Below are 57527 nucleotides of genomic sequence, written 5' to 3' on the forward strand. Positions count from 1 at the left end.
CCGGTCGCATAGCCGAGCGGCTTAAGCAATTCGGCAAGCGTCGGGTCTTTTTCTGAGAGCCCCTCCTTGGCGGCGGGAAGGCCAACTTTGAGCAGTCCTGTTCGGAAGCAACTTTGCCCCGTGAGGAACGCAGCGCGACCCGCCGTGCATGATTGCTGAGCATACAGATCAGTAAAGATCGCTCCTTCTCTCGCAATGCGATCAATGTTGGGTGTGCGATAACCCATCATGCCGCGGCTATAGGCACTGATATTCCAGTAGCCGATGTCGTCGCCGAAGATGACGAGAATATTCGGCTTGCTGCCCGAAGGTGCAGCGGCAGGTGCCGGCGAAGGCGCGGCGCCTGCGCCAGTGCGTCGGAGGCAAGAGTTGCCGCGACCAGGGCAGTTCCACTCAAAAGCACCGTGCGGCGATCAAGCGAGTCTCGCTTTGACTTCGAGGCCATCGTCAACTCCCATTTTTCTGACTACGCATCTGAATCCGACGTGACTTGTTGATGTATCGACCGGTTCGGCATGGCGGGCCGCGGGCCGGTAGCGGCGGCAATAGTTCGGCGCGCAAAGATGCGAGCCGCCCTTCAAGACCTTGCGCGGGATTTTTACGTTGGGCAGGGTCGGGTCGTAGCTCGCATTTTCCTGCCCCGAGCGCGGATTGCGTGGAATGCAACAGGCTTTTTGCGCAACGGCCTCATGCCGGGCCGACCACCAATCCGAGGTCCACTCCCAGACGTTGCCGATCATGTCGTAAACGCCGTAGCCGTTCGGCGTAAACGCGTTCACCGGCGATGTGCGCTCAAAGCCGTCCTCGCAGAGATTTTGGACCGGGAAGTTTCCCTGCCAGACATTCGCCATGTGTCTGCCGCCTGGCGCGAGCGCATCGCCCCAGGCAAATTCCTTGCCTTCCAGCCCGCCGCGCGCGGCGAACTCCCACTCGGCCTCGGTCGGCAGATCCTTGCCTGCCCATATCGCGTAAGCGAGCGCATCTGCATAGGAGACGTGGACGACGGGATGATCGTCCAATTCCCTAAGATTGCTCTTGGGGCCGTAGGGATGGCGCCAGTTGGCGCCCTTCATGAAGCTCCACCACTGGCTCCAATCCCTGGAGTCGGTGATGCGCTGCGGTGGCGAGAATACCAGCGAGCCAGCGTAGAGCATCTTCTTCAGCGCACCGGGATAGTCCTTGGGATTCGGCACCGTCTGGGCCGTGGTCACGTAACCGGTCGCGTTGACGAATTCCTTGAACTGTCGATTTGTCACCGGCGTGCGGTCGATCCAGAAGCCGTCGACCGTGACGCGATGGCTGGGCGCCTCCTCCGGATAATGATGATCCGAGCCCATGCGGAACGTGCCGCCGGGAACCCACGCCAGGTCCTCGGTTGCGACATCATCTCCCTGCCGCTTGTTATGTTCGAGAGCTTTCCGGAGCATCTCAAGGCGCCCGAGCGCGTGAGGAGCCGACCCCGGTGCAAATTCGTGCGCCAAACGGAGGCTGGATTGATCTAGATCAAAGTTTCGAATGCATCAGAGTTTGCCCTCTCGATTGAGAGAAAGAGGACGAGGCGAAGAATCCGCTCCTAGCCATCGCGTCGTTCCGCCTCTGTGCGGGATTCAATCGCTACCAGGGCGTAACGGACATTTGGCAAGCCTACTGCTATCGGCCGCCGCCGCCCTGCGATCTTCCGACGCAGGCAGGTTCAAGAGAAATCCTGCGTCAGGGTGGTGGCGAGCCGTTCCAGCGCCCAATCGACCTGGTCGCTTGTGATCACCAGCGGCGGAGCGATGCGGATCGTTTGCTCATGAGTATCCTTGGCGAGGATGCCTTTGCTCTGAAGCGCCTCGCAGTAGCGGCGGGCGCGGCCGGCCTCGGGATGCAGCTCGACCGCCAGCATCAGGCCGCGCCCGCGCACCTCGCGAATCGTATTGGCACGAATGTCTTTCAGGCCTTCGAGAAAGCGCGCGCCCTGCTTGGCCGCGTTCTCGACCATGCCTTCCTCGACCAGCACGCGCAGCGCCGCGCGCGCCACTGCGCAGGCAAGCGGGTTGCCGCCGAACGTCGAGCCATGCTGCCCGGGTCTCAAGGTCCCGAGCACGTCGTTGTTCGAGAGCACGGCCGAGACCGGGTAGAAGCCGCCGGACAGCGCCTTGCCGAGCAGCGTCACGTCCGCCTCTATGCCCTCGTGCTGTTCAGCGAGCAGCTTGCCGGTGCGGCCGAGCCCGGTCTGGATCTCGTCGAGCACCAGCATCACGTTATTGGCGGTGCAGAGCTGGCGCACCTTCGTGAAATAGCCGGCTGGAGGAATGATGACACCGGCTTCGCCCTGGATCGGCTCGACCAGGAAGGCGACCGTATTTGGCGTGATTGCCTGCTCCAGCGCCGCGGCGTCGCCGAACGGGATGATCTTGAAGCCCGGCGCGAACGGCCCGAAATGTGCGCGGGTCTCGGGATCGGTCGAAAAGCCGACAATGGCCAGCGTGCGCCCGTGAAAATTGTTGGCGCAGACGATGATCTCGGCCTGACCGTCCGGCACGCCCTTGACCTCATAGCCCCATTTGCGCACCGACTTGATCGCGCTTTCGACTGCCTCCGCGCCGCTGTTCATCGGCAGCACCTTGTGGGATCCGGTGAGTGCCGCGATCTCCTCGTAGAACAGGGCGAGCTGGTCGTTGTGGAAGGCCCGCGAGGTGAGCGTCAGCCGGCGCGCCTGTTCGACCATGGCGGCCAGGATCTTGGGGTGGCAGTGGCCCTGGCTGACCGCCGAATAGGCCGACAGGCAATCGAGATAACGGTTGCCTTCGGTATCCCAGACCCAGACACCTTCGCCGCGCGACAGAACGACCCCGATCGGCTCGTAATTGCGGGCCCCAAAGCGTGCTTCCGTTGCGATGAAATCAATGACCGACGAGCTCATTTGTCGTCACTCCATTGCCGCGCACGGGGCGTCAACCGACGGCACCAGCGGCCTTCAGCTTGATTTGGGTATCAACCTGCCGCCTTGGAAGCCTGCATTCACCAATGGCGTGGTGCGGCCCGATTTATCCTTGATGTCAGATAGTTCTGCCGAACCGCAGGGCCTCGTCCGTCGACCCGGCCTCTACTGTGCATGGGGTTGTTTTCGCAATTTTTGTTTTGAGGCTTCATCCGATCGAGCAGGGCACGCTCGAGAACCCACGAAACCGCACCCGTCCGCCCCGCACCGGCTGGCCGCTGACGGCATAGTTCGGGAAGCGCGCCAGGAAGCGCCAGATCGCGATCGCCCCTTCCAGCCGCGCCAGCGCCATGCCGGCGCATTGATGTGCGCCTGTGGCGAAGGCGAGGTGCCGGTTCGGCGTGCGCGCGATGTCGAAACGTTCAGGATCGGGAAACTGCGCGGGATCCCGGTTGGCTGCCCCGATGCACAGCGTCACCGATGTGCCCGCCTCGAGCATGACGCCGCCGAGCTCGACCTTCTCCGTGGTCATGCGGTTGCCGAGCTGGTTCGAGCTCTCGTAGCGCAGCATCTCCTCGACCGCGGTCTTGATCAGGTCGGGGTTCTCGATCAGCCGCTGCTTCTGGTCGGGATGGCGGTCCAGCGCGACGAGGCCATTGCCGATCAGATTGGTGGTGGTCTCGTGGCCGGCATTGAGCAGGAAGATGCAATTGTGCAGCAGCTCCTTCTCGGTCAGCCGCTCGCCGTTCTCCTCCCCCTGAATGAGTCGCGTCAGCACGTCGCGCTCGGGATTGCCTGGCTTTGCACGCCGCCGCGCGACCAGCGTTTCGAGATAGGCAAGGAAGTCCGTCACCGCCTTGTTGCCGCGCGCAGCCAGGTCAGGCGACACCACGGGTTCGAGCGCGCCGAGGATCGCCAGCGACCAATCGCGCAGCGGCCCGCGTTCGCCATGGGGAACGTCGAGCAGATTGCCAATCACCTCGATCGGAATCGAAGCGGCGAAATCCTCGATCAACTCGCAATCGCCCTTGGCCGCGATGGCATCGAGCAGACTGTCGACGAGCTTGATAAGATCGCTCTCCATCCCCGCGATCGCGCGTGGCGACAGTGCGCCCATGATCAGGCGGCGCACCCGGGTATGAGCGGGCGGGTCGTTGAAGACCAGGCTGGTGGTGTGGTGCTCGTAGAGCGGGGTGTCGCCGTATTTCGGCGCGAACTCGTGCTTCTTGTCCGAGCTGAACGACTTCGTGTTCTTGTAGGTGGTGACGAGATCGTCATAGCGGGTCAGGAACACCGTGCCGTTCGGCAGGCGCTTGACCGGCTCGTTCTCCCGCAGTGCACGATAAGTCGGATAGGGGTTGTCGTAGAATTCCGGCGTCAGCTTCTCGAGGTCGAAGCTTGCCGCCAGCGCCTTCGCATCTGCGTTCATCCCGTTATACTCGCCGGTTAAAGCCGTTATGCCGTTTTTGTTGTTCTGGTCGGCGCGCGCATGCGCCTACAGTCTTTGCACCTTGCTAGCCGACCGGACGGGAAAATGCACGCACGCGCTGACGCTGCCGACACGGCGCCGAACTGGCCCGACGATATCTTCGCGACCTTGCAACGCTTCGACGTGCGACAGGTGCCTTACGTGCCTGACGCCGGTCATTCGAAGCTGATCCAGCGCGTGCTGGATTCCTCCACCATGCGCGGCATTCCGCTGACGACCGAGGAGGAAGGCGTGGCGCTGCTCGCCGGCGCGTGGGCCGGCGGACAGCGTGGCGTGCTGCTGATGCAATCGAGCGGCGTCGGCAATTGCATCAACATGCTTTCGCTGATCCCGATCCTGCGCTTTCCGTTCCTCACGCTGGTGACCATGCGTGGCGAGTGGGGCGAGTTCAATCCCTGGCAGGTGCCTATGGGTTCGACCACGCAAGGCGTGTTCGAGCTCTCCGGCGTCCAGGTATTGCGCGCCTCGCACGCAGCCGAGGTGCCGGCGGTGTTAGAGGCCGCCGCAGCCCAGGCCTACAACGCGCTTACGCCCACCGCCGTCCTTCTGTCGCAGCGCCTGATCGGCGCCAAGGTTTTCACCAAATGAGCAAGGCCAATCTCCTCGACCGCCGACAGGTGGTCTCCACCCTGCTTGCGAACCGCAAAGACGTCGTTGCGATCGGCGGCCTCGGTGCCTCCACCAACGACATGTGCGCGGCCGGCGACCATGCCCGCAACTTCTATCTCTGGGGCGGCATGGGCGGTGCGGCGATGATCGGGCTGGGTCTGGCGCTAGCGCAGCCGAAACTGCCGGTGCTGGTCATCACCGGCGACGGCGAGATGCTGATGGGCTTGGGCAGCCTCGCCACCATCGGGCTGCAGAAGCCCGCCAATCTCTCGATCGCCGTGCTCGACAACGAGGCCTATGGCGAGACCGGCGGCCAGACCAGCCACACCTCGGCTGCCGCCGACCTCGTCGGCGTCGCCCGGGCCTGCGGCATCGATGACAGCCGGGCCGTCACGACCATGGCGGAGGTCGAGGCCTTCGCCAAAGCCATCCATGAGGTGTCGGGGGGCCCGCGATTTGCCAATGTGAAGATCGATAGCGCCAATCTGGAGCGAATTCTGCCGACCCGGGACGGGACCTACGTCGTCAATCGGATCCGCGCCGACCTGGGCTTCCAGCCGATTTAGGCGGTCCGCCCCATCCTTTGCATCCTCTGCATCCTTTGGCATCTGTCCTGCACGCGTGCCGTGCAGGCTGGATATTCTCCACTAGCTTCACACCGCATGCAGGTTGCGATGCAACATAGTGCTTGACTTCTGCGTGGGTGAGTGCTTACTCACCCAGCATGAGCTCATTGCGTATGACGAGCGACCTGAGGCGTCAATTGATCCTCGGCGCCGCAAAGCGCTGCTTTGCCCGACACGGCTATAACGGCACCACGACGAAGAGCGTGGCGGCCGCCGCTGCCATTTCCGAGGCGTTGCTGTTCAAGCATTTCCCGTCCAAGGCGGCGCTCTACGCCGAAATCCTCAGCGACGAATGCGAGGCGGATCCGGCTTTGATCGAGCTGCTCGAGCGGGAGCCGTCGACCGCCACCCTCGTCGAAGTGATCCGTGGCATGGTCGAGCATTTCCTCGAGATCGTCGAGGGGCCGGACCAGGAAGAGGCGCAGCGCCTGCGACTGATGGCCACGAGTCATTTGGATGATGGCGAATTCGCCCGTCTGCTATATGCCAAGATCGAGAAGCTGATCGGGGCTGTCTTCGTCGCCTCGCTCGAGCGTGCGGTCGCCAGCGGTGACGCGCGGCCATTCAGCGGCGATCCGCTCAACCTGTTCTGGTTTGCACATCACACGGTGATGACGGCTGCGCTGACCAGGCTGCCGGCCACGCCTTGCCTCGCGTACGGCAAGGCTGGCGACCTCGAGCGGCAGCTCTGTGAGTTTCTCCTGAGGGGTATCGGACTTAACGACGCCGCAATTGCTTCGCATCTGGGCCGCAATCAGGCCGCAGGTGCTGGCAAGGCCGCGATTGCAGAAAGTGCATGACATGAACATCGTAGCCGAACACAAGATTTCGGGCGAACCGATCGACAACAAGGCTCCCAAGCGTCCGGTCCGGCCGGTGCGCTGGTTCATCATCGTCGGCACGCTGCTGGCCGTGCTCGTCGGTGGCCTCGTCTGGTTCAATTACTTCCGCGGCCAGATGATCAAGCAGTTCTTCGCCAACAACAAGCCGCCGCCGACGGCCGTCAGCGCAGCCGAGGCGAAGTCCGAGGTGGTGCCGAACCTGCTCACTGCGGTCGGCAGCCTTGTCGCGGTGCACCAGGTCGACGTCAGCGCCGACGTCAACGGTCGCGTCACCGAGATCAAGTTCGAGCCGGGCACGCATGTCGAGGCCGGCACGCCGCTGGTGCAGCTGTTCGACACGCCCGAGCAGGGCGACCTAGCCAGTTACAAGGCGCAGGCGACCGTCGCGCAGCTCTCGCTCGACCGCGCCAAGCAGCTGGCCTCTCGCCAGTTCGGCCCGCAGGCGACCGTCGACCAGGCGCAGGCCGCTTACGACCAGGCGCAGGCGGGCATTGCCAAAACCGAGGCGCTGATCTCGCAGAAGTTGGTGCGCGCGCCGTTCTCCGGCGATCTCGGCATGCGCAAGGTCGAGGTCGGCCAGTATCTGACGGCCGGCACGGCGATCGTCTCGTTGACCGACCTGTCGGAGCTGTGGGCCAACTTCACGGTGACCGAAAAGGATTCCGGCAGTCTCAAGGTCGGCCAGACCGTGCGGCTCAAGGTCGACGCCTATCCTGGTCGCACCTTCGAGGGCAAGATCACCACGATCGAGCCGCAGATCGCAGCCGACACCCGCAACATCCGCGTGCAGGCGACGATCGCCAATCCGGAGAAGATCCTGAAGCCCGGCATGTTCGTGACCACCACGGTGGTGCTGCCGGACAAGCCGGCGGTGATCACCGTGCCTGAAACCGCGGTCGACTACACGCTCTACGGCGACTCCGTGTTCGTGATCACCGAGAAGAAGGAAGCGGACGGCAAGACCAGCCTCTCGGCGGTACGCACCTTCGTGCAGACCGGCAACCGGGTCGAAGGCCGCGTCGAAATCGTCAAGGGCTTGAAGGCGGGCGACAAGGTCGTCGCCGTCGGTCAGCTCAAGCTGCAATCGGGCGCGCCGGTGTCGATCTCGACTGACCCGACCCCGGCAATCCCGGCGCAGGCGCCGCGGTACTGACACCTAACATTCGCGTGATCCGGCCAAGCCGGATCACGCTTCTTGAGACATAGAAATCGAGATCGCCGCGATGGCCTTTACCGATATTTTCATCAAGCGCCCGGTCCTGTCGGTCGTCGTCAGCCTGCTGATCCTGCTGATCGGACTGCGCGCGGCCATGGTGCTGCCGATCCGGCAATATCCGAAACTGTCGAACACGGTCATCAACATCACGACCGTCTATCCCGGCGCGTCCGCGGACCTGATCCAGGGCTTCATCACCACGCCGATCGAGCAGGCGGTCGCCTCTGCCGAGGGCGTCGACTACATCACCTCGTCCTCGGTGCTCGGCACCTCGACGATTCAGGTCTACATCAAGCTGAATTTCGATCCGAACCAGGCGCTCACCGAGGTGCTGGCGAAGACGAATTCGGTGAAGTACCTGATCCCGAAGGAGTCGAACGATCCGATCGTCACCAAGACAACGGGTCAGACCACGGCCGTGATGTATCTCGGCTTTTCGTCCGAGGAGCTGTCGGGCTCGGCCATTTCCGACTATCTGACGCGCGTGGTGCAGCCGGTGCTGTCGACCGTCGACGGCGTCGCCTCGGCCGACATTTTGGGCGGCCAGACGTTTGCGATGCGGCTGTGGCTCGATCCCGTGAAGATGGCCGGCCGCAACGTGTCGCCGGCCGACGTTGCCGCTGCCATTCAGGCCAACAACTTCCAGTCTGCGGCGGGTCAGACCAAGGGCTATCTGATCGTCTCGAACGTCTCGACCAATACGGGCCTGACCAATGTCGATCAGTTCAAGAAGATGATCGTGAAGGCCAAGGACGGCGGCTTCGTGCGGATGGAAGACATCGCCACCGTCGAGCTCGCGGCCCAGAGCACGGATGCCAGCGTCGCCTTCAACGGCGAGCACGCGATCTTCATCGGCGTGCAGGCAACGCCGCAGGGCAACCCGCTGACGCTGGTCAAGGGCGTTCGCGCGCTGTTCCCCGAGCTGGAGCGCAATTTGCCGCCCTCGATGAAGATGAAGGTCGCCTATGACTCGACCAAATTCATCCAGTCCTCGATCGACGAGGTGGAGAAGACGCTTGGCGAAGCCGTGATCATCGTGATCGTGGTCATCTTCCTGTTCCTGGCCTCGCTTCGCTCGGTCATCATTCCCGTCGTCACCATCCCGCTGTCGATGATCGGCGTCTGCACACTCATGCTGGCGCTGGGTTTCAGCTTCAACCTGTTGACGCTGCTCGCGATGGTGCTCGCGATCGGCCTCGTGGTCGACGACGCCATCGTGGTGGTGGAGAACATCCACCGCCATCTGGAGGAGGGCAAGTCGCCGGTCCAGGCCTCGCTGCAAGGCGCGCGCGAAATCGTGGGACCGGTCATCTCGATGACCATCACGCTCGCGGCGGTGTACGCACCGATCGGGTTCCTCGGCGGCCTCACCGGTTCGCTGTTCCGCGAATTCGCTTTCACGCTCGCGGGCTCGGTGATCGTGTCGGGCGTGATCGCGCTGACGCTGTCGCCGATGATGTGCTCGGTGCTGCTGAAGAACACCGAAGAGGGGCGCTTCGCCAAGCTCGTGAACCGGGTGTTCGGCGCGATCACGCGCTGGTACGGGCGCAAGCTCGATCGCTCGCTCGACTACAAGGCCATCACCGGCCTGTTCGCGATCACGATCCTCGGCCTCGTCGGCTTCCTCTACATGCACACATCGAAGGAGCTGGCGCCTGAGGAAGACCAGGGCATCGTGTTCGCGGTGACCAAGGCGCCGAAATACGCCAACATCGACTATCTCGATTTCTATGGCGAGAAGCTCGACAAGGAATTCGCAAAGTTCCCCGAGACCGATCTGCGCTTCGTGCTGAACGGCATCAACGGTCCGCAGGGCGGTATCGCCGGCATGCTGCTCAAACCGTGGGACGAGCGCAAGCGCTCGTCGATCCAGCTGAAGCCGCTGGTGCAGGCCGAGCTCTCCAAGATCGAGGGCGTGCAGGCCTTCGCGTTCAACCTGCCGCCGCTGCCGGGCGGACCGGGCGGCCTGCCGATCCAAATGGTGATCAACTCCACGGCCGGGTTCCAGACGGTCTATGAACAGATGGAGAAGCTGAAGGACGCCGCGCGCAAGAGCGGCATGTTCATCGTCTCCGACAGCGATCTCAACTTCAACCAGCCGAACGTGAAGGTGACGATCGACCGCACCAAGGCGCAGGACCTCGGCGTCAACATGCAGAACCTCGGCTCGACGCTCGCGGTGCTGCTCGGCGGCAATTACATCAACCGCTTCAATCTCGAGGGCCGGTCCTACCAGGTGATCCCGCAGGTGCCGCGCGCCAAGCGGCTGTCGCCGGAATCGCTCGGCGGCTACTACGTGACGACCAATACCGGTCAGCAGCTTCCGCTGTCGACCGTGGTGTCCATCGAGACCAAGACCGACCCGAATTCGCTGACCCACTTCAACCAGCTCAATTCGGCGACGTTCTCGGCCGTGCCGATGCCCGGTGTGACCGTCGGCGCCGCGGTGGACTTCCTCGAAGGCGAGGCCAAGAAGCTGCCGCAGGGCTTCAGCCACGACTATCTGGCGGACAGCCGTCAATACGTGCAGGAAGGCAACCAACTCGCGATCACCTTCGGTTTCGCCCTGATCATCATCTTCCTGGTGCTGGCGGCGCAGTTCGAGAGTTTGCGCGATCCGCTGGTCATCATGATCTCGGTGCCGATGGCGATCGTCGGCGCGCTGATCCCGCTGTTCTTCGGCGTGGCGACCATGAACATCTACACCCAGGTCGGTCTGCTCACTCTGGTCGGCCTGATCACCAAGCACGGCATCCTGATGGTGGAGTTCGCCAACGAGCTCCAGGTCAATGAACGGCTCGACCGCCGCTCGGCCATCGAGATGTCGGCCCGCATCCGCCTGCGGCCGATCCTGATGACCACGGCCGCGATGGTGACCGGCCTGATCCCGCTCCTGACTGCAACCGGCGCGGGCGCCGCCAGCCGATTCTCGATCGGCCTCGTGGTTGTCGCCGGCATGTCGATCGGCACGCTGTTCACGCTGTTCGTGCTGCCGGCAGTCTACGTGGTGCTGGCGACCGACCATCGCGCGGCGGCCGATTCCGAGCGGAACAAACAGGTCAACGAACTCGACCTTGGCACAAAGGTGTTGCGGCCGACCTGAGGCGCAACGCAAACCGGTCCCGAGGGCGGCAGCGGTCATCCGCTGCCGCCCTTTTCGTCGTGTCCCTGTATGGGCGGCATGCGGCTGCAGCCTCAGCCGCGGGACGGTTCCTTAGCCCGCTTGCGAGAGGGAGCGGTTCTTCTTGCTGAAGCGCGAGATTAGGGTGAGTCGTCATTCGCGCTTTAGGTTATTGTCTTGGACATGGTCTTTTCGGAGAACCGCTGCGCACTTTTCGGGGGCATGCTCTAGGCTCACCGCGGACGTGAACACCAAGGCAGGTGTAGTTTCCAAATCATGACGCTGCCGCGCATGATCGCGGCGGGCCGAACTACTGGAGGCAAGACTTGAACGTTTACATCCTGGTCGTCGACGACGAGCCGGACGTCGAAGCGCTGTTCCGGCAGCAGTTCCGGCGCGACCTGCGCGCCGGCCGCTTCCAGATGGAGTTCGCGCTCTCGGCCCCCGACGCGCTCAAGCGCGCCGCCGAGGTCCGCGATCCCTCGCTGATCCTGATCCTGTCGGACGTCAACATGCCCGGCATGAGCGGGCTCGACATGCTGCCGAAGGTGCGCGCCGCGCATCCGGACGTACCCGTCATCATGATTACGGCCTATGGCGACGCCGAGACGCGCCGAAAGGCGATCGAGCGCGGCGCCGTCGGCCTTCTTACCAAGCCGATCGACTTCGCGCTGCTGCGACAGGAGATCGACACGAGGCTCGAGCAAGCCGCATGACTGCGACCATCCTTTTCGTCGACGACGAGCCGGACCTCGAGGCGCTGATCCTGCAGAAATTCCGCAGGCAGATTCGCGATGGGCAGCTCGCGCTCATCTTCGCGCGCGACGGCCTGGAGGCGCTGGAATCGCTCGAGGAGAACCCGCATGTCGACATGGTGGTCTCCGACATCAACATGCCGCGGATGGACGGGCTGTCGCTGCTGGCAAAGCTCCAGGAGACCGAGGACAAGAAATCGACCGTCATCGTCTCCGCCTATGGCGACATGAGCAACATCCGCACAGCCATGAACCGCGGCGCGTTCGACTTCCTGACCAAGCCCATCGATTTCGCCGATCTGGAAGCGACGATCGATAAAACCATTCGCCACGTGGAGATGCTGCGAGAGGTGCGGCGCCGCCAGGTGGCGGCAGAGCGCGCCCATGCTGCGCTGTCGCGTCATTTTTCGCCTGAGCTCGCCAAGCGCCTGGCGGCCGGTGGCGAAGGTGAGGGGATCGAAGTGCAGTGGCGCAACGTCGCGACCATCTTCACGGATATCACCGGCTTCACCTCGCTGGTCGAAAGCGCGCCGCCCGAGACGCTGGGCGAGCTTCTCAACGAGTATGTCGGCGGGATGACCGAGATCGTCTTCGCGCACGAGGGGACCGTTGCCAAGATCATCGGCGATGCGATCCAGGTGCTGTTCAATGCGCCCGGCGATCAGCCGGACTATGCGACGCGCGCGGTTGCCTGCGCCCATGATCTCGACGCCTGGGCACAGGATTTTTGCGCGCGGCAGAAGGCCAAGAGTGTGAACATCGGCACGACGCGCATCGGCATTCACGCCGGGCCGGCGCTGGTCGGCAATTTCGGCGGCAACCGCTTCTTCGACTACACGGCCTATGGGGACTCCATCAACATCGCGGCGCGTCTCGAAGCAGCCAACAAACATCTGGGCACCCGCATTTGCGTCAGCGCCAGCGTGGCCGAAGCGGCCGAGAATTTTCAAGGGCGTCCCGTGGGCGACCTGATACTCCGTGGCCGCAGCGAACCGCTGCGCGCGTTCGAACCGCTGCCGCGGGCCAAGTTCGAAGCGCCGGAAACCGCGCTTTATTCCGAGGCTTTCGCCAAGATGGAGGCGGGCGATGCCGGTGCCATGCCGGCCTTTGCCGCACTGGTCGGCATGCACGCCGACGATCCGCTGGCCGGTTTTCACCTGAAGCGCCTGCTCAACGGCGCCAAGGGCACTCGCATGCAATTGGAATAGGAGTCCGTCATGACGCGCGAATTCTCCGCCGGCAACTACCGTTTCATTCCTTCCGTGTTCCAGTATTCCGCGGGCGCCGTCGCGGATGAGGGCTACGAGATCGAGCGCGTCCGCTTCGATCGCCTGGTGCCGCTCGCGGAAGGTTTTGCGCTGGCCGCAAAATTCATCCAGGAGGCGGGGCGTCCGCTGACGGCGTTCTGCGCCTGCGAGCTGCGCTCACCGGCGGCCTTCAGCGAGGAAGGCTTCCGCGCGTTCAACCTGCACTATGTGAAGACGCTGTCGGAATGGGGTATCTTCGATGGTACCAGCAATCCGGTTGCGCGCAGCAATGTCTGTCCGGAAATCGATCCACCATCCGAGCCGTCCTTCTATGCGTTCTCCTTCACGCGCCCGACGCGGTCAAACTTGCCGAGCTTCGTCATCGCCGGCGGCGCGGAGGCACGCGAGGGCAGCGGCACCTATGTCGAGCGCACGGTGCGCTACCGCGACCTCAGCCCCGAGGGGCTGCGGGAGAAGGTGCGCTTCACCACGACGTCGCAGATGGAAAACCGGATGGCGGCCTTCGGCTTCGGCTGGAAGGACACGACCGGCGTGCAGGCCTATTCCGTGCACGACTTCCACCATGCGCTGGTGGACGAACTGGTCCGCCGCGGCGCGCTCCGCTCCGGCCTGACCTGGCACTTTGCGCGGCCGCCGGTGGTCGATCTCGAATACGAGATGGATTGCCGCCGCGTGATGCGCGAGTTGGTGATCTAGCGCTGCCTCGGGTCGAGCGCGTCGCGCAGGCCGTCGCCGAGCAGGTTCAGCGACAGCACGACAAGGAAGATCGCGAGGCCCGGCCAGATCGCCATCCAAGGCGCCTGGGTCAGGAAGCGTTGTGCCGCATTGAGCATGCTGCCCCAGGACGGCGCCGGCGGCTGCTGGCCGAGACCAAGGAAGGAGAGGGCGGCTTCGGCAATGATGGCGGCGGCGATCGAGAGCGTCGCCTGCACCAGCAGCGACGGCAGGATGTTCGGCAGGATGTGCGAGAACGCGATCCGCCAGGGCGGGTTGCCGAGCGCTCGCGCGGCCTCGACATAGTCTTCCGCCTTGACGCTCAGCACCTGGCCGCGGGTCAGCCGGATGAAGATCGGAGTTGCGGAGATGCCGATCGCAATCATGGCATTGCCGAGGCTCGGGCCGAGGAAGGCGGCGAGCGCGATCGCCAAAATCAGGAACGGGCAGGCCAGCATGGCATCGGTGATGCGGCTGATCAGCGCATCGGTGAAGCCGCCGCGATAGCCGGCGAGCAGGCCCAGCGGCACGCCGATGCCGAGCGCGATCGCGACCGAGATGAGACCCGCGAGCAGCGAGGCGCGCGCGCCGTAGACGACGCGGCTCAGGATGTCGCGGCCGAGCTCGTCGGTGCCGAACCAGTGCGCCGCGGTCGGCGGCTTGCGTACCAGGCTCCAGCTCGTCGCGATGGGATCGTAGGGCACAACGATGGGCGCAAAGACGGCAAGCGCGATGAACATCGCGATCACGACAAGCCCGAACACGGCTGCCTTGCGCTTGAACAGCCGCCGCCGCGCGCGGCGCGCCGGGCTGTCCAGCTCATAGACTGGCGTGGTGGGGTTGGCTGGGAGCGTTGTGTCCGTCATCGCCTAGCCCCTCAGCCGCGGGTTGACGAGGATATAGGCGACGTCGGCGACGAGGTTCAGCGTGATGTAGACGGTGGCGGTCACCAGCACCACGCCCTGGACCACGGCGTAGTCACGGTTGAAGACGGCATCCACGATCAGCTTGCCGAAGCCGGGAATGGAGAAGATCTGCTCGGTCAGCACCGCGCCGGACAACAAGGTGCCGAGCTCGAGCGCGCCGAGCGTGATGATGGGCGTGAGCGCGTTGCGCATGGCGTGCTTGAGGATCACCACGCGCTCGGAAAGCCCTTTCGCGCGAGCCGTGCGGACGTAGTCGCTTTCCAGCACCTGGAGCATCGCGCTGCGGGTATGTCGCATCAGGATCGCGGAGATCGCGTTGCCGAGCACGAAGGCCGGCATGATGGTGGCGGCGAGACTCGCGCGCCAGTCCTCGGTGAGCGGCACATAGCCCGACGCCGGCAGCCAGCCGAGCTTGATCGAGAACAGGAAGATCAGGAGGATTCCCAGCCAGAAATTCGGCGTCGAGATGCCCCAGAGGGCGAACAGATTGGCACCATAATCCCATGCCGTTCCCTTCTTCACGGCGGAGACGATGCCGGCGGGAATGCCGATGAAGAACGCGATCAGGATCGCCATCGAGCCGAGCTGCAGCGTCACCGGCAGCTTCTGCGCGATCAGCTCGCGCACCGGCATCTTGTTGCGCAGCGACTCGCCGAAATCGCCCGACAGAACGCCCTTGAGCCAGTAGACGTACTGCACGGGAATTGGCTGGTCCAGCCGGTGTTGCCGGCGGATTTGCTCGATCACGGCGGGATCGCGCTCCTCGCCGGCCATCACCAAAGCGGGGTCGCCGGGCAGCAATTGTTGCAGCGAGAAGATCAGCACCGACACGAAGAACAGTGTCGGCACGATCTGCGCAATCCGGCGAGCGAGGAAGTTCAGCATGATGCCCCACGTGTGCCGGGCGCCGCGCAACATGCCATGTTGCGCCGCTGAACCGGGACCCAGCGGCCGCGGTTCGCCGTCGCCATGGGCCCTGGCTCACCGGTGCAGCGCTTGTGCGCTGCGCCGCGTCCGGGACGCGCGCACATCGCCAGCTCCATCACTTGAACTTCAGCCCGACCACGCGCACCAGCCCGTCGGGCATCTGCCGGTAGCCCTCGAGCTTCTTCGTGTGCGCGATCAGGAGTTTGCGGTGATAGATGTAGATGATCGGCAAGTCGTCGAGCAGGATTTTCGCCAGCTTCTCGTAGATCGCCTTCCGCTCCTCGACATTGGACGTCATGCGTCCGTCTTCCATGAGCTTGTCGGCGTCCGGGTTCGAATACACGCCGTCGTTCTGCGGCGCCTTGCTGCGCATGAAGATGTAGGAATTGCCGTCGGGATCGATGCGGCCGCTCCAGTTGATCTGGAATATCTGGAACTCACCGGCCTGCGCCTGCTTGAACGTGGTCGCGAACTCGACGGCGCGGATCTTGATGTCGAAGCCCGCTTCCGCAGCCATCGACTGGATGACCTGTGCGACGGCCTCGTTCTCCGCCCCCTTGGGAATCATGTAGTCCACCGTCACAGGCGTGGTCACGCCGGCTTCCTTCAACAGTGCCTTTGCCTTCGCGATGTCGCGACCGTGGACCGGAAATGCCTTCTGATAATATGGATGCGTTGGGCTGACCCATTGATTGCCGGGCGTGAATTCGCCGTTGAAGACCACCTGATTGAGCGCTTCGCGGTCGATCGACAGATCGAGTGCCTGGCGGACCTTGGCCGACTGGCTCAGCGGTCCCTTGCTCTTGTCGTTGCCGATGTTGACGGTGAGGCCGTAATAGCCGAGCTCGGGCGCGGTCGACAGCACGAGCCGGGAATCGGCGCGCACGTCCTTGATGTCGGTGGCGAGCACGCGCTCGATCAGATCAAGCGCACCGGATTTCAGATTGGCGAGGCGCACCGTCGCGTCGACGATCGGCAGGAAGACGACGCGGTCGATATGAATGTTGTCCTTGTTCCAATAGTCGGCGAATTTCTCGAAGACCATGCGGTCCTGCTGGACGCGCTCGACGAATTTGTACGGGCCCGCGCAGACCGGATGCAGGCCGAACTTGTCGCCGGCTTCCTTCGCCGCTTTGGGCGACACCATCATGCCGGACCGATCGGTGAGCTGGGCGATCAGGGGCGAGTAGGGAGTCTTGAGCACCAGCTTGATCGTGAGGGGATCGACCACCTCGACATGGTCGACGCTGGCAAGCTCCGACTTGCGGAACGAGGTCGGCAGCGTCATGTGCCGCTCGAGCGAGAATTTTGCGGCCTCCGCATCCAGCGGCTCGCCGTCGTGGAATTTGACCCCCGGGCGGAGCTTGATCGTCATCTCCTTGCCGTCGGCCGAGGTCTCATGGGAGAGCGCGAGCTGCGGCACGATGTTCAGCTTCTCGTCGATGTCGAACAGCTTGTCGCAGACCGCGGAGAACACGATGCGACCGACATAGGTGCGGCCGACACTCGGATCGAGGATGTCGGGGTCCTCGGCGATGCCGATGCGAAGCGTTGTCTGCGCCTGGGCCGTGCCCACGAGCGACGTCAGCAAAGCCGACGCCAGGATTGTCAAACGCATGAAGCTCATCGCTCTCAACCTCTGTTCTATGGCTGCCGGGTCTCGTCCTCTACGAACTAACCCCGCCGCTGCGTGCTGCTTCCGGGCCGCTGCTGAACGCGGCGACCAATTTTTCCAGAACCGGCGAGAAGCCGCCGTCGGACGGGACGATCGCCGCGGAAGACGGCAGTTCCGACGTTCGGTGGCAGGCCGTTGCATGTCCGGTGCCATCCGGTACGAGCTGCGGCATTTGAGTGCGGCAACGCTCGATCACATAGGGGCAGCGGGTGTGAAAGCGGCATCCCGTCGGCGGATTGAGCGCGCTGGGAATCTCCCCCTGCAGCACAATCCGGCTGCTCTTTGCCCGCGGTTTGGGCACGGGGATCGCGGACAGCAGTGCGCGGCTGTAGGGATGGCGCGGCGCGGCGAACAATGCGTCCGCCTCCGCGGTCTCGACGATCTGACCGAGATTCATCACCGCGACATGGTCGGCGATGTGCTTGACCACGGCGAGATCATGCGAGACGAAGATGTAGGCGAGACCAAGCCGGTCCTGCAGCGTGCGCAGCAGGTTGAGAATCTGCGAGCGGATCGAGACGTCGAGTGCCGAGACCGGCTCGTCGCAGATAATGAGCTTGGGTTCAACGGCGAGGGCGCGGGCAATCGCGATGCGCTGCCGTTGACCGCCGGAGAATTCATGCGGATAGCGCCGCGCCAGCCGCGGCTCCAGCCCGACCAGCCGCAGCAGCTCGGCGACCCGCGCGGCCCGCCGCGCCGCTGGAACGAGATCGTGCAGTACCAGCGGCTCGGTCAGGATCTGGCCGACGGTCATGCGTGGATTGAGCGAGGCGTAAGGATCCTGGAAGATGATCTGCGCTTCGCGGCGGAAGGCGCGCAAGCCGCCCGCGTCGAGCGAGAGCAGATCGCGGCCGCCGAAGCGAATCTTGCCGGCATCCGGCTCGATCAGCCGCAGCACCAGCCGGCTGACGGTCGACTTGCCGCAACCGGATTCGCCGACGAGCGCCAGCGTCTTGCCGGCTTCCAGCGAGAAGGACACGCCATCGACCGCTTTGACATGCGCCAGTGCCCGGCCGAACAGCGACCGCTCGGCGACGAAATGCTTGACCAGGCTCTCGACCTCGAGCAGCGCGGTCATCGCGTCTGCTCCTTGCGGACCCAGGTCTCGTGTCCCGGGCGCGGCGCAACACGCCTGGAGATGCGAAGCATCGTCCAGTGTGTTGCGACGCTGAACCGGTACCCAGCCTGCCGCGACGTGGGCCCCGGTTCAGCAGCGCACCACGGCGCTTCGCTTGTGCTGCGCTGCGCCCGGCGCACGAGAGGAGAGAGCCGCGCCATCACGACACCAACGGTTCGAGCGGCGCGCGGATGCAGCGCGAGAGATGGCCCGGGCTGATCTCCACGAGCGGCGGCGGCGCCTTGGTGCAGGCGTCCAGCATGAAGGGACAACGCGCGGCGAAGCGGCAACCGGCGGGCGGCTGGGCCATGTTCGGCACCATGCCCTCGATCGTTGCCAGCTGCTCGGCGCGATGGTCGAGCCGCGGGATCGAGCCGAGCAGGCCGACCGTGTAGGGATGCTGCGGCGCGGAGAACAATTCATCCACCGGTGCGCGTTCGACGATCTCGCCGGCATACATCACCGCGACCTCGTCGCAGACCTCGGCGACGACGCCGAGATCGTGGGTGATCAGGATGATCGCAGCACCGCTTGCCGCCTTCAGCTCGCGCATCAGCTCCAGGATCTGGGCCTGCAGGGTGACGTCGAGCGCGGTGGTGGGCTCGTCGGCGATGAGGAGGCGAGGGTCGCAGGCGAGTGCCATCGCGATCATCACGCGTTGGCGCATGCCGCCGGAGAGCTTGTGCGGATATTCGTCGATGCGCCGCTCGGGCGAAGGGATGTGGACCCGGCGCAGCAGCTCGATTGCCCGCTCGCGTGCGCTCTTCCGCGACCCGCCACGATGACGCAAAATGGTCTCGATGATCTGGTCGCCGATCGTGAAGCTCGGATTGAGCGAGGTCATCGGCTCCTGGAAGATCATCGCCAGCCGATTGCCGCGCAGGTCGCGCAGCGTCTCGTCGGGCGTCGTCAGCAGGTCGAAGCCGTCAAAGCGGATCGCGCCTGATATCTCGGCGCTCTGTTTCGGCAGCAGGCCCATGATCGCGAGCGACGTCACGCTCTTGCCGCAGCCGGATTCGCCGACGAGACCGAGCGTCGCGCCATTGGCGACGCTGAGATCGACGCCGTCCACCGCGTGAGTGACGCGGCCGTCGTCGCCATGAAAGCGAATGCGCAGATCGCTGATCTCGATGAGAGGGCTGGCGCTCATGATCCTCTCGCGCGCGCCGCAGCGATGCTGGCGTCGATGACACTGCGATCGGTATTGCCCGCGGGATTCCGGCGCGTCGGCAGCGAGTCGCGAAAATGCACCCAGAGCTCGTGGCTGACGCGCTCGAGCCGTTCGAGCTCGCCGAGCGGATCGGGATGGTCGTCGGCGCGAATGTCGAGGGCCGGCCATTCCTCCTCGCGATGGATCACGAGCGCGGCCGATTGCTTGCCGCGCTTGTCGCCGCCGGCGGATTCGCCCGCGCGCATCGCCGCGAGCAGGCGGCGCGGGAAGGGCAGGCTGTCATTGGCGATATAGGTCTTCGCGGTCTCGTCCAGGACATCGGCGCCGGCGAGCATGTTGCCGGCGATCGAAAAGCCGCTGCCGGCGATATGGCCGCACCAGTCGATGCAGTCGCGCCCGGTGTGAGCCGCGATCTCGCCGCTCGCATCCATGATGTGGATTTGGCGGCTTTCGCGGCCGTCGTCGGTCGTCAGGAGCGTGGCGAGCACGTCGTGTGCGTTGAGGCCCTCGCGCAAGAGCTTGACGCCATCAATGCCGTAGTAGGGATTGACGAAGGCCTGCGTCGCGATCGCGCCGAGGCCGGCGGCGATGTAGGGCACACGCGCGCCGACCGCGAAGAACCGGGTCGCAACGGCGATGCCGAACTGGCCGGTGGCAGGATCGCGCGCGATGATCGACCAGGTCATGTGTTGCCTTCAGCGTCCCGCGGCGTAGCCCTGCATGCCGCGCGGATTGGCGGCAGCGCGGCGGCGGACCCCGACGCGCGAGGCCGCGGTGAGGCGGCCTTCCGACCAATCGGGGCCGACCTCGACGATATGCCCGCGCTCGCGCAGATTCTCGATCGTCGCCTTCGGCACGCGATTCTCGACCACGAGCACGCCGGGGCGCGCGGTGCGCGGCCAGAACGAGATCGGGAAATGCTCGGAATGCCAGGCCGGTGCGTCGATGGCTTCCTGAAGATTGAGGTTGCAATGGACGTGGCGCAGGAAGAACTGCGTGATCCACTGATCCTGCTGATCGCCGCCGGGCGAACCCCAGGCGAGATAGGGCTCGCCGTCGCGTAGCGCCATGCTCGGCGACAGTGTCGTGCGCGGCCGCTTGCCCGGCGCGAGCGCGGCGGGATGGCCTTCCTCCAGCCAGAACATCTGGGCGCGGCTGCCCAGGCAAAAGCCGAGCTCGGGAATGATCGGCGAGGATTGCAGCCACCCGCCGGACGGTGTTGACGAGACCATATTGCCGGCCTTGTCGATGATGTCGAAATGCACGGTGTCGCCGCGCACCTCGCCAAAACGTCCCACGGTGGGCTCGCCGGCGCCGAGCGCGCCGACGGCCTCGCGTTGGCCTTCGGCACGGCGCAGCTTGATCTCGCCGCCAAAGCCCTCGACAGAGCCGGGCCGGAAATCGAGCGAAGCCTTGTCGGTGACGAGCTTGCGCCGCTCGTCGTTATAGGCATCAGACAATAGCGTTCCGATCGGAATCTCGGTGAACTTGGGATCGCCGTAGAACTTTTCGCGGTCGGCGAAGGCGAGCTTGGCGCATTCGATCTGGAGGTGGATGAACTCCGGTCCGGTCGGATCGAGCCCGTCGAGGGCAAAGCCCTTGAGCAGCGCGAGCTGCTGCAGGGTCACCGGCCCCTGGCTCCAGACGCCGGCCTTGCAGACGGTGTAGCGGCCATAGTCGTAGGTGAGCGGGGCCTCGATCGTCGGCTGCCAGCGTGCCATGTCGTCGGCGGAAAGCACGCCGCGATGCGGGGAGCCACTGACGTCCATCACCTCCTGGGTGCGGCAGAACTTGTCGATGGCTTCTGCGACAAAACCTTGCGACCAGGCTTTTCGCGCACGCTCGATCTCGGCGTCGCGGCCACCGCCGCCGCTCTCGGCTTCGCTGAGGATGCGGGCGTAGGTCGCAGCCAGCGTCTTGTTGGTGAAGAGAGTGCCGGGCTTCGGCACCTCGCCGTTCGGAAGGTACACCGCAGCCGAGGTCGGCCAGTGCTTGCGGAACAGCTGCTCGACGGTCTGGATCGTGGCGCAGGCGCGCTCGACCAGCGGATAGCCATCGCGCGCATAGGAGATCGCGGGCTCCAGCACGTCGCGCACCCGCATGGTGCCGTAGTCGCGCAGCAGCATCATCCAGGATTCGAACGTGCCGGGGACGCAGGCGGCGAGCAGGCCGGTGCCCGGCACCATGTCGAGACCCTCGCTCTTGTAATGCGCGATGGTGGCGCGTGCCGGTGCGGGGCCCTGGCCGCAGATCACCTCGGTGCGGCCACGCTTCACGTCGTGCACGATGATAGGCACATCGCCGCCGGGGCCGTTCAGATGCGGCTCGACCACCTGAAGCGTGAAGGCGGTCGCGACACCGGCATCGAAGGCGTTGCCGCCCTTTTCCAGAATGCCCATGCCGACGGCCGTCGCGATCCAGTGCGTGGCGGCGACGACCCCGAACGTGCCCTCGATCTCGGGCCTCGTCGTGAACGGATCGGGATTGATATTGCTGCCCATGGGACTTTCACCACCTTATTTTCGGCGCGCGCAATTGATCACAGCCGATGCGTCGCCGGCAATGCGCAGGTTGCATGGCACGCGCGCGTCACGCCGTGACCGGCGCGGTGTTGACCGCGTGGCAGGCAACGCCGTCGATCAGTTCCGGCGTCTCCTTGCGACAGAGATCGAACGCCAGCGGACAGCGCGGATTGAAGGCACAGCCGGAGGGCGGATTGATCGGGTTCGGAATCTCGCCCTTGACCGGAATGCGCTGGCGGCCAGACATCGCGAGGTCAGGCACGGCTCCCAGCAGCATCTTGGTGTAGGGCATGCGCGGGCGGGAAAACAGCTCGCGTCCCTCCGCGATCTCGACGATGCGGCCGAGATACATCACGCCGACGCGGCTCGCCATGTGGCGGACTACGGCGAGGTTGTGGCTGATGAACATGTAAGTCAGGCCGAACTTGTCCTGGAGGTCGCGCATCAGATTCAGGATCTGCGCCTGCACGGAGACGTCGAGGGCCGAAGTCGGCTCGTCACAGACGATGAACTCGGCATCCGATGCGAGCGCGCGTGCGATCGCGATGCGTTGGCGCTGACCGCCGGAGAATTCGTGCGGATATTTCAGCCGGTCGTCGGGGTGCAGGCCGACGAGGCTGAGCAGCTCGCCGACGCGGGCCTGGATGTCGCGCTCGCCCTGGATCAGGTCGAAGGCGCGGATCGGCTCGGAGATGATGGCGTCCACACGGAAGCGCGGGTTCAGGCTCGCATAGGGGTCCTGAAAGATCATCTGGATGCGACGGCGCAGCTTTCGCCGCGCTGGGGCCTGCCGCGGATCGGTCATGGAGATGCCGTCGATCAGGACGTCGCCGGAGCTCGGCGGCAACAGGCCGACGACCATACGCGCCACCGTGGTCTTGCCGGAGCCGGACTCGCCGACCAGAGCAAACGTCTCGCCCTTCCGGATATCGAAGGTGACGTGATCGACCGCCTTCAGATATTCGAGCTGCCCGCCTTCCAGCACACGGTTGAGCCACGGTTTCGAGACATCGAAGACACGGCGCAGATTCTTGGCCTGGACGAAGGGAACGCTCATGCCGCGCTCTCCGCCGGCACGGTGTCATAGAGATGACAGGCGACCGATTGCGCGCCGCGCGGCAGCGGCTCCGGCCGTTCGACACGGCAACGATCGAAAGCGAAGGCGCAGCGCGGATTGAACGAGCAGCCGCGCGGGATGGCCGACAGCCGCGGCATGGAGCCGGGAATCTGCACGAGGCGCTTGTCGTCTCCGGCGAGCGTCGGGATCGCGCCCATCAAACCTTTGGCGTAGGGATGCAGCGGGTTCTTCACGACGTCCTGCACCGGGCCGATCTCGGCGACGCGGCCGGCGTACATCACCGCCACCCGATCCGACGTCTCCGCGATCACGCCCATGTCGTGGGTCACCAGCATCACGGCGGTGCCGTGGTCGCGGCCGAGACGCTTGATCAGGGAGATGATCTGCGCCTGCACGGAGACGTCGAGTGCGGTGGTCGGCTCGTCCGCGATGATCAGCTCGGGCTCGGCGCAGATCGCGAGCGCGATCACCACGCGCTGGCGCATGCCGCCGGAAAACTCGTGGGGATAGCCGTCGATGCGCTTTTCCGGCGCGGGAATTCCAACCTCGGCCAAGAGGTCGATGGCGCGGCGCCGCGCGGCCGCTTCGGATAGATTGAGATGGGTCCGGATCGTCTCCACGATCTGGTCGCCGACCTTGTACAGCGGATTGAGCGAGGTCAGGGGATCCTGGAAGATCATTCCGATCCGCTTGCCCCTGACGCGGCGCATCTCCTCGGGCGGCAGATTGTCGATACGCAGGCCCGCCAGACGAACCTCGCCGCCGGCGATACGCCCGGGTGGATCGATAAGGCCGATGACCGAGAGGCCGGTCACGGATTTGCCCGCCCCGGATTCGCCGACCACGCCGAGCACCTCGCCCTTGGCGATATCGAAGGAGACGTCGTTGATGGCGCGCAGCGTGCCGCGGCGGGAGGCGAACTCAACCTGGAGATTGCGCACGGAAAGGACGGGTTCGGTCATGGGCGAGGCATACTCATCGAAGCTTCGGGTTGAGCGCGTCGCGCAGCCAGTCGCCGAGCAGATTGATCGACAGGATCAGCGCCGCGAGCGCGAGCCCTGGAAAGGCGACGATCCACCATTCGCCTGCGAAAAGATAGCCGTTGCCGATGCGGATCAGCGTGCCGAGCGAGGGCATGGTCTCGGGCATGCCGGAGCCGAGGAACGACAGCGTTGCCTCGGTGATGATGGCAAGAGCGAGGTTGATGGTGGCGATCACGAGGATTGGGCCCGTGGTGTTCGGCAGCACGTGGCGCAGCATGATCACGGGTGCGGGCAGGCCAATCAATTGGGCGGCGGCGACGTAATCTTTGTTCTTCTCGACCAGGACCGAGCCACGCACTGTGCGCGCATACTGCACCCAAAAGCTCAGACCGATCGCAAAGACCAGGACCGCCAGCATGCTCATCTCGTCGAGCTTGTTGCCAAAGACCGACTTGGCGATGCCGTTGATCAAAAGCGCAATGAGGATAGCCGGGAAGGAGAGCTGCACGTCGGCGATGCGCATGATCAATCCATCAACGGCTCCGCCGAAATAGCCGGCCGTCAGTCCAAGCAGGATGCCGATCGCACCGGAGAGCACGACGCCGAGCACGCCGACGAGAAGCGAGATGCGCAAGCCGTAAAGAATTGCGGATAGGACGTCACGGCCCTGCTCGTCGGTGCCGAGCAGGAAGGGGCTCTGACCGTCGGCGGTCCAGAGCGGGGAGATGCGAGAATTCATCAACTGAAGCTGCGCCGGGTCGAATGGATTTTGCGCCGACAGCACCGAGGCGAAGATCGCGAGCAGAAAGAACAGCAGCGTCACGCCGGCCGCGATCATGGTGACCTTGGAGCGGCGGAACGAATAGAACAGGTCGCTGTCGAGCGCACGCCTGAACCGGCCAGGCGCGGCCGCAGCCCGCTTCTCAGTCGTATGTGGAACGACGGCTTCGCTCATGTCAGTGCGCCCGGCTAACCGTCGAGCGCAGCCGCGGATCGACGATGGTGTAGAGAATATCAACCACGAGATTGATGGTGACGAAGATCAGGGACACCATCATCAGATAAGCCGCCATGATCGGGATATCGACGTTCTGAACGGCCTGCACGAACAGGAGCCCCATGCCCGGCCACTGGAAAACGGTCTCGGTGATGATCGCGAAAGCAATGACCGATCCAAACTGCAGGCCGGCCACGGTGATCACGGGAACCAGCGTGTTGCGCAGCGCGTGGCCGAAATGGATCGCGCGCGTGGTCAGCCCGCGGGCGCGGGCGAATCGGATGTAGTCGGTCCGCATCACTTCCAGCATCTCGGCGCGCACCAGCCGCATGATCAGCGTCATCTGGAATAGTCCCAGCGTGATCGAGGGCATGATCAGGGCTTTCAACCCGGAGAGTGTCAGCAGGCCCGTCGTCCACCAGCCGATATGCACGACATCGCCGCGACCGAACGAGGGCAGCCAGCCGAGTGTCACCGAGAAGAGATAGATCATCAGAATGCCGATCAGGAAGGTCGGCAACGAGATGCCGATCAGTGAGACGGCCTGGAATACGTGCGCGAGCCAACTGTCGCGGCGCAGTGCCGAATAAACTCCCATCATGATGCCGCTGATCATCGCGAAAATGGTAGCGCAGATCGCGAGTTCCAGCGTTGCAGGCATCCGCTCCATCAACAGATTGGTGACCGGCAGACGGAATTGGTAGGATACGCCGAACTTGAACTGTGCGGCGTTGCCGACATAGCGGCCGAACTGCACGATCACGGGATCGTCGAGTCCGAGAGACTTGCGGATCGCGGCGCGTTCGGCGCCCGACGTATCCATTCCGACCATCTGGTTCACGGGATCGCCGGCAAAGCGGAACATCGAGAACGCGATGGTCCCGACGGCGATCATGACGCCTATGGCCTGAATGGCCCGGCGCAGTGTGAAAGCGAGCATCTGTTCCTTTCACATGTCTTCAGCAGCACGCATCATCGCGTTAGCCCGAAACGGCAAGTCCCGGAAGCCAAATCCCGTAATGGCTTCCGGGACTTCACAACTTGTCGACACCTACTCTTCCTGCTTGGTCGCCCAGTAGAGCATGACCATGTTGTCCGCACGCTGGGTCAGCTTCACTTTCTTCGACACCCCCCAGGCGAGCGCCTGCTGGTGCAGCGGGATATAGGCCCAATCCTTCATCGAGAGTTCGAAGGCCTGCTTGATCAGGAGATCGCGCTTGGACGAGTCGGATTCAACGAGGACCTTGTCGGCGAGCTCGTCGAACTGCTTGTTGCAATAGCCGGCGAGATTGGCTTCGCCGCGGTTCGGATCCTTCGGATCGTCCCGGCAGCCCATGATGTCGTGCAGCACGTTCTGGGAATCGAGCGTATCCGGAGTCCAACCCAGCATGAACAGCGAGGTCTTGTAGCCGCCGGGCTTCAGCACCTTGGCGAAATACTGGGCCTTGGGTTGCGCCAGCAGGTCCACCTTGATGTTGATGCGGGCGAGCATTCCGACGATGGCCTGACAGATCGCGGCGTCATTGACGTAGCGATCGTTCGGGCAGTCCATCGTCACTTCGAAACCGTCCGCATAACCGGCGTCTGCCAGAAGCTTCTTGGCGGCGTCGGGATCGAACTTCGGCCGGGCGAAATCCTTCGAGGGAAAGATCTCTGGTGCGACCATCAATGCGGACGGCGTGGAGAGCCCGCGCATGACGCGATTCTTGATCAGGTCGACGTCGATTGCCCGGTAGACGGCTTCGCGGACGCGAACGTCCTTGAACGGGTTCTTGCCCTTGACGTTGGAGTACAGGAGCTCGTCGCGCGCCTGATCCATGCCAACGAAGATGGTGCGGAGCTCAGGTCCCGTCAGCGCAGTGGCGTTGGGGCTCGCTTTAACGCGCTCGATGTCTTGGACTGGAACCGGCTCGATCACGTCGACCTCACCCGACAGTAGGGCTGCGACACGCGTGGCCGGGTTTGCAATCGGCGTGAAGATGATCTCCTTCAGATTATGCTCCGGCTTGCGCCACCAGTTCGGGTTGACCTTGAAGACGGTCTTCACGCCCGGCTGATGGCTCTCGATGATGAAGGGGCCGGTGCCGTTTTCATGAAGCGAGGCGTAGCTCGGGGTCGTTGCGGCGGCGGGCGTCGGTGCCACCGCATCGTTCGCCTCTGCCCATTTCTTGTCCATGATGTACCAGGTCGCCCACAGCGCCGTCAGGATGGGATTGGGCGAGGTCAAGATGAAATCGACGGTGTAATCGTCGATCTTGACGACCTTGGCATCGGCGGGAATGCGGCTCTGGAAATTCGAGCCCTTTGCCCGGACGCGCTCGGCCGAGAACACCACGTCGTCAGCGGTGAAGGGGTCGCCGTTGTGGAACTTCACACCTTTGCGCAGGTGAAAGCGCCAGCGCGTCGGCTCTGGCGTCTCCCAGCTTTCGGCGAGCGCTGGGATGATCTTCAGGTCCTTGCCGCGGGCAACCAGGCCCTCATAGACATGGCCGAGATGGGCACTGGTGGTGGATTCGTTCAGCGTGTAGGGATCGAGCGACTTGAGCTCACCCTGATTGGCGTAGCGCAGCGTCTGGCTCGACGCTGGCGAAACTGCCAACGCAAGCACACCGGCGAGCGTCGCCGCAAAAAGACTTCGTCCGACTGACATTCTTGACCCTCTCCACTTGCCCGCACCGTGATTTTTGATTGTTCGGCGGGGCCGATCGATCCATGTTGCCCAGAGTTCTCGACCCGTGCAAGCGCCATTCCAGCAAGGAACGCGCCAACTTGCACCGCTGTGCAGCAATGCTGCCCGGCAATCCAGGGAGGCCGCCGCCGCCAACGACATCTTTGACCTGTGAAGTCTCGGGAAGAAGGGAGACTGGCCCTGCCGGCCCTCTGCGTTTCGGCCGTCCGCCTGCGGCCTCGACCGGGCGATTTGATTGACCATATCGGTCGATTGCCGAAGCGGCCCCCCGCGGCTTCCCCTCAGGTCGCTTGCGTTGCACGCCGCGTCGCGGTGATACTTGGGCAGGCCGCTCGAATCTCATCAGGAGGGGACATGAAAGTTAACATCGAAATAGACTGCACTCCCCTCGAGGCCCGCCAGTTCTTCGGATTGCCGGATGTCTCGCCGATGCAGATTGCCGTCATGGACAAGCTGCAGCAGCAGGTCTTGAGCAATATCGACAAGGTCTCGCCGGAATCGCTGATCCAGAGCTGGTTCACCTTCGATCCCAAAATCGCAGAGCGGTTTCAGGACATGTTCGTTGCGATGGCCGGCCTCGGTAGCACGCGCAGCGGCGACAAGAAGAAATAGTGCGAGCCGGACGGAACGGGGAGCAGGATCCAGGCCGGCTTCGGCCGCCAGCTCTCGGCCTCCTGCTGGCCGAAGCCCGTGGACTGTTCGAGTTCAACGCGAGCCTGCTGCTCTCGCCGCTCCTGATGCGCGCACCGAGGGGCGACGGCCATCCGGTGCTGGCGCTGCCCGGCTTCCTCGCCAGCGATCTCTCGATGGTGCCGCTGCGGCGTTATCTCAGCGAGCTCGGTTATGAGGCACATGCCTGGCGGATGGGCCGCAATCTCGGCGGGCTCGGACGGATGCGGGATTCGCTGCGCGCCCGCTTGACCGAAATCCATGCCGCCTCGGGACGCAAGGTCAGCCTGATCGGATGGAGCCTCGGGGGCGTCTATGCCCGCGATCTCGCGCTTTGGGCGCCCGATAAGGTCCGCTACGTCATCACGCTCGGCAGCCCCTTTGCCAACGATGTGCGGGCGACCAACGCCACGCGGCTCTACGAGGCGCTGTCCGGCGAGAGGGTGGAGGATTTTGCGGAAGCGCGTGAGGCGATTGCCGGCGATCTGCCGGTGCCGGCGACATCCATCTTTTCGCGGGCCGACGGCGTCGTGAACTGGCGGACCTGTCTGCTCGGCCCATCCGAGCGAGCCGAGAACATCGAGGTGCATCTGGCGAGCCATGTCGGGCTCGGCGTGAACCCCGCGGTGCTGTGGGCCGTGGCGGACCGCCTGGCGCAACCGGAGGGAGAGTTCTGGCCATTTGACCGGGCAGGGCCGTTTGCCATTGCATATGCCCCTCCGGACCGGGCAGTATCGGCCTGACGAGAAGCGCCGCCAAGGCGCCCGTCACATCTCGTGGGAGGGAATTATGGCTGACGGTAAGAAGTTGTCGTCGCTGGACGCATCGTTTCTCTATCTGGAAACGCCTGAGATGCCGATGCATGTCGGGAGCATGGCGATCTTTCGCCTGCCCGACGACTACAAGGGCGACTTCTTCGAAGACTTCAAGGCGATGATCGTCTCTCGCCTGCACATCGCGCCGATCCTCAAGGCGCGGCTGGAGAAGGCGCCGCTCGACATCGACCATCCCTCCTGGGTGGAGGACGATCAGTTCGACATCGACCGTCACATCTTCCGTGCCAGCCTGCCGCAGCCGCGCGACCGCGCCACGCTCGAGCGCATCGTCGGTTGGATGCATGCCAAGCTCCTCAACCGCGCTCGTCCGCTCTGGGAGTTCTACGTGTTCGAGGGCATGAAGGACAACGAGGTCGGCCTCTATTCCAAGATGCACCACGCCGCGATCGATGGCGGTGCCGGCGCAGCGCTGACCAACATGATCTACGACATCTCGCCGATCCCACGAAAGGTGGAGCCGCCGACGGGCGGAGCCAAGCCCGGGCAGGAGCCGCGCGACATCGCCGCCAACCTGCTCGATTCCTATCAGCAGCTGTTCAGCCAGCCGCTCGAGGCTTCGCAAGCGGCGAAGAACCTGCAACTGCCCCGCACGGGCAAGAGCGACATCGGCTCGATCCTGTTCGATAATGCGATGTACCAGATCGAGAGCGCCGTTCGCTTCGCCGGCAACATCCCGACCGTGCTCAAGAGCGTGTCAGACGTGCTCGGCAAGATCGCCGATCCGAAGTCGCGCGAGAGTCTCGCCAGCATGGTGTCACCGCCGACCATGCTCAACAGGACCATCTCGTCCGAGCGCAGCTTTGCCGGCGTGTCGATCTCGCTGTCGCGGGCGAAGGCGCTGGCCAAGCAGGCCGGCGGCAAGCTCAACGATGTGGTGCTGGCGCTCGCCTCCGGCGTGGTCCGCCGCTACCTCCTGCAATATGGCACGCTTCCGGCGAAATCCCTGACCGCCGCCGTGCCGATCTCGCTGCGCGAGGAAGGCAACACCGAGGCCAACAACCAGGTGTTCGGCATGATCTGTTCGATCGCGACCAACATCGCCGATCCCAAGGCGCGGCTGGAGGCGATCATAGCGCAATCGACCAAGTCCAAGGAGATGTCGCATCCGTTGCGCGCCTTGATGCCGCAGGTCTCCAACATCTCGATGCTGGGCGCGCCGATCATGGTGCAGATCCTGGCGCTGCTCTACAGCCGCTCGAATCTCTCCGACGTGCTGCCGCCGGCCGCCAACATCACCGTGTCCAACGTGCCCGGGCCGCGGCAGACGCTCTATGCCGCGGGTGCCGAGCTACTGCACATCTTCCCGGTGTCGATCGCGACGCATGGGCAGGCGCTCAACATCACCGTGCAGAGCTATCGCGACCAGCTTGATTTCGGCTTCATCGTCGGTGCCAACATCATCCCGCATGTGCAGGTGATGTGCGACATGTTGCCGGAGGAGTTCGCCGCACTGGAGGCCGCCTTTGCGCCACCGGCAACTGACGTCAAAGGCGCCGCGGAATAGGAAATTCGCCATGATCGAGATGCCGCCGCTGAAGTTCGTGCAGACGAACGGAATCCGTATGGGCTATTACGAGGCCGGCCCGCAGAGCGACAAGCCGCCGATGGTGCTGTGCCATGGCTGGCCCGAGCTTGCCTTCTCCTGGCGCCACCAGATCAAGGCGCTGAGCGAAGCCGGCATCCGCGTGATCGCGCCCGACCAGCGCGGCTATGGCGCGTCAGACCGGCCCGAGCCGGTCGAGGCCTACGACATCGAACATCTGACGGGTGACCTGGTCGGCCTGCTGGATCATCTGAAAATCGACAAGGCGATCTTCGTCGGTCACGATTGGGGCGGCTTCGTCGTCTGGCAAATGCCGTTGCGGCACATCGACCGGGTCGCCGGCGTGGTCGGCATCAACACGCCCCACACCAATCGTGCCTGGGCCGATCCGATCGAGCTGCTGCGTGCGCGCTTCGGCGACAAGATGTACATCGTGCAATTCCAGGATCCCGCGCGGGAGCCGGACAGGATCTTCGGCAGCCGCGTCGAACAGACCTTCGATGCATTCATGCGTAAGCCGGTGCCGCGGCCGGCCGACGCTCCGCCGGAGGAGGTGGTTGCGGGTGTCGGCGCTTCGCCGCGGCTCAATCTGGCATTTCCCCAGATGATTGCCGGTTATGACGCGAAGCATGATCCGCGTGCGCCGATTCTGTCGCCGGAAGAGAAGAAAGTCTTCGTCGATACTTTCACCAGAACCGGCTTCACCGCAGGCATCAACTGGTACCGCAACATGTCGCGCAACTGGAGGCGTGCCGAAGGGCTCGATCATACGGTCCGCGTACCGTCGCTGATGATCATGGCCGAGAATGACGCGGTGTTGCCGCCGTCCTCCGCTGATGGCATGGAGAAGCTGATTCCCGACCTCGAGAAATATCTGGTGAAAGACAGCGGCCATTGGACGCAGCAGGAGAAGCCGGAAGAGGTCAGCGCCAAGCTGATCGAATGGCGTAGAAGGCGGTTTGGTTAGCTCGTCATTGCGAGCGACTCGTCCGCCGTAGCTCGAAGAGCGAAGGCGGAAGCGAAGCAATCCAGGAAGGTGTCCGCGGAGACACTCTGGATTGTTTCGTCGCAAGAGCTCCTCGCAATGACGAGGGTTATTGAGGGGGAAGCGCTTTTCATGTCATCCAAGAACCGTCTGGACCCGATCCCGCAGCCGCCGACCAAGCCGGTGGTCGGCAACATGCTGTCGCTGGACTCGACGGCTCCGGTGCAGCACCTGACGCGGCTCGCCAAGGAGCTCGGACCGATCTTCTGGCTCGACATGATGGGCTCGCCGATCGTCATCGTCTCCGGCCACGATCTCGTCGACGAACTGTCGGACGAGAAGCGCTTCGACAAGACGGTACGCGGCGCGCTGCGGCGCGTGCGTGCGGTTGGCGGTGACGGCCTGTTCACGGCCGACACGCGTGAGCCGAACTGGAGCAAGGCGCACAACATCCTGCTCCAGCCGTTCGGCAACCGCGCCATGCAGTCCTATCACGGAAGCATGGTCGACATCGCCGAGCAGCTCGTCCAGAAATGGGAGCGGCTCAATGCCGACGAGGAGATCGACGTCGTTCATGACATGACGGCGCTGACGCTGGATACGATCGGGCTGTGCGGCTTCGACTACCGCTTCAATTCGTTCTACCGGCGCGACTACCATCCTTTCGTCGAGTCGCTGGTGCGTTCGCTCGAAACCATCATGATGACGCGCGGCCTGCCGTTCGAGCAGTTCTGGATGCAGAAGCGGCGCAAGACGCTGGCCGAGGACGTCGCCTTCATGAACAAGATGGTCGACGAGATCATCGCCGAGCGCCGCAAGAACGCGGAAGGCGCCGACGACAAGAAGGACATGCTCGCCGCAATGATGACCGGCGTCGACCGCTCCACCGGCGAACAGCTCGACGACGTCAACATTCGCTACCAGATCAACACGTTTTTGATCGCGGGTCACGAGACGACCAGCGGCCTGTTGTCCTACACGCTCTATGCACTGCTCAAGCATCCGGACATTCTCAAGAAGGCCTATGACGAAGTCGACCGTGTCTTCGGCCCCGATGTCAACGCGAAGCCCACCTACCAGCAGGTGACGCAGCTCACCTACATCACCCAGATCCTCAAGGAGGCGTTGCGGCTGTGGCCGCCGGCGCCTGCCTATGGCATCTCGCCGCTTGCGGACGAGACCATTGGCGGCGGCAAGTACAAGCTCCGGAAGGGCACGTTCGTCACCATCCTAGTGACGGCGCTGCACCGTGATCCCTCGGTTTGGGGGCCGACCCCGGATGCCTTCGATCCCGAGAACTTCAGCCGCGAGGCCGAAGCGAAGCGGCCGATCAATGCCTGGAAGCCGTTCGGCAACGGGCAGCGCGCCTGCATTGGCCGTGGGTTCGCCATGCACGAGGCGGCGCTGGCGCTCGGCATGATCCTGCAGCGCTTCAAGCTCATCGACCACCAGCGCTACCAGATGCATCTGAAGGAAACCCTGACCATGAAGCCGGAGGGCTTCAAGATCAAGGTGCGTCCGCGCGCGGATCGCGAGCGCGGCGCCTTTGGCGGGCCCATTGCGGCTTCATCCTCAGCGCCCAAGACGCAGCGCAAGCCCACCACGCGGCCCGGCCACAACACGCCGATGCTGGTGCTCTACGGCTCCAATCTCGGTACCGCCGAGGAGCTTGCGACGCGCATGGCCGATCTTGCCGAGATCAACGGTTTTGCCGTGCATCTCGGCGCGCTCGACGATTACGTCGGTAAGTTGCCGCAGGAGGGCGGTGTGCTCATCATTTGCGCCTCCTATAATGGCGCGCCGCCCGACAATGCGACGCAGTTCGTCAAATGGCTCGGTGACGACCTGCCGAAGGATGCGTTCGCCGGCGTGCGCTACGCCGTGTTCGGTTGCGGTAACAGCGACTGGGCGGCGACCTATCAGTCGGTGCCGCGCTATATCGACGAGCAATTGTCGGCGCATGGTGCACGCGCGGTCTATCCGCGCGGCGAAGGCGATGCGCGCAGCGATCTCGACGGCCAGTTCCAGAAATGGTTCCCCGCGGCCGCGCAAGTCGCGACCAAGGAATTCGGCATCGACTGGAATTTCACCCGCACGGCGGAGGACGATCCGCTTTACGCGATCGAGCCCGTGGCGGTGACCGCCGTCAACACCATCGTCGCCCAGGGCGGCGCGGTGGCGATGAAGGTGCTGGCCAATGACGAGCTGCAGAACAAGAGCGGGCCCAATCCGTCGGAGCGCTCGACGCGCCACATCGAGGTGCAGCTGCCGTCCAACATGAGCTATCGCGTCGGAGATCATTTGAGCGTGGTCCCGCGCAACGATCCGACGCTGGTGGATTCCGTTGCCCGCCGCTTCGGCTTCCTGCCGGCCGACCAGATCAGGCTTCGGGTCGCCGAAGGCCGGCGCGCGCAGTTGCCGGTCGGCGAGGCCGTGTCGGTCGGCCGCCTGCTCAGCGAATTCGTGGAGCTTCAGCAGGTGGCGACCCGCAAGCAGATCCAGATCATGGCCGAGCACACCCGCTGCCCGGTCACCAAGCCGAAGCTGCTGGGCTTCGTCGGCGAGGAATCCGAGCCGCTCGAGCGCTATCGCACCGAGATCCTGTCCAGGCGAAAATCGGTATTCGACCTGCTCCTCGAATATCCCGCCTGCGAATTGCCGTTTCACGCCTATCTGGAAATGCTCTCGCTGCTGGCGCCGCGCTATTACTCGATCTCGTCGTCCCCCTCGGTCGACCCGGCGCGATGCAGCATCACGGTCGGCGTGGTCGAGGGACCGGCCGCCTCCGGGCGCGGTGTCTACAAGGGCATCTGCTCGAACTATCTGGCCAACCGCCGCGCCGGCGATACGATCTACGCCACCGTGCGCGAGACCAAGGCAGGCTTCCGGCTGCCCGATGATCCATCCGTGCCGATCATCATGATCGGCCCCGGCACCGGACTCGCACCGTTCCGTGGCTTCCTGCAGGAGCGCGCGGCGCGCAAGGCCAGGGGCGCCACGCTCGGCCCGGCCATGCTGTTCTTCGGCTGCCGCCACCCCGACCAGGATTTTCTCTACGCCGAGGAGCTGAAGGCATTGGCGGCGAGCGGTATCACCGAGCTGTTCACGGCGTTCTCGCGCGCGGACGGACCGAAGACTTATGTGCAACACATGCTCGCCGCGCAGAAGGACAAGGTCTGGCCGCTGATCGAGCAGGGCGCGATCATCTATGTCTGCGGCGATGGCGGCAAGATGGAGCCCGACGTGAAGGCGGCGCTGGTCGCGATCCACCGCGAGAAGAGCGGCAGCGATGCCGCCGCCGGTGCCCGGTGGATCGAGGAGATGGGCACGAAGGACCGCTATGTGCTCGACGTGTGGGCGGGCGGGTAGCCCGAGGCGCGTTCTTGTAGTCCGGACGGAGCGCAGCGAAATCCGGGGCGCAAATCGTGCTAAAGCTCGCGCATGATTCCCTGGGAAAAACTCGACACCGCCAAAATCCCCGGCTCCGACGAGGAGCTCCGCCTGATGCGGCGGGGCAAAGAGTTCTCCATCAAGCTCGGCAGCAACGAGCTGATGAACAGCCGTCTTTCGGGCTCGGAAGCGGCGCTGGCAACGCTCGCGGCGAAGCAGATCGAGAAGGTCGCAAAGCCCGTCATCCTGATCGGCGGCCTCGGCATGGGCTTTACGCTGCGCGCGGCGCTCTCCGTGCTCGGACCCAAGGCGACGATCATCGTCTCCGAACTCGTGCCGGCGGTGGTCGCCTGGGCGCGAGGTCCGATGGCGGAGGTCTTCGGCGACAGCCTCGATGACGTCCGGGTGACTGTCCGGGAAATCGACGTGGGCGAGATCATTCGGGCGCAGCGGTCGGCCTTCGACGCCATTCTCCTCGACGTCGACAACGGACCCGAGGGGCTGACCCGGAAGGGCAATGACGCGCTCTATGATGTGAGCGGATTGGTGGCGGCCAGGGCAGCGCTGCGGCGAGGCGGTGTGCTCGCCGTCTGGTCGTCGGGACCCAATCCGGCGTTCACCAAGCGCCTTCGCAGCGCCGATTTCGACGTCAGCGAGGTCAATGTCCGCGCCACCGGCAGGGGCGGTGGCGCACGCCATGTGATCTGGATCGCACGGAAGATCTAAGCCGCCTGCGCCGCTGCGCCATGCGCGTGCTTGTCGATGGCGTCGATGATCTCCGGCCAGAAGCGCATCGGCAAAGCATGGCCCATACCCTCGATCATCAACAGCTTCGCGTTCGGGATTGAAGCCGCCGTGTCCTTGCCGCCTTCGGGATGGACCAGCGGATCGACGGTGCCGTGAATGACGAGCGTCGGGGTCTTCACGGCGTGCAGCCGCTCCTTGCGGCTGCCGGAGGCAAGCACGGCGCGAAGCTGGCGGCCGACGCCGGCCGGATTGAGCCCGCGCGCGAACACGCGCTCGGCGCGGCCAGGATCGAGCGCTTCCTCTTCCGGGAAAGACCCGGCGCGCAGCAGCTTCCAGGTCTGACCGAAGCGGACGATGAACTCTTCCTTGCTGCGCGGCGGCGGCGCCATCAGCATGGCCGCGGCCTCGCGCGTCGGCGGCGGTATGCGCGGATTGCCCGTGGTCGACATGATCGAGGTCAGTGAGCGCACGCGGTGCGGAAACGACAGCGCCACCTCTTGCGCGATCATGCCGCCCATGGATGCCCCGACCAGATGCGCCGACTTGATGCCGAGCGCATCCATCAGGCCGACCGTGTCCTTGGCCATATCGATCAGCTTGTAGGTGGCGGCCACGGGAATCCGCAAGAAGCGCAACTTCAGCAGCTCGAACGGCGTCAGGCGCTTGCCGCCGGTGAGATGGCTCGACTTGCCGATGTCGCGATTGTCGAAGCGGATCACGCGGAAGCCGCGCGCGGCGAGCTGCTCGCAGAACGCATCGTCCCAATGGATCATCTGCGCCCCAAGGCCCATGATCAGCAGCAGCGGCTCGGCATTGTCCTGGCCGAAGATCTCATAGCAGATGTCGATGCCGTTGGCGCGGACGGTCTGGGGCGGATGATGGGCGGTCACGGATCCCTCCTGCTGATCGATGCTGTATCGCACGGTTTCGTTCCGCGAAGAAGCCGCGTGCGCGACGCTGCGCCCACTGCTTGCCGGTTGACCGGCACCTCGCAACGGTGTGGTATGGCGGGAAAAGAGGGGCGCAAAGCCCTCCACATTGGGAGGACGCTGATGACCGACAAGATCACCGATCCGGTCGCCTTGTGGCAGAAGATGGTTGGCGAGATGGAGAAGGGTTTCAACTCCTTCGCGACCAAGGCGATGGAGACGCCCGAATTCTCGCAAGCCATGAACCGCGCCGGCGGAGTTGCTGCAGGTGCTCAGAAGCAATTCGGCGATCTCATGGAGAAATACCTGCTCTCCATGAACCTGCCGAGCCGCGAGCAGATGACCGGTATCGCGGAGCGGCTCCAGTCGATCGAAGGCCAACTCGGCGAGATCAAGTCGATGTTGAGCCAGATGTCGGCCAACTCGGGTGCGCAGCAGGTCGGCGCCGCTCCGCGACCGCCGCGTACGAAACGTCCGCCGCCCGAAGGCGGAGACCAAAAATGAACGCGCCGGCGGGACTTGATTTCGCTGCGATACCGGAGCGGATCCAATCCGAAGTGCAGCGCGCTATCATGCGGAGCATCAAGGGCGTCGAATATTTCTCGACCTCGGGCCCGTCGCTCGGCTCGACGCCCAAGGACGTGCTGCATTCGCGCGGCACGATGAGCCTTTATCACTACCGTCCGATGTCGGACGAGATCTACCGCGTGCCGGTGCTGATCGTGATGGCGACGACCAACCGCGGCTACATCCTCGATCTCGTGCCCGGTCAGAGCTTCATCGAGTTCCTGCTCAGGCGTGGCTACGACGTCTACATGCTGGACTGGAGCGCGCCGCGGCCGGAGGAGAAGAGCCTGCGCATGGAGGACTATGTCCTCGATTTCATCCCGGACTGCATCCGCCGCGTGCAAGCCGATTCCGGCGAGCAGGACGTTTCCGTCATCGGCTATTGCTTCGGCGGTGTGCTGTCCTTGCTCTACGGCTCGATCCATCAGGACGGGCCGATGAAGAATCTGATCTGCTTCACCACGCCGATCGACTTCCGCGAGATGAAGCTGTTCTCGAATTTCTCCGACCGCCGCTATTTCGACGTCGACCATCTCGTCGACAGCGTCGGCAACGTGCCGCCGGAGATGATCCTGTCCTCGTTCGAGATGCTGCGGCCGGCCTCGCGCACGGTGAGCCAGATCCAGCTCTGGGAGAACATCTGGGACGACGAGTTCGTGAAGTCTTACCGCATGTTCGACCGCTGGGCGACCGATACGCTGCCGCTCGCCGGCGAGTACTTCCGCGCCATCACCAAGGACTTGATGTGGGACAACAAGCTGTTCAACGACACCATGTCGGTGGGCGGTCGTGCCGCGAAGCTCGACAATATCACGGTGCCGATCCTGCATGCGGTCGCCGAGCACGATCACATCGTGCCCTATGACGCCGCCAAGCATCTGATCGCCAAGGTCGGCTCGGCGGACAAGGAAGAGGTGATCCTGAAGGGCGGTCACGTCTCGCTCGTCGCCGGCGCCAACGCGGTGAAGCGGCTGTGGCCGAAATTGGATTCCTGGCTTGGGAAGAGATCGACATGAGTGAGCAGCGTTCCTATCCGCGTCACGTCAAGACCGACGCCGGCGATATCGAGATCCGTCTGATGTCGCCCGCGGACGAAGCCGCGGTACTGGCCTTCGGCAGGGGCCTGCCCACCCACGACCTGCTGTTCCTGCCGCGCAACATCAGCGAGCCCAAGGTGTTGGCCGCTTGGGTCAAGGAGATCGAGCGCGGTGCGATCCAGAGCCTGCTCGCGGTGAGAGAGGGCAGGGTTGTCGGCTGCGGCACGCTGGTGCGCGACCCGCACTCTTGGTCACCCCATGTCGGTGAGATCCGCATGGTGATTTCGCCCGAGGTCCGCGGCAAGGGTGTTGGCAAGGCGCTGTCGCAGGAGACCTTTGCCCTCGCGCTCGGGGCGGGCCTGGAAAAGCTCTCGGTTCAGATGACGGTCGACCAGCAGGCGGCGATTGCCCTGTTCGAGAGCCTCGGGTTCAAGGCGGAGGCACTGCTGCGGGATCATGTCCGGGATGTCGACGGCAAGACCCACGACATCGTCGTGCTCGGCCACAACGTCGCGCAGGTCCAGGCCCAGATGGAGGCCTACGGGCTGCCAGGCGCTGTCCAGCACTGAGAGGGCCGTCCAGCACGAGGCCTCGGGGAAATCCTTGGGAACCCAGCTGGTGAGGGAGGCATCATGATGCCTCAAGTTAAGGCTGTTCACGATTTCGTGATATCGCGCTGCAACATGAATATTGCATCGCACAATTAACTCTGCCATATAAGCCGTGCCCCGGGCCAATGCGGACGGGGTGAGCCCATAGCTCAGACCAATGAGGATGGAGAGAACCCCATGACCACTGAAACCAATACCGCTTTCGAGGGCTTCAAGGACGCTTTCAAGAACATCCAGAACCTGGAAGTTCCCGAGGCCGCCCGCGAATTCGTCAAGAAGACTGCCAACACCGCCAAGGACCGTGCCGCCGAAGTGTTCGCTGGCTCCGAGCGCGTGACCGCCGCCGTCGAGAATGCCGTGACCGAGACCGTCACTGAAGCCGGCAAGATCAGCCGCAACATCCAGCAGGCGATCTATGAGGATGCCGAGGCGTTCTTCTCGGGCATCGACAAGCTCGCGTCCGCCAAGTCGATCAGCGAGGCCGTCGAGATCCAGTCGAGCCTGCTCCGCGCCCGCGGTGAAGTGTTCGTCTCGCGCGCCAAGGCGACCGCCGACTATCTCGGCAAGCTCGCCGCCAACGGTGCGAAGTCCGCTCAGGACAACTTTGCCAAGGTCTACAGCAAGACCGCCTGATCTGGCACTGTGAGTACAAACTGAAATTTGAGGCCCGCTTCGGCGGGCCTTTGTTTTTGTTTTGGTTTGCGTTTCCCGGACGCTGTGCAGCGCGCCCTGGCGATGCGAAGCATCGTCCAGACCGGCGTGGTGCACTGCTGATCGGGGTCCATCGTCTTGCTGGGTCCCGGCTTGCGGCGCATCGCTTCGCGCTGCACCTCGTCCGGGACACGCGGAGATCGGGACGCTAAGTTTGCGTCATGAAGATTCAATCCGCCTTCTCCTTCGACACCCCCGGCGATGCCGAACGCGCGGCCGAGCTGCGCCGCGTGAAAGCGCTGGCGACGCTGGTGCTCGCCTCGACGCTTCTGCTCTTCATCGTCGCGAAATGGCTGCTGCCGGTGCATCCCGTGTTCGGGTTCATCGCGGCCTTCGCGGAGGCCGCCACCATCGGCGGACTCGCAGACTGGTACGCCGTGGTCGCCCTGTTCAAGCGGCCGCTCGGCCTGCCGATCCCGCACACCGCCATCATTCAGAGCAATCAGGCCCGCATTGCCGACAAGCTCGGCGAATTCATCCAGGTGCATTTCCTGGAGGCCGGTCCCGTCGAGGCCAAGCTGAGGGAGATCGATTTCGGCTCCTTCGTTGCCGACTGGCTGCGTGACCGCAAGCGCAGTGACGACCTCGCGCGCTTCGCGCTGCGCCTCCTGCCTGAGGCCGTCTCCGCGACCGAGACCTCGGGGCTGATGACGTTCATCATCCGCCGCCTGTCCTCGCAGCTCCAGGCGATCGACCTTGCGCCACTTGCGGCCGGCACTTTGCGCGGCTTCGTCGCGGAGGGCCGGCACCAGATCCTGTTCGACGATCTCTTGCGCGTGATGCACGAGACGCTGAATCAGAAAGAGATGATGGCGATGATCCGCGAGAAGGTCCGGGCGGAGCTGCCGACGCTGCTGCGGCTCTATCGCGCCGACAAGTTTCTGGTGAACAAGATCGTGGCTTCCGCCACCGCCTTCTTCAATGAGGTGCGCAGCGATCCCAAGCATCCGTTCCGCGGCGAGTTCGACCGCATGGTGCTGAGCTTCGTCGACCGCCTCGGCACCGACCAGGCCTATATCGACCGTATCGCCGGGCTGAAGCGCGATCTGCTCGCGCGTCCCGAGCTTGCCGATCTCGCCCGCACCGTCTGGGCCAACACGCGCGCCTTCATCGAGCGCAGTGCGAGCGGTGAGACGCAGGTGTTGCAGCATCATCTCGCCGGCATGTTCGTCGCCGCGGGCGAGGCGCTCGCCGGCGATGCCGAGCTGCGCGGCGAGATCAACCAGGGCCTGGTGACGGTGCTGCGCAGCTTCGTCGCCGACCAGAAGAGCGGCGTGTCCACCTTCATCTCCGACCAGGTCAAGGCGTGGAACATGTCGCAGCTGATTTCGCTGATCGAAATCAACATCGGCCGCGACCTGCAATACATCCGGTTCAATGGTTCGCTGATCGGTGGGCTCGCCGGGCTTGCGCTTTACTCCCTGGAATTTCTGCTTCGATTGTTGTGACTTTTGCGTCACGGCCGTTAGCATTAACGTGCGGGCCTATTGTCGCCTCGCATCTCTCCCGCTTGAATGTCGGGAACCGGCCGCCTAGCTGATTCATGTTGCGCTGCGGAACGTTCAAGAAGCCGGCGTATTGGAATTCGTGCCCATTTGCCGGCATCGCGGCCGGCGGCTCTCGAGTCTCCCAGGGGAAACATTGATGACCGCAACTGCCCAGACGCTGCGCCCGCCATCCCGCACCCTGATGTTTCTGGAGGGGCGGGCGATCCACGAGTTCGGCGCATTCCTCGGCGCGTTGCCGCTCCTGAGCCTCGCGCCGCGCGGCGACGGACATCCGGTGCTGGTGCTGCCTGGCCTCGTGGCTTCCGATGCGTCGACGCGCGCGCTGCGCGCGTTTCTGGCGAGCAAGGGCTATGCGGTGAGCGGCTGGCGTCAGGGCCGCAATTACGGCCTGCGTCCGGGCGTTCAGCACGCGATGGTGGATCTGGTCCAGGAGCTCAGCGACCAGCACGGCCGCAAGATCAGCCTGGTGGGCTGGAGCCTCGGCGGCCTCTATGCGCGCCAGCTCGCCAAGATGATGCCGGAGCGCGTGCGCCAGGTGATCACGCTCGGCAGCCCCTTCGCGGGCGATCCGCGCTCGACCAACGCTTGGCGCGTCTATGAATGGGCGAGCGGCCGCAAGGCCGACGAGGTCGATCCGCAGTTCGGAGGCGAGCTCGCCGTTTCGCCGCCGGTGCCGACCACCGCCATCTTCAGCCGCACCGATGGCGTCTGCGCCTGGCAGGGCTGCATGGAAAAGACTGGCGCGCAGACAGAGAGCATCGAGGTCGAGAGCAGCCATTGCGGCATGGGCCATCATCCGGCCGTGGTTTATGCGGTCGCCGATCGCCTCGCACAGAAGGAAGGCCAGTGGCGCCCCTTCGACCGCAGCGGCTGGCGCAGCCTCGCCTATCCCGATCCGCACAGATAGCTTCTTCGCCTCTCCCCGCGCACGGCCGGCGCACGGGGAGACGGAGAACCGGCGCGCCTCGCGCGGCATTGTCGCACCCGCACCAAACGCGCTATGCCTCGCGCATGGCGCATCCGCTCTCCCGCATCATCGACCAGCTCAAGCGCGAGCCGTCGCGCACCGGCTCCATCGTCATCACCGTGTTCGGCGATGCCATCGTGCCACGCGGCGGCTCCGTATGGCTCGGTACGCTGCTCGAATTCTTCGAAGGCCTGGACATCGATAGCGGCGTCGTCCGCACGGCGGTGTCGCGCCTCGCGGCCGACGGCTGGCTGACGCGCGAGAAGGTCGGCCGCAACAGTTTTTATCGCTTGGCCGACAAGGGCCGGCAGACGTTTGAAGCGGCCACGCGCCACATCTACGATCCGCCGCCGTCCGACTGGACCGGGCGCTTCGAGCTGCTGCTGATCGGCAATGGCGAGGACCGCGACGCCTCGCGCGAGGCACTACGCAATGCCGGCTTCGGCAGTCCGCTGCCGGGTGTATGGGTCGCACCGTCGGGCGTGCCGGTGCCGGATGAGGCTGGGGGTGCCATCCGTCTCGAAGTCTCGGCGGAGGACGACAGCGGACGTCGCCTGCTGAGCGCGAGCTGGCCGCTCGATCGTACCGCGGATGCCTACCTGAAATTCATGAAGACGTTCGAGCCGCTGCGCGCCCAGATCGCGCGCGGTACGGTTCTTTCCGAGGCCGACGCTTTCACCGCACGGATCCTGCTGATCCACTACTACCGCCGCGTCGTGCTGCGCGACCCGCTGTTGCCCGAAAGCCTGCTACCGCCGGATTGGCCCGGCCGGGCGGCTCGCAAACTCTGCGGCGAGATTTATCGTGCGCTCCTCGTTCCGTCGGAACAATGGCTCGACGGCCATGGAACCAACGAGAGGGGGGCATTACCACCCGCGAGAAAGGCGCTGGAACGGAGGTTCGGCACCTGATCTTTATGTTACAAAAATATCTTGCATGAACTAACTTCTGTTATATATTGTTCCCCAACAAACGGGAGGATGCGCATGTATACTCAGGCGCTGAACACGGCCGAGACCGACGATCGCGGTCTTGAGGACGCCGCCAGGGCTGCGCAGTTCCAGGCACGCATCGATGCCGAGGAGCGCATCGAGCCGAACGACTGGATGCCGGCGGCCTATCGCAAGACGCTGACGCGCCAGATTTCTCAGCACGCGCACTCGGAAATCGTGGGTATGCTGCCCGAGGGCAACTGGATCACCCGCGCGCCGACGCTGCGCCGCAAGGCCGCGCTGCTCGCCAAGGTGCAGGACGAGTGTGGGCACGGGCTCTATCTTTACGCCGCCGCCGAAACGCTCGGCTCCTCGCGTGAAGAGCTGGTCGACGCGATGCTCGCGGGAAAAGCCAAATATTCCTCGATCTTCAACTATCCGACGCTGACCTGGGCGGACATCGGCACGATCGGCTGGCTGGTCGACGGCGCCGCGATCATGAACCAGATTCCGCTGTGCCGCTGTTCCTACGGCCCCTATGCGCGCGCGATGATACGCGTCTGCAAGGAGGAGTCGTTCCACCAGCGCCAGGGCTACGAGATCATGCTGACGCTCTGCCGCGGCTCCGACGAGCAGAGGGCGATGGCGCAGGATGCGCTGAATCGCTGGTGGTGGCCGGTGCTGATGATGTTCGGTCCGCCCGATGCCACGAGCCAGCACAGCGACGCCTCGACGAAATGGAAGATCAAACGCTTCTCCAACGACGAGCTGCGCCAGAAATTCGTCGATGCGACCGTGCCGCAGGCGCAGTATCTCGGCCTCACCATTCCCGACGCCGGCATGACGCAGGATGCCGACGGGCACTGGCGCTACAGCGAGATCGACTGGACCGAATTCAAGCAGGTGCTTGCGGGCAACGGCCCTTGCAACCGCGACCGCATGGCCGCACGCCGCAAGGCGCATGAGGAGGGTGCCTGGGTGCGCGAGGCGGCAGCCAGCTATGCCGCCAAGCGCGCGCAGCGTCAGACCGCGCAAGCCGCGGAGTAGGGAGATCAATATGGCCACGCCGAACACGCCGCTGTGGGAAGTCTTCATTCGCAGCCGCAACGGGCTCGCGCACAAGCATGTCGGCTCGCTCCATGCGAGCGATGCCACCATGGCGCTGCAAGCCGCTCGCGACATCTACACCCGGCGCGGCGAGGGCCTGTCGATCTGGGTCGTGCCCTCGACCGCGATCACCGCGAGCGATCCGGCCGAGAAGGGCATGATGTTTGAGCCGGCGGAGTCCAAGATCTACCGGCATCCGACGTTCTATGAGGTGCCGGAAGAAGTGGGGCACATGTGATGGCAGTCGCCAACATCCAGGTCTCCGAAACGCCACTGGTGCTCTACGCACTGCGCCGCGCCGACGATGCGCTGATCCTCGGCCACAGGCTGTCGGAATGGTGCGGACACGCGCCGATGCTGGAAGAGGACATGGCGCTGTCCAACATTGCGCTCGACCTCATCGGCCAGGCGCGGGAGCTCTACGGCTATGCCGCGAAGGTCGAGGGCAAGGACAACGACGAGGACAAGCTCGCCTATTTGCGCGACGTACGGCAGTATCGGAACCTGCTGCTGGTCGAGCAGCCCAATGGAGACTTTGCCCAAACCCTTGTGCGCCAATTCTTCTATTCCGCCTTCGCCGATCCCTACTGGCGCGCGATGATGAATTCGCGCGATGCAACGCTGGCGGCGATTGCCGCCAAATCGGAAAAGGAGAGCGCCTATCATTTGCGCCATGCCTCGGAATGGATCATCCGGCTCGGCGACGGCACGGCCGAGAGCCACGCCCGCGCGCAAGGAGCAATCGAACACCTCTGGGCCTTCACCGGCGAGATGTTCGCCGTTGACGACGGCGAGCGCAGCCTGATTGACGCCGGCATCGCCGTCGATCCCGCGACCTTGCGCGGTCGCTGGTTGAAGACGCTGTCGGATGTCGCCAATGAGGCCACGCTTGCACTGCCGCAGAACGACTGGATGCAGCAAGGTGGCCGCTCCGGCCGCCACAGTGAGCATCTGGGCCATCTCTTGTCCGAGCTGCAATCAATGCAGCGCACCTTCCCGGGGCTGACATGGTGACGGTGCTCGACAGCGAGCTGCGCCAGCGCGCCTGGGACGCCGTCGCGAGCGTGGTCGATCCCGAAATCCCGGTGTTGACCATCGCCGATCTCGGCGTGCTGCGTGATGTCGTTCTCGACGGTGACCAAGTGGAGGTCGCGATCACGCCGACCTATTCGGGTTGCCCGGCGATGAACATGGTCGCGCTCGAAATCGAGCTTGCGCTGGAGCGCGCCGGCTTCCATCAGCCCAAGGTGCGCACCGTGTTGTCCCCGGCCTGGACCACGGACTGGATGAGCGAGGAAGGCCGCCGCAAGCTGCGCGCCTATGGCATCGCGCCGCCACAAGCCTCGAGCTCACGCCGTGCGCTATTCGGCGAGCAGGCGGTCGCGTGTCCGCAATGCGGCTCCGATAAAACCGAGCTGCTGTCCGAGTTCGGCTCGACCTCCTGCAAGGCGCTGTGGCGCTGCATGTCCTGCCGCGAACCGTTCGATTACTTCAAGTGTCATTGAGGCGCACGATGCCAGTCCCATCGTCATTGCGAGCGCAGCGAAGCAATCCAGACTACCCCTGCGGAAGCAGTCTGGATTTGCTTCGTCGCAAGGGCTCCTCGCAATGGCGGCGGTGACACCAAGCCAGGGTATTTCTGATGCCATCAGCCGCACCGCGCTTCCACCGCCTGACCGTCAACGATCTCCGCCGCGAGGCGTCCGACGCCATCTCGATGACGTTTGCCATTCCCGGCGAGCTCGCCGGCGACTACGCGTTCACGCCCGGCCAGTACCTCACGCTTCGCACCACGCTCGACGGCGAAGAAGTGCGCCGCTCCTATTCCATCTGCTCCGGCCCTGACGACGGCGAGATCCGCATCGCCGTGAAGAAGATCGATGGCGGCGCGTTTTCGAGCTGGGCGGCGGACGAATTGAAGTGCGGCGATGAGCTCGACGTGATGACGCCGACCGGGCGTTTTGGTGTGGTCCCGCCTGCAGATCGCGCGCGCATCCATGTCGGCTTCGCCGCCGGCTCCGGCATCACGCCGATCCTGTCGATCGTGAAGGGCGTGCTCGCACGCGAGCCCGACAGCCGCTTTTTCCTGTTCTACGGCAACCGCACCACCGACAACATCATGTTTCTCGAGGCGCTCGAGGAGCTGAAGGATCGGTTCATCGATCGTCTCTCGATCTTCCACGTCATCTCCGGCGAGGAGCAGGACATTCCGATCCTGCATGGCCGGCTCGATGGCGACAAGGTGAGGGTGCTGCTCCGCTCGCTGGTGTCGGCGGAAAGCGTCGATCATGTCTTCATCTGCGGTCCCCTTGGTATGAGCGAGGAGATCGAGGCGACCTGCCGCGATCTCGGCGTCGCGGATGAGCGCATCCACGTCGAGCGCTTCGTCTCCGAATTCGGCGGCAAGCCGCGGCCGAAGAAGGTGCTTGCGCCAGACGCGCCGCCGAAGGCGATCGCCTCGCTGATCATCGACGGCAAGCGTCGCGACGTGCCGGTCGCCGAGGATGAGGCGATCCTCGATGCCGCGCTGCGCGCCGGTGTCGATCTGCCCTTCGCCTGCAAGGGCGGCATGTGCTCGACCTGCCGCGCCAAGCTGGTCGAGGGCGAGGCGCCGATGGACATCAACTATTCGCTGGAACCGTGGGAGCTCAAGGCCGGCTTCGTCCTGACTTGCCAAGCCAAGCCATCGTCGGAGCGGGTCGTGGTCGATTATGATCATGTCTGATCGGCAGATCAGACCCGATGAATGCAAATGCGTCGCATTATTTGACAGCTGGCGGCAACCAGCAGAACATCATGAGCAAACGTCTGGCCCCGGGAGAAGCGCGTGAACGTCAAAGCCGCCCTGTCGCCTGAGGATATTGCCCGCGCCTGTGCCGAGGCGATGTGGGCCGAGGACGATGCCTCCAAGGGCCTCGGCATGGAGATCGTCGAAATCGGCCCGGGCTTTGCGACGCTCGCCATGACGGTACGGCCGGACATGGTCAATGGCCAGCGCATCGCCCATGGCGGCTTCATCTTCACGCTGGCCGATTCCGCCTTTGCGTTTGCCTGCAACTCGCACAATGAGCGCGTGGTGGCCGCGCAAGGCCAGATCACCTTCATCAAGCCCGGCAGGCTTGGCGACCGACTCGTCGCTAAGGCGCGGGAGATCACCCGCGGCGGCCGCTCCGGCATCTACGACGTGCGTGTCACCGTGGGCGACACCGTTATCGCGGAATTCCGCGGGCATTCGCGTGTCATTCCCGGCACGTGGCTGCCGCAGCAAGACAAATAAAATGAACAAACCAATGTGGGGAAACGAGGATGGCTCTGACGAAACTCAAGGAAGGTGCCAGCACTTATAGTGCCGAGATGGACGCGCAGGAGCGTGCCTCGCGCGACGAGATCATGGCGTTGCAGACGCAGCGACTGGCCTGGTCGCTGAAGCATGCCTACGACAATGTCGCGCATTATCGCAAAGCCTTCGACAAGGCCGGCGTGCATCCGTCCGATTTTCACGAGCTGTCCGATCTCGCAAAATTTCCGTTCACGGTGAAGACGGACCTGCGCGACAACTATCCCTTCAACATGTTCGCCGTACCGCGCGAAAAGCTGGTGCGTGTGCATGCCTCCTCCGGCACCACGGGCAAGCCGATCGTGGTCGGCTATACCCAACGCGACATCGACACCTGGTCCGAGGTGATGGCGCGCTCGATCCGTGCGGCGGGCGGCCGCACCGGCATGGTCATCCACAACGCCTATGGCTACGGCCTCTTCACCGGCGGGTTAGGGGTGCACTACGGCGCGGAAAGGCTCGGCTGCACGGTGGTGCCGATCTCCGGCGGCATGACCGAGCGGCAGGTGCAGCTCATCAACGATTTCAGGCCCGATATCATCACGGTGACGCCGAGCTACATGCTGGCGATTCTCGACGAGTTCAAACGCCAGAAGCTCGATCCCCGCCAGTGCTCGCTCAAGATCGGCATCTTTGGCGCCGAGCCCTGGACCAACGCGATGCGCGCCGAGATCGAGGATGCCTTCGACATGGATGCGACCGACATCTACGGCCTCTCAGAGGTGATCGGCCCCGGCGTCGCACAGGAGTGCATCGAGACCAAGGACGGCCTGCACATCTGGGAGGATCATTTCTATCCCGAAGTGATCGATCCCCAGACCGGTGCGGTGCTGCCGGACGGCGAGAAGGGCGAGCTCGTGTTCACCTCGCTCACCAAGGAAGCCTTTCCTGTGATCCGCTATCGCACGCGCGATCTGACGCGGCTGCTACCGGGGACAGCGCGGCCGGGCATGCGGCGGATGGAGAAGGTGACGGGCCGCTCGGACGACATGATCATCCTGCGCGGCGTCAACCTGTTCCCGACCCAGATCGAGGAAGTGCTGCTCGCGACCGACTGGTGCTGCGGCCACTTCATCCTCGAGCTCACCCGAGAAGGCCGCATGGACGAGCTCACCATCATCGCCGAGGCGCGGCCCGAAAGCTGGGACGGAAGGGGTCTCGTCGATCAAGCGGATCGGATCTCGACCCATATCAAGAACACCATCGGCATCAGTTCGAGGGTTCAGGTGGTCGCGCCGGCCACGCTGGAGCGCTCGCTGGGCAAGGCCAAACGGCTCTACGACAAGCGGCCCAAGGACTGACGGATTGACTTGACCGGCGCCAGAGGCGACAAGGCCCGCGAGAAATCGCGGGTCTTTTCATGTCACCAGCCGATGCCAGGACGGTCGAAGCGCGCTGCGTGCGCCTCAACGCCAAAGCTGAAAGCGCCGCTGTGCTTGCCCCTGTGGTCGAGCGTCAGACGCTTGCGCGCGGGCCGAACGATCTTCTGGTCGAGGTGAAGGCCGCTGCGGTCAATCCGTCCGACGTCAAGGCTGCGACCGGGCTGATGCCCTATGCCGTGTTCCCCCGGACCCCCGGCCGTGACTATGCCGGCGTGGTGATCGACGGGCCCGCCGGGACGATCGGCCGCGAGGTGTTCGGCTCTTCCGGCGATCTCGGCATCCGCCGCGACGGCACCCACGCCAGCCATCTCGTGGTCGAGGCCGATGCGGTCGTGGAGAAACCCAGGGCGGTGTCGTGGGAAGAGGCCGCCGGCGTCGGCGTGCCCTTCGTCACCGCGATGGAAGGTTTTCGCCGCGCAGGTGTGCCGAAGAGCGGCGAGACCGTGCTGGTGTTCGGCGTCAACGGCAAGGTCGGCCAGGCCGCGGTGCAGATCGCGACCTGGCAGGGCGCGCGCGTCATCGGAGTGGTGCGCAAGGCGGAACCCTATGAAGGTCACGCCCGTGCGCCCATCGAGGTGATTGACGCCTCCGCCTCCGACGTCGCCGCGCGCGTGCGCGAATCGACCGGCGGCAAGGGCGCCGACATCGTCTTCAATACGGTCGGCGATCCCTATTTCCAAGCGGCGCACAAGTCACTCGCCTTGCGCGGCCGCCAGATCCTGATCGCCGCGATCGACCGCATCGTGCAGTTCAACATCCTCGAATTCTACCGGGGACAGCACACTTATGTCGGCATCGACACGCTCGGCCTGTCCTCCGCCGCCACGGGCGCGGTGCTGCGCGACCTCGGGCCCGGCTTTGCGAGCGGCCATCTGAAACCGTTCCCGATCAAGACGAATGCGGTCTATCCACTGGAGCGCGCGAAAGAAGCGTATGTTGCGGTCGCCGGCTCGTCGCGAGATCGCGTGATCCTGAAGCCATAACACACCGTCATTGCGAGCGTACCGAAGCAAATCCAGAAATGCACCCGCGGAGACAGGCTGGATTGCTTCGCTGCGCTCGCAACGACGGAGAACGTCGAGAGATCTGAGAACAATCGATGGAAGCTGCCCAGCTCGTCATCCTCGCCGGCCTCCTCATCGGCCTCGTCTACGGTGTCGCCGGCCTGCTCAGCGGCTTCTGCCTGATGAGCAGTATGCGCGGCTTTCTGACGGATGGCGACGGGCGGCTGGTGCGGACCTACGCGCTGGCGATCGCTGTCGCGATCGTCGCGAGCCAGTTCCTCGCCGGCAACGGCTTGGTCGATCTCGGTAAGTCGATCTATTTGCAGCAATCCTTTTCCGCCCCAGTGCTCTTCCTTGGTGGCCTGCTGTTCGGCTACGGCATGGTGCTGTCGAATGGCTGCGGCTCGCGGGCCCTGGTGCTGCTCGGCCGCGGCAATCTCCGCTCCTTCGTCGTCGTGATCGTTCTTGCGATTGCCGCGCAGATGACGCTCAAAGGCCTGATCGCGCCGGCGCGTATCGCGCTGGTCCAGGCTTCGCAAATGACGGTCAGCGCAAATTCGCTGCCGTCCTTGCTGAGGATGATCGGTGTCACGGAATCGCTGTCGCGCGCGCTTGCCGCCGCCGCGACCGTCATCGCGCTCGTCCTGTTCGCCTTCGCGCACCCGGCGTTCCGCCGTTCGCCGGGGCAGATCGCGGCAGGTGTCATTGTGGGCCTGCTCGTTGCCGCCGGCTGGTACGTCACCGGCTATCTCGGCGCCGACGACTTCAATCCGGTCCCAGTGACCTCGCTCACCTTCGTCGCGCCGATCGCTGATAGCCTGCAATACGCCATGCTCTCGACCGGGCTGACGCCGAACTTTGGCGTTGCGACGGTTGCCGGCGTCTTCGCCGGTAGTCTGGTGACGGCGCTCGCTACCGGCCGCTTCAAGCTCGAAGGCTACTCCTCACCACGCCACATGCTGCGCTCGGGCACCGGGGCTGCGCTGATGGGGATCGGCGGCGTGATGGCGTTCGGCTGCTCGATCGGTCAGGGGCTCACGGGCGTCTCGACGCTCGCTCTTGGCTCCTTCGTCGCGGTTGCCGGCATCCTGCTCGGCACCGCGGCGGGCCTGCGCGGAAGCTTGCGCGTTCAGCCGCTCGCAGTGGCCTGACTGCGCAACAACCGATCGCCTAGCGTCGCAAGACCGATGCCGGTGACGATCAGTCCGGCCGCGACCGCAAGGCTCGCGTCGATCGGCTCACTCAGGAGGATCGCGGCGCTGGCGATGCCGACCAGCGGCGTTCCTGTGGTGCCCAGCGCCGTCGTCAGCGCCGAGATGCTCTTGTTGACCATTGACATCGCCCAATAGGCCAGCGCCGTCCCGATCAGGCCGGAATACAGGAACAGCAGGGCGAGCCTCCACGACCATTCCACGTGCGGCAGGCCGTCCGTGACCAGCGCCGATCCTGTCAGCACGATCGTCGCGACCAGCACCTGCCAGATCAGGAGCTGGAGCGGCGACGCGATCCAGCGGTGCGCGCGGATATAGATGATGTTGGCGGCCCACGAGATCGCGGCCAGGATGACCATGCCGGCGCCGAGCACGACGTTCGCATTGGCCCAGTCAATGGACGTAGGGTTCAGGATCACGGCAAGGCCGATCAGCCCGAGCAGGGCGCCGGCGAGCTTTGGCGCGGTCAGCGTATCCTTCCCCAGTAGCGGCGCGGCGATCGCGACCCAAAGCGGCGTGGTGTAACCGAGCACGATGGCCTTGCTCGCGGGCAGGAAGCGCACACCAGCCGCAACCAGGACCGAGAACAGCGTCATGTGCAACAGCGCCACGCTCAAGACGACAGGAATGTCGCGCCGCTCCGGGATGACCAGATTGTTGCTGAGGCCAAGGATCACGAACAATCCAGCCAGCGCGATCCAGCTCCGGATCGCCGACGTCCATAGGGGTGGAAGGAATTGGACGAGCTGCTTCGTCACCGACCAGTTCACGCCCCAGGCCAGCACGACGATGAGGAACAGGCCGACGGCGGCGCGAGGCGACAGCGAATTCATCTGGAGGTCCTTGAAGCAACCCGGCTCGGCGCATAGCATCTCATCTGGCACTTGAAAAAGGACCAGATGGGAGAAAAACAAGGTGCCAGTTTCGGAAGAAGTGATCCCGGCTCTGATCGACTTGAAACGGTCGGACGACGAGGGGCTGATGGCGCAGCTGACGAGCCAGCTTAGAGAGCTGATCGCGAGCGGCCGCCTCGGTAAAGGCCGCATGCTGCCATCCAGCCGTCGGCTCGCGCGCGATCTCGGCGTCTCCCGGAACACCGTCACTTATGCGTTCGAGCAGCTTGCTGCCGAAGGATATGTCGAGGCCTCGCACGGCCGCCGTCCGGTGGTCGCGTTCGACGGCCACGAGCATATCGAACGGACCGGCACCGCTACGTCGAGCGTACGTTCTGCCAGGCCGCGGCTCTCCCCCTGGGCTTCGGGGCTGAAGCAGACCGACTGGCCGATGTCCTATCAGGCGCAGCTGAAGCCGTTGCGTCCGGGGCACGCCGATTTCAGGGAGTTTCCGAACGAGGTCTGGGCGCGCTGTCTGCGCCGCAGTGCCGTAGGTGCGGCCAAGCGCGGGCTCGGATCAGTGAATCGAACACGCCTGTGCGAGGCGCTGGCGCATTATCTCGTCACCAGCAGAGGCGTTCGCGCCACGGCGGAGCAGATCATGATCCTGCCGAGCGCGCAGGCCGCACTAACCTTGATCGCGGCAGCGCTGATTTCGCCCGGCGACGACGTCTGGGTCGAGGATCCCGGTTATCCCGGTGCCGCGGCCGCCTTCCGGGCCTCCGGCGCGCGCGTCACCGGTATCGGTCTGGACGAGCAGGGCATGCAACCGATGCGGGGCCGTGCGGCGCCAAAGCTGATCTTCATGACACCCTCGCATCAGCATCCGACCGGGCGGCTGATGTCGCTGGCGCGCCGTACCGAATTTCTCGGCCTGAGCAGGCCCGGCAAGACCTGGATTGTCGAGGACGATTACGACGGCGAATTCCATTATGACAGCCGGCCGGTGCCGGCCTTGCAAGGGCTCGATGCCCACGGTCGCGTGTTCTATGTCGGCACCTTCTCGAAGGTGATGACGTCGGATATCCGGCTCGGCTATCTCGTCGCGCCCCCGGCGTTGGTCAGCACGCTGGAGATCGCGCAGCGGCACATCGGGCTGATCGCGTCCAGCCACATTCAGGAGGCGCTGGCCGAATTCATCGCGGACGGCCATTTCCTCGCGCATTTGCGCCGGATGCGCCGGCTCTATCGCGCGCGCCGCGATCACCTTGTCGAGGAACTGGAGCGACAGCTGGGCGGGATGCTCTCGGTCGAAGTGCCTCCTGGCGGCATCCAGCTCATTGCCCGTCTCCAGCGCGGTCGCACTGATCGGGCGGCGGTAAAGCGGTTGGTCGCGGCGGGCGTCGAAACGCGCGCATTGTCCAGCCTGGCGCTCGGTCAGCCGCGCGATCACGGCCTGCTGCTCGGCTTCGCGGCCTGGCGCGAAAGCGAGATCAGCGCGGCCGTGCGGACGATGGCGTCGTGCTTGTAGCGATGGCGTGCTAGTCCGCGGCCTTCGTCACGATGCGGATCTCCGATGTCAGCGTGCGGTGCACCGGGCACTTGTCGGCGATCTCCATCAGCTTCTTGCGCTGCTCGGCATCGAGCGCGCCATCCATCGCGATGTCGCGTTCGATCTGGTCGAGCATGCCCTCGCGTGTCTCGCACTCGGCACAATCCTTGGCGTAGATCTTCGAATGTTTCAGCGTAACCGTGACGCGGTCGAGCGGCAGCGATTTGCGGTCGGCATAAAGGCGCATGGTCATGGAGGTGCAGGCGCCGAGGCCGGCGAGCAGGAAATCATAGGGGCCGGGGCCGGCATCCTCGCCGCCGGCCGCGACCGGCTCGTCCGCCACCAGATGATGCGGGCCGATGGTGATGATCTGGTTGAACTTGCTCTTGCGCGTCTCCTGCACCACAACCCGGCGCGGCGCCTCAGGGAGATCGACCACCTTGGCGGGCTTTGCGATCTCGATATAGCGGCTCGCCCAGGCGGCGATGACGTCGGCCGCGTAGAGCGCGTCAGTGGGCTTCGTCAGCAGATGATCGGCATGATCTAGCGAGACGAAGCTCTTGGGATGCCTGGCTGCAACGAAGATCTTCGTCGCGTTGTCGATACCGACGGTATCGTCGACCGGCGAGTGCATCACCAGCAGCGCCTTGTGCAGGCCGGTGACGTCCTTCATCAGCTCGTGCTCGACGATGTCGTCGAGGAATTCACGCCTGATCCGGAATGGGCGGCCCGCAAGCGACACTTCGATCTCGCCCTGCGTGCGGATGTTGTCGATATGCTCTTTGAACAGATTGGTGACGTGGGCGGGATCGGAGGGCGCCGCAATGGTCGCGACCGCCTTGGCTTCGGGAATTCGTCCTGCAGCCGCGAGGATCGCTGCGCCGCCGAGGCTGTGGCCGATCAGGATAGACGGCGCCCTGCGGGCACTGCGCAGATGATCGGCGGCCCGGACGAGATCGGCGACATTGGAGGAAAAGGTCGAATTGGCGAAATCGCCTTCGCTGGAGCCGAGACCGGTGAAGTCGAAGCGCAGCACCGCGATGCCCCTGGCCGCCAGTGCCACAGAAATCCGCTTGGCCGCCAGCGTGTCCTTGCCGCATGTGAAGCAGTGCGCGAACAGCGCGAAAGCTGCGGGCTCGCCGTCGGGCAGCTCCAGCGCGGCCGCGAGCTGATGGCCGCCTTCGCCGGTGAATTGAAAGCGCTCCGTCGGCATGGGCTTTCCCCGTTCTTGCTTGAACCTAATCCCCCGAGTAGCGCTGCTCGGCCCAGGGATCGCCGCGGTTATGATAGCCGCGGACTTCCCAGAAGCCCGGCGCATCCTCGGTCAGGAATTCGATGGCCTGCAGCCATTTCGCGCTCTTCCAGAAATACAGATGCGGCACGACCAGCCGCACGGGGCCGCCATGCTCCTCCGCGAGCGGCTGGCCCGACCAGCTGTGGGCGAGCAGCGCGTCCTCGGCGGCAAAGTCCTCCAGCGCGAGATTGGTGGTGTAACCGTCATAGGAATGCAGCACGACGAAGCGCGCATCCTCGCGCGGCTGGCAGGCCGCGAGCAGCTCACGCGTCGCGAGCCCCTCCCACTCATTGTCGTAGCGCGACCAGGTCGTCACGCAGTGGATATCGGAGGTGAAGCGGGCCTGTTTCTGCGCGGTGAATTCGTCGAAGGCCCAAAACACGGGACGCTCGACCGCGCCGTAGACGTCCAGCCGCCAACGTTCGCGCGACACCGGCGGCACGACGCCGAGATCAAGCACCGGCCAGTCTTTGGTCAGATGCTGGCCGGGCGGCAGCCGCTGATCGTCCGGGCGCGTAATCTTGCCGGTGAGGAACCGGCCCTCGCGCGCCCATCTCTCCTTGGTGCGCGTCAGCTTGCTGTCGGATGGCGTCTCGTCGGTCATGGCCTACTCGTGGCGATGCATTGCGGAGGCGTGTTTCGTGTCGCGCATGGTGGAATAGATGATCAGCGACAGGCAGATGATGCCGGCAAGATAGAAATAGAACCAGTCCTCGTGCCCGATGCTCTTGAAGTAGAGCGCGATCGCCGGCGCCGTGCCGCCGAAGATCGAGACCGTGATCGCATAGGGCAGGCCGACGCCGAGCGCGCGGACATTGGTGGGAAACAGCTCGGCCTTCACCACCGCGTTGATCGAGGTGTAGCCGGCGACGAACAGCCAGGCGCAGCAGATCAGGATGAAGGCCATGAAGGGCGACTTGGTCTCCTTCAGGGTCATCAGCAGCGGAACGGTCGCGAGCGTGCCGGCGATACCGAAGAAGATCAGCAGCGGCTTGCGGCCGATCTTGTCGGAGATCGCGCCGTAGATCGGCTGCAGGATGGTCGCGAAGATCAGCGAGCCGAAGATCACGAACGTGGTCTGATCCTCGGTCAGCCCGACCGAGAGCTTGACGAAGGTCTGCATGTAGGTGGTGAAGGTGTAGAACGCCGCGGTGCCGCCGGCGGTGAGGCCGACGACCAGCAAGAGCTCGCGCGGATAGCGCAGCAGATTGGTGATCGAGCCGGTCGGCTTCACCACCTTCTTGGCCTCCTCGAACGCCTCGGTCTCGTGCAGGCCGCGCCGCATCACCGCGGCGAAGATCGCGAGCCCCGCGCCGATCGCGAACGGGATGCGCCAACCCCAGGCCTTCAGCTCCTCCGGCGTCAGGAAGACCTTTTGCAGGAGCAGCAGCACGATAATCGCGGTGAGCTGGCCGCCGATCAGGGTGACGTACTGGAAGCTGGAATAGAAGCCGCGATGCTTGGGGTCGGCGACCTCGCTGAGATACGTGGCGCTGGCGCCGTATTCGCCGCCGAGGCTCAAGCCCTCGATGACACGGGCGAGGGCCAGGATGACAGGCGCGGCAAAGCCGATCGTGGCATAGGTCGGCGTCAGCGCGATGATCAGCGAGCCGAAGCACATGAAGACGACGGACAGCGTCAGGGAGATGCGCCGGCCGAAATGGTCGGCGAGATAGCCGAAGAACCAGCCGCCGAGGGGACGCATCAGGAAGGTCGCCGCGAACACCACGGCGGCGTTCAATTGCTGCACGACAGGATCGTTACCGGGGAAGAAGGCAGGGGCGAAGTAGAGCGCAAACGCCGTATAGGCGTAGAAATCGTACCATTCGACGAGGTTGCCGACGGAGCCGATGAAGATCGCCTTGATCCGCCGCTCGGCGTCGGCGACGTCAAAATGCTCAGAGGCCGGCTTGGTTGCTTGCACTGTCACGTCCGGCCTCTCCGTATCTCTGCTGGAGGGGCCTACATCGCCTTTCCGAGCAGAAATGGCAACTGGCGGGGGCCTCTCACCGTGCCCTGTGACCAGGTCACGGTGCCTGCCGGATCCAGCCGGAAGTCCGGAATCCGCCTCAGCCATTCCTCCAGCGCAACCTGCATTTCCATGCGCGCCAGGTTGGAACCAACACAACGGTGAATGCCGAGGCCGAAGGCTGCGTGGCGGTTCTCGCGGCGGTCGATCACGACTTTGTCAGCGTCCGGAAACATTTTGGGGTCGCGGTTCGCGGCCGGGAAGGACAGCAGCACCATGTTGCCCGGCTTGACCGGACAGCCTGAAATCGTCGTCTCCTTGACCACCTCGCGCGCCATCGTCACCGGGGAATAGGCGCGCAGCAGCTCCTCCACCGCGGTCGGGATCAGCCCGGGCTCGGCGATCAGCCGCTCGCGATCGGCGGGCGTTTTCGCAAGATGCCAGAGCGAGGAGCCGATCGCGCTCCAGGTGGTGTCGATGCCGGCGATCAGCAGCAGGCGCAACGACCCCAGCACGTGAGTGTCCTCGAGCGGATTGCCGTCCTTGTCCCTGGCATTCATCAGGTAGGAGATCAGGTCGTCGGTGGGCTTGTTCTTGCGCGCTTCGATGTGGCCGCTGAAATAGGCGCTCATTTCCTGCACGGCCTGGAGCAGCTTACTCTCATCCGTGATGCCGAGCTCCAGGATCATGTGGATCCAGTTGATGAAGAGCTCGCTGTCGCTCTCGGGAATGCCGAGCATGTGCGCGATCGCGCG

General features: G+C 64.4%; 52 protein-coding genes and 1 pseudogene (2 of these 53 running past the window's edge). 31 read left to right on the forward strand and 22 right to left on the reverse strand.

Annotated elements, in window-relative coordinates:
* The 4 genes and pseudogenes from P6U28_RS06710 to P6U28_RS06725 form a co-directional block, all read right to left on the reverse strand.
* Positions 1 to 445: pseudogene (locus tag P6U28_RS06710) on the reverse strand (arylsulfatase) (it extends 1210 nt beyond the left edge of the window).
* A complete protein-coding gene (locus P6U28_RS06715; RefSeq protein ID WP_122404336.1) occupies positions 414 to 1427 on the reverse strand; it encodes a formylglycine-generating enzyme family protein in 1014 nt (337 codons plus the stop codon). Before P6U28_RS06715 ends, P6U28_RS06710 begins: the two are co-directional and overlap by 32 nt.
* A 266-nt stretch (positions 1428 to 1693) precedes the next feature.
* A complete protein-coding gene (gene rocD, locus P6U28_RS06720; protein ID WP_122404335.1) occupies positions 1694 to 2908 on the reverse strand; it encodes an ornithine--oxo-acid transaminase in 1215 nt (404 codons plus the stop codon).
* A gap of 226 nt (positions 2909 to 3134) precedes the next feature.
* Positions 3135 to 4355, reverse strand: a complete 1221-nt coding sequence (locus P6U28_RS06725; protein ID WP_407121977.1) for a cytochrome P450 — start codon at positions 4353 to 4355, stop codon at positions 3135 to 3137.
* Positions 4356 to 4460: 105 nt separating this feature from the next.
* On the opposite strand from P6U28_RS06725, the gene P6U28_RS06730 reads away from it, so the two are divergent.
* The 8 genes from P6U28_RS06730 to P6U28_RS06765 all read left to right on the forward strand — a co-directional run bounded on the left by P6U28_RS06730 (position 4461) and on the right by P6U28_RS06765 (position 13548).
* On the forward strand, positions 4461 to 5003 hold the full coding sequence (locus tag P6U28_RS06730; RefSeq protein ID WP_162500376.1) for a phosphonopyruvate decarboxylase: 543 nt from the start codon (positions 4461 to 4463) through the stop codon (positions 5001 to 5003).
* Positions 5000 to 5590, forward strand: a complete 591-nt coding sequence (locus P6U28_RS06735; RefSeq protein ID WP_122404332.1) for a thiamine pyrophosphate-dependent enzyme — start codon at positions 5000 to 5002, stop codon at positions 5588 to 5590. The genes P6U28_RS06730 and P6U28_RS06735 overlap by 4 nt, the downstream gene beginning before the upstream one ends.
* Before the next feature lie 158 nt (positions 5591 to 5748).
* Positions 5749 to 6450, forward strand: a complete 702-nt coding sequence (locus tag P6U28_RS06740; RefSeq protein ID WP_122404331.1) for a TetR/AcrR family transcriptional regulator — start codon at positions 5749 to 5751, stop codon at positions 6448 to 6450.
* Position 6451: 1 nt separating this feature from the next.
* Positions 6452 to 7645, forward strand: coding sequence for an efflux RND transporter periplasmic adaptor subunit (locus tag P6U28_RS06745; RefSeq protein ID WP_122404330.1), 1194 nt, complete (start codon positions 6452 to 6454; stop codon positions 7643 to 7645).
* A gap of 70 nt (positions 7646 to 7715) precedes the next feature.
* A complete protein-coding gene (locus P6U28_RS06750; protein ID WP_122404329.1) occupies positions 7716 to 10811 on the forward strand; it encodes a MexW/MexI family multidrug efflux RND transporter permease subunit in 3096 nt (1031 codons plus the stop codon).
* Between the two features lie 344 nt (positions 10812 to 11155).
* The gene (locus tag P6U28_RS06755; RefSeq protein WP_122404328.1) at positions 11156 to 11545 is read left to right on the forward strand and encodes a response regulator; all 390 of its coding nucleotides are present in this window, start codon (positions 11156 to 11158) and stop codon (positions 11543 to 11545) included.
* Positions 11542 to 12792, forward strand: coding sequence for an adenylate/guanylate cyclase domain-containing protein (locus P6U28_RS06760; RefSeq protein WP_122404327.1), 1251 nt, complete (start codon positions 11542 to 11544; stop codon positions 12790 to 12792). Before P6U28_RS06755 ends, P6U28_RS06760 begins: the two co-directional genes overlap by 4 nt.
* Positions 12793 to 12801: 9 nt before the next feature.
* The gene (locus P6U28_RS06765) at positions 12802 to 13548 is read left to right on the forward strand and encodes a hypothetical protein (protein ID WP_122404326.1); all 747 of its coding nucleotides are present in this window, start codon (positions 12802 to 12804) and stop codon (positions 13546 to 13548) included.
* Here P6U28_RS06765 and P6U28_RS06770 read toward each other — a convergent pair.
* The 12 genes from P6U28_RS06770 to P6U28_RS06825 all read right to left on the reverse strand — a co-directional run bounded on the left by P6U28_RS06770 (position 13545) and on the right by P6U28_RS06825 (position 27612).
* On the reverse strand, positions 13545 to 14432 hold the full coding sequence (locus P6U28_RS06770) for an ABC transporter permease (protein WP_122404325.1): 888 nt from the start codon (positions 14430 to 14432) through the stop codon (positions 13545 to 13547). The two genes, P6U28_RS06765 and P6U28_RS06770, sit on opposite strands and share 4 nt — an antisense overlap.
* Positions 14433 to 14435: 3 nt before the next feature.
* Positions 14436 to 15377, reverse strand: coding sequence for an ABC transporter permease (locus tag P6U28_RS06775; RefSeq protein ID WP_209295578.1), 942 nt, complete (start codon positions 15375 to 15377; stop codon positions 14436 to 14438).
* Positions 15378 to 15534: 157 nt separating this feature from the next.
* Positions 15535 to 17046 carry an ABC transporter substrate-binding protein gene (locus P6U28_RS06780; RefSeq protein WP_407121978.1) on the reverse strand — a complete coding sequence of 504 codons (1512 nt, stop codon included), beginning with the start codon at positions 17044 to 17046 and terminating at the stop codon, positions 15535 to 15537.
* 40 nt (positions 17047 to 17086) lie between these two features.
* Positions 17087 to 18172 carry an ABC transporter ATP-binding protein gene (locus P6U28_RS06785; protein ID WP_122406765.1) on the reverse strand — a complete coding sequence of 362 codons (1086 nt, stop codon included), beginning with the start codon at positions 18170 to 18172 and terminating at the stop codon, positions 17087 to 17089.
* Positions 18173 to 18371: 199 nt separating this feature from the next.
* Positions 18372 to 19361: an ABC transporter ATP-binding protein gene (locus P6U28_RS06790; protein ID WP_122404324.1), complete on the reverse strand. Its 990-nt coding sequence runs from the start codon at positions 19359 to 19361 to the stop codon at positions 18372 to 18374.
* Positions 19358 to 20068, reverse strand: coding sequence for a DUF1028 domain-containing protein (locus P6U28_RS06795; RefSeq protein ID WP_407121979.1), 711 nt, complete (start codon positions 20066 to 20068; stop codon positions 19358 to 19360). Before P6U28_RS06795 ends, P6U28_RS06790 begins: the two co-directional genes overlap by 4 nt.
* Positions 20069 to 20077: 9 nt before the next feature.
* A complete protein-coding gene (locus P6U28_RS06800; RefSeq protein ID WP_407121980.1) occupies positions 20078 to 21883 on the reverse strand; it encodes a gamma-glutamyltransferase family protein in 1806 nt (601 codons plus the stop codon).
* Positions 21884 to 21971: 88 nt separating this feature from the next.
* Positions 21972 to 22961, reverse strand: coding sequence for an ABC transporter ATP-binding protein (locus tag P6U28_RS06805; RefSeq protein ID WP_209295552.1), 990 nt, complete (start codon positions 22959 to 22961; stop codon positions 21972 to 21974).
* A complete protein-coding gene (locus P6U28_RS06810) occupies positions 22958 to 23944 on the reverse strand; it encodes an ABC transporter ATP-binding protein (RefSeq protein WP_122404320.1) in 987 nt (328 codons plus the stop codon). Before P6U28_RS06810 ends, P6U28_RS06805 begins: the two co-directional genes overlap by 4 nt.
* Before the next feature lie 13 nt (positions 23945 to 23957).
* Positions 23958 to 24920 (reverse strand): ABC transporter permease, encoded by a 963-nt coding sequence (locus P6U28_RS06815; RefSeq protein WP_122404319.1) that lies wholly within the window; start codon positions 24918 to 24920, stop codon positions 23958 to 23960.
* Between the two features lies 1 nt (position 24921).
* Positions 24922 to 25902 (reverse strand): ABC transporter permease, encoded by a 981-nt coding sequence (locus P6U28_RS06820; RefSeq protein WP_407121981.1) that lies wholly within the window; start codon positions 25900 to 25902, stop codon positions 24922 to 24924.
* Positions 25903 to 26013: 111 nt separating this feature from the next.
* The gene (locus tag P6U28_RS06825) at positions 26014 to 27612 is read right to left on the reverse strand and encodes an ABC transporter substrate-binding protein (RefSeq protein ID WP_122404317.1); all 1599 of its coding nucleotides are present in this window, start codon (positions 27610 to 27612) and stop codon (positions 26014 to 26016) included.
* 393 nt (positions 27613 to 28005) lie between these two features.
* Between P6U28_RS06825 and P6U28_RS06830 the strand changes: the two genes are divergently transcribed.
* From P6U28_RS06830 to P6U28_RS06855, 6 genes are all read left to right on the forward strand, one after another.
* The gene (locus P6U28_RS06830) at positions 28006 to 28263 is read left to right on the forward strand and encodes a DUF6489 family protein (protein ID WP_122404316.1); all 258 of its coding nucleotides are present in this window, start codon (positions 28006 to 28008) and stop codon (positions 28261 to 28263) included.
* The gene (locus P6U28_RS06835) at positions 28263 to 29063 is read left to right on the forward strand and encodes a triacylglycerol lipase (RefSeq protein ID WP_122404315.1); all 801 of its coding nucleotides are present in this window, start codon (positions 28263 to 28265) and stop codon (positions 29061 to 29063) included. The genes P6U28_RS06830 and P6U28_RS06835 overlap by 1 nt, the downstream gene beginning before the upstream one ends.
* A 46-nt stretch (positions 29064 to 29109) precedes the next feature.
* Positions 29110 to 30660, forward strand: coding sequence for a wax ester/triacylglycerol synthase family O-acyltransferase (locus P6U28_RS06840; protein WP_129143587.1), 1551 nt, complete (start codon positions 29110 to 29112; stop codon positions 30658 to 30660).
* A gap of 10 nt (positions 30661 to 30670) precedes the next feature.
* Complete coding sequence (locus tag P6U28_RS06845; protein WP_407121982.1) at positions 30671 to 31666, forward strand: alpha/beta fold hydrolase; 996 nt, start codon at positions 30671 to 30673, stop codon at positions 31664 to 31666.
* 150 nt (positions 31667 to 31816) lie between these two features.
* Positions 31817 to 35053 (forward strand): bifunctional cytochrome P450/NADPH--P450 reductase, encoded by a 3237-nt coding sequence (locus P6U28_RS06850; protein WP_122404312.1) that lies wholly within the window; start codon positions 31817 to 31819, stop codon positions 35051 to 35053.
* 72 nt (positions 35054 to 35125) lie between these two features.
* Entirely contained in the window at positions 35126 to 35800 is a 675-nt protein-coding gene (locus P6U28_RS06855) for a spermidine synthase (RefSeq protein WP_122404311.1), read from the forward strand.
* Here P6U28_RS06855 and P6U28_RS06860 read toward each other — a convergent pair.
* Positions 35797 to 36711: an alpha/beta fold hydrolase gene (locus tag P6U28_RS06860; RefSeq protein ID WP_407121983.1), complete on the reverse strand. Its 915-nt coding sequence runs from the start codon at positions 36709 to 36711 to the stop codon at positions 35797 to 35799. The genes P6U28_RS06855 and P6U28_RS06860 overlap by 4 nt on opposite strands.
* A gap of 162 nt (positions 36712 to 36873) precedes the next feature.
* Between P6U28_RS06860 and P6U28_RS06865 the strand changes: the two genes are divergently transcribed.
* The 16 genes from P6U28_RS06865 to P6U28_RS06940 all read left to right on the forward strand — a co-directional run bounded on the left by P6U28_RS06865 (position 36874) and on the right by P6U28_RS06940 (position 51064).
* Positions 36874 to 37254, forward strand: coding sequence for a hypothetical protein (locus P6U28_RS06865; protein WP_122404310.1), 381 nt, complete (start codon positions 36874 to 36876; stop codon positions 37252 to 37254).
* Complete coding sequence (locus tag P6U28_RS06870) at positions 37251 to 38333, forward strand: alpha/beta fold hydrolase (RefSeq protein ID WP_407121984.1); 1083 nt, start codon at positions 37251 to 37253, stop codon at positions 38331 to 38333. Before P6U28_RS06865 ends, P6U28_RS06870 begins: the two co-directional genes overlap by 4 nt.
* Positions 38330 to 38923, forward strand: a complete 594-nt coding sequence (locus P6U28_RS06875) for a GNAT family N-acetyltransferase (protein WP_162500373.1) — start codon at positions 38330 to 38332, stop codon at positions 38921 to 38923. Before P6U28_RS06870 ends, P6U28_RS06875 begins: the two co-directional genes overlap by 4 nt.
* A 219-nt stretch (positions 38924 to 39142) precedes the next feature.
* Positions 39143 to 39598: a phasin gene (locus P6U28_RS06880; protein WP_407121985.1), complete on the forward strand. Its 456-nt coding sequence runs from the start codon at positions 39143 to 39145 to the stop codon at positions 39596 to 39598.
* Positions 39599 to 39837: 239 nt separating this feature from the next.
* Complete coding sequence (locus P6U28_RS06885) at positions 39838 to 41124, forward strand: DUF445 domain-containing protein (protein WP_209295558.1); 1287 nt, start codon at positions 39838 to 39840, stop codon at positions 41122 to 41124.
* A gap of 196 nt (positions 41125 to 41320) precedes the next feature.
* A complete protein-coding gene (locus P6U28_RS06890; RefSeq protein WP_407121986.1) occupies positions 41321 to 42091 on the forward strand; it encodes an esterase/lipase family protein in 771 nt (256 codons plus the stop codon).
* Positions 42092 to 42195: 104 nt separating this feature from the next.
* Positions 42196 to 43062, forward strand: a complete 867-nt coding sequence (gene paaX, locus P6U28_RS06895; RefSeq protein ID WP_122404304.1) for a phenylacetic acid degradation operon negative regulatory protein PaaX — start codon at positions 42196 to 42198, stop codon at positions 43060 to 43062.
* Between the two features lie 75 nt (positions 43063 to 43137).
* Positions 43138 to 44130, forward strand: a complete 993-nt coding sequence (paaA, locus tag P6U28_RS06900; protein WP_164936897.1) for a 1,2-phenylacetyl-CoA epoxidase subunit PaaA — start codon at positions 43138 to 43140, stop codon at positions 44128 to 44130.
* Between the two features lie 10 nt (positions 44131 to 44140).
* Positions 44141 to 44428, forward strand: a complete 288-nt coding sequence (gene paaB / locus P6U28_RS06905) for a 1,2-phenylacetyl-CoA epoxidase subunit PaaB (RefSeq protein ID WP_008136594.1) — start codon at positions 44141 to 44143, stop codon at positions 44426 to 44428.
* Positions 44428 to 45204: a 1,2-phenylacetyl-CoA epoxidase subunit PaaC gene (gene paaC, locus P6U28_RS06910; RefSeq protein ID WP_162500371.1), complete on the forward strand. Its 777-nt coding sequence runs from the start codon at positions 44428 to 44430 to the stop codon at positions 45202 to 45204. The genes paaB and paaC overlap by 1 nt, the downstream gene beginning before the upstream one ends.
* Positions 45198 to 45695 (forward strand): 1,2-phenylacetyl-CoA epoxidase subunit PaaD, encoded by a 498-nt coding sequence (paaD, locus tag P6U28_RS06915; RefSeq protein WP_122404301.1) that lies wholly within the window; start codon positions 45198 to 45200, stop codon positions 45693 to 45695. The genes paaC and paaD overlap by 7 nt, the downstream gene beginning before the upstream one ends.
* A gap of 137 nt (positions 45696 to 45832) precedes the next feature.
* Positions 45833 to 46915, forward strand: coding sequence for a 1,2-phenylacetyl-CoA epoxidase subunit PaaE (gene paaE, locus P6U28_RS06920; RefSeq protein ID WP_122404300.1), 1083 nt, complete (start codon positions 45833 to 45835; stop codon positions 46913 to 46915).
* A 102-nt stretch (positions 46916 to 47017) separates the two neighbouring features.
* On the forward strand, positions 47018 to 47467 hold the full coding sequence (gene paaI, locus P6U28_RS06925) for a hydroxyphenylacetyl-CoA thioesterase PaaI (protein WP_122404299.1): 450 nt from the start codon (positions 47018 to 47020) through the stop codon (positions 47465 to 47467).
* A 29-nt stretch (positions 47468 to 47496) separates the two neighbouring features.
* Positions 47497 to 48828: a phenylacetate--CoA ligase PaaK gene (gene paaK, locus P6U28_RS06930; RefSeq protein WP_122404298.1), complete on the forward strand. Its 1332-nt coding sequence runs from the start codon at positions 47497 to 47499 to the stop codon at positions 48826 to 48828.
* A 59-nt stretch (positions 48829 to 48887) separates the two neighbouring features.
* Complete coding sequence (locus P6U28_RS06935) at positions 48888 to 49892, forward strand: zinc-binding alcohol dehydrogenase family protein (RefSeq protein WP_122404297.1); 1005 nt, start codon at positions 48888 to 48890, stop codon at positions 49890 to 49892.
* A 116-nt stretch (positions 49893 to 50008) separates the two neighbouring features.
* Positions 50009 to 51064, forward strand: a complete 1056-nt coding sequence (locus tag P6U28_RS06940; RefSeq protein ID WP_122404296.1) for a YeeE/YedE family protein — start codon at positions 50009 to 50011, stop codon at positions 51062 to 51064.
* Here P6U28_RS06940 and P6U28_RS06945 read toward each other — a convergent pair.
* Positions 51043 to 51957, reverse strand: a complete 915-nt coding sequence (locus P6U28_RS06945; RefSeq protein WP_122406763.1) for a DMT family transporter — start codon at positions 51955 to 51957, stop codon at positions 51043 to 51045. The two genes, P6U28_RS06940 and P6U28_RS06945, sit on opposite strands and share 22 nt — an antisense overlap.
* A gap of 82 nt (positions 51958 to 52039) precedes the next feature.
* On the opposite strand from P6U28_RS06945, the gene P6U28_RS06950 reads away from it, so the two are divergent.
* Positions 52040 to 53488: a PLP-dependent aminotransferase family protein gene (locus tag P6U28_RS06950; RefSeq protein ID WP_407121987.1), complete on the forward strand. Its 1449-nt coding sequence runs from the start codon at positions 52040 to 52042 to the stop codon at positions 53486 to 53488.
* 10 nt (positions 53489 to 53498) lie between these two features.
* Here the strand turns inward: P6U28_RS06950 and P6U28_RS06955 are convergent, their stop codons facing one another.
* The 4 genes in view from P6U28_RS06955 to P6U28_RS06970 are tightly spaced (at most 32 nt apart) and all read right to left on the reverse strand, a layout consistent with a single transcriptional unit that may run on beyond the window.
* On the reverse strand, positions 53499 to 54722 hold the full coding sequence (locus P6U28_RS06955; RefSeq protein WP_407121988.1) for an alpha/beta fold hydrolase: 1224 nt from the start codon (positions 54720 to 54722) through the stop codon (positions 53499 to 53501).
* 25 nt (positions 54723 to 54747) lie between these two features.
* The gene (locus P6U28_RS06960; protein ID WP_407121989.1) at positions 54748 to 55407 is read right to left on the reverse strand and encodes a sulfite oxidase-like oxidoreductase; all 660 of its coding nucleotides are present in this window, start codon (positions 55405 to 55407) and stop codon (positions 54748 to 54750) included.
* 3 nt (positions 55408 to 55410) lie between these two features.
* A complete protein-coding gene (locus P6U28_RS06965; protein WP_122404293.1) occupies positions 55411 to 56733 on the reverse strand; it encodes an MFS transporter in 1323 nt (440 codons plus the stop codon).
* A 32-nt stretch (positions 56734 to 56765) separates the two neighbouring features.
* Positions 56766 to 57527, reverse strand: the 3' portion of a protein-coding gene (locus P6U28_RS06970; protein WP_407121990.1) for a cytochrome P450. It continues 462 nt past the right edge of the window; only the last 762 of its 1224 coding nucleotides appear in the window; the start codon falls outside the window, past its right edge — the gene reads right to left on this strand; it ends in the stop codon at positions 56766 to 56768.

Source organism: Bradyrhizobium sp. STM 3561 (assembly GCF_045571455.1).
Classification (GTDB): Bacteria; Pseudomonadota; Alphaproteobacteria; order Rhizobiales; family Xanthobacteraceae; genus Bradyrhizobium; species Bradyrhizobium vignae.

Bases quoted from the DNA above. Each gene is read 5' to 3' on its own strand.
- P6U28_RS06715 (WP_122404336.1), bottom strand. From the start codon at position 1,427: ATGCTCCGGAAAGCTCTCGAACATAACAAGCGGCAGGGAGATGATGTC.
- rocD (WP_122404335.1), bottom strand. From the start codon at position 2,908: ATGAGCTCGTCGGTCATTGATTTCATCGCAACGGAAGCACGCTTTGGG.
- P6U28_RS06725 (WP_407121977.1), bottom strand. From the start codon at position 4,355: ATGAACGCAGATGCGAAGGCGCTGGCGGCAAGCTTCGACCTCGAGAAG.
- P6U28_RS06730 (WP_162500376.1), top strand. From the start codon at position 4,461: ATGCACGCACGCGCTGACGCTGCCGACACGGCGCCGAACTGGCCCGAC.
- P6U28_RS06735 (WP_122404332.1), top strand. From the start codon at position 5,000: ATGAGCAAGGCCAATCTCCTCGACCGCCGACAGGTGGTCTCCACCCTG.
- P6U28_RS06740 (WP_122404331.1), top strand. From the start codon at position 5,749: ATGAGCTCATTGCGTATGACGAGCGACCTGAGGCGTCAATTGATCCTC.
- P6U28_RS06745 (WP_122404330.1), top strand. From the start codon at position 6,452: ATGAACATCGTAGCCGAACACAAGATTTCGGGCGAACCGATCGACAAC.
- P6U28_RS06750 (WP_122404329.1), top strand. From the start codon at position 7,716: ATGGCCTTTACCGATATTTTCATCAAGCGCCCGGTCCTGTCGGTCGTC.
- P6U28_RS06760 (WP_122404327.1), top strand. From the start codon at position 11,542: ATGACTGCGACCATCCTTTTCGTCGACGACGAGCCGGACCTCGAGGCG.
- P6U28_RS06765 (WP_122404326.1), top strand. From the start codon at position 12,802: ATGACGCGCGAATTCTCCGCCGGCAACTACCGTTTCATTCCTTCCGTG.
- P6U28_RS06770 (WP_122404325.1), bottom strand. From the start codon at position 14,432: ATGACGGACACAACGCTCCCAGCCAACCCCACCACGCCAGTCTATGAG.
- P6U28_RS06775 (WP_209295578.1), bottom strand. From the start codon at position 15,377: ATGCTGAACTTCCTCGCTCGCCGGATTGCGCAGATCGTGCCGACACTG.
- P6U28_RS06780 (WP_407121978.1), bottom strand. From the start codon at position 17,046: ATGAGCTTCATGCGTTTGACAATCCTGGCGTCGGCTTTGCTGACGTCG.
- P6U28_RS06785 (WP_122406765.1), bottom strand. From the start codon at position 18,172: ATGACCGCGCTGCTCGAGGTCGAGAGCCTGGTCAAGCATTTCGTCGCC.
- P6U28_RS06790 (WP_122404324.1), bottom strand. From the start codon at position 19,361: ATGAGCGCCAGCCCTCTCATCGAGATCAGCGATCTGCGCATTCGCTTT.
- P6U28_RS06795 (WP_407121979.1), bottom strand. From the start codon at position 20,068: ATGACCTGGTCGATCATCGCGCGCGATCCTGCCACCGGCCAGTTCGGC.
- P6U28_RS06800 (WP_407121980.1), bottom strand. From the start codon at position 21,883: ATGGGCAGCAATATCAATCCCGATCCGTTCACGACGAGGCCCGAGATC.
- P6U28_RS06805 (WP_209295552.1), bottom strand. From the start codon at position 22,961: ATGAGCGTTCCCTTCGTCCAGGCCAAGAATCTGCGCCGTGTCTTCGAT.
- P6U28_RS06810 (WP_122404320.1), bottom strand. From the start codon at position 23,944: ATGACCGAACCCGTCCTTTCCGTGCGCAATCTCCAGGTTGAGTTCGCC.
- P6U28_RS06815 (WP_122404319.1), bottom strand. From the start codon at position 24,920: ATGAGCGAAGCCGTCGTTCCACATACGACTGAGAAGCGGGCTGCGGCC.
- P6U28_RS06820 (WP_407121981.1), bottom strand. From the start codon at position 25,902: ATGCTCGCTTTCACACTGCGCCGGGCCATTCAGGCCATAGGCGTCATG.
- P6U28_RS06825 (WP_122404317.1), bottom strand. From the start codon at position 27,612: ATGTCAGTCGGACGAAGTCTTTTTGCGGCGACGCTCGCCGGTGTGCTT.
- P6U28_RS06830 (WP_122404316.1), top strand. From the start codon at position 28,006: ATGAAAGTTAACATCGAAATAGACTGCACTCCCCTCGAGGCCCGCCAG.
- P6U28_RS06840 (WP_129143587.1), top strand. From the start codon at position 29,110: ATGGCTGACGGTAAGAAGTTGTCGTCGCTGGACGCATCGTTTCTCTAT.
- P6U28_RS06845 (WP_407121982.1), top strand. From the start codon at position 30,671: ATGATCGAGATGCCGCCGCTGAAGTTCGTGCAGACGAACGGAATCCGT.
- P6U28_RS06850 (WP_122404312.1), top strand. From the start codon at position 31,817: ATGTCATCCAAGAACCGTCTGGACCCGATCCCGCAGCCGCCGACCAAG.
- P6U28_RS06855 (WP_122404311.1), top strand. From the start codon at position 35,126: ATGATTCCCTGGGAAAAACTCGACACCGCCAAAATCCCCGGCTCCGAC.
- P6U28_RS06865 (WP_122404310.1), top strand. From the start codon at position 36,874: ATGACCGACAAGATCACCGATCCGGTCGCCTTGTGGCAGAAGATGGTT.
- P6U28_RS06870 (WP_407121984.1), top strand. From the start codon at position 37,251: ATGAACGCGCCGGCGGGACTTGATTTCGCTGCGATACCGGAGCGGATC.
- P6U28_RS06875 (WP_162500373.1), top strand. From the start codon at position 38,330: ATGAGTGAGCAGCGTTCCTATCCGCGTCACGTCAAGACCGACGCCGGC.
- P6U28_RS06880 (WP_407121985.1), top strand. From the start codon at position 39,143: ATGACCACTGAAACCAATACCGCTTTCGAGGGCTTCAAGGACGCTTTC.
- P6U28_RS06885 (WP_209295558.1), top strand. From the start codon at position 39,838: ATGAAGATTCAATCCGCCTTCTCCTTCGACACCCCCGGCGATGCCGAA.
- P6U28_RS06890 (WP_407121986.1), top strand. From the start codon at position 41,321: ATGACCGCAACTGCCCAGACGCTGCGCCCGCCATCCCGCACCCTGATG.
- paaX (WP_122404304.1), top strand. From the start codon at position 42,196: ATGGCGCATCCGCTCTCCCGCATCATCGACCAGCTCAAGCGCGAGCCG.
- paaA (WP_164936897.1), top strand. From the start codon at position 43,138: ATGTATACTCAGGCGCTGAACACGGCCGAGACCGACGATCGCGGTCTT.
- paaB (WP_008136594.1), top strand. From the start codon at position 44,141: ATGGCCACGCCGAACACGCCGCTGTGGGAAGTCTTCATTCGCAGCCGC.
- paaC (WP_162500371.1), top strand. From the start codon at position 44,428: ATGGCAGTCGCCAACATCCAGGTCTCCGAAACGCCACTGGTGCTCTAC.
- paaD (WP_122404301.1), top strand. From the start codon at position 45,198: ATGGTGACGGTGCTCGACAGCGAGCTGCGCCAGCGCGCCTGGGACGCC.
- paaE (WP_122404300.1), top strand. From the start codon at position 45,833: ATGCCATCAGCCGCACCGCGCTTCCACCGCCTGACCGTCAACGATCTC.
- paaK (WP_122404298.1), top strand. From the start codon at position 47,497: ATGGCTCTGACGAAACTCAAGGAAGGTGCCAGCACTTATAGTGCCGAG.
- P6U28_RS06935 (WP_122404297.1), top strand. From the start codon at position 48,888: ATGTCACCAGCCGATGCCAGGACGGTCGAAGCGCGCTGCGTGCGCCTC.
- P6U28_RS06940 (WP_122404296.1), top strand. From the start codon at position 50,009: ATGGAAGCTGCCCAGCTCGTCATCCTCGCCGGCCTCCTCATCGGCCTC.
- P6U28_RS06945 (WP_122406763.1), bottom strand. From the start codon at position 51,957: ATGAATTCGCTGTCGCCTCGCGCCGCCGTCGGCCTGTTCCTCATCGTC.
- P6U28_RS06955 (WP_407121988.1), bottom strand. From the start codon at position 54,722: ATGCCGACGGAGCGCTTTCAATTCACCGGCGAAGGCGGCCATCAGCTC.
- P6U28_RS06960 (WP_407121989.1), bottom strand. From the start codon at position 55,407: ATGACCGACGAGACGCCATCCGACAGCAAGCTGACGCGCACCAAGGAG.